The sequence below is a fragment of the Halomonas heilongjiangensis genome, assembly GCF_002879645.1.
Classification (GTDB): Bacteria; Pseudomonadota; Gammaproteobacteria; order Pseudomonadales; family Halomonadaceae; genus Halomonas; species Halomonas heilongjiangensis.
The window spans coordinates 1-54,184 of the sequence record NZ_PNRE01000036.1 but is presented as its reverse complement, the minus strand read 5'-3'; the positions used below and the strand labels follow the sequence as shown (position 1 = coordinate 54,184).

Here is a 54,184-nt window from a genome sequence, read left to right as displayed (position 1 = left end):
GTGGGCATGGTGCTGGGGATCCCGGCGTTGGGGCTGCTCTCCTGGGTGCCACTGCTGGTGTCGGGCATCGCGCTGGTTCACGGTTTCATCGGATTGAAGGGAATGAACGGGCTGTGGCTGGTAGCCTTCTATGTGCTGCTGATCACTACCTGGCCCATGATTCTCATCGTGCTGCTGCTGGCCTTCATCGACTCGTTCGCGGACTTCCGCGCACGACTGGCCAGAAGCGACTGACAAGAGGTTAACGAGATGGAAGTCATTCTGCTCGACAAGATTGGCAAGCTGGGCGGCCTGGGTGACAAGGTCACCGTCAAGCCCGGTTATGGTCGTAACTACCTGGTGCCCTACGGCCTGGCCGTGCCGGCGACCAAGGACAACGTGCAGGCCTTCGAGGCCCAGCGCAGCGAGCTCGAGGCCCAGGCCGCCGAGCGCAAGGCCGTCGCCGAAGCCCGCGCCGCTCAGCTGAGCGAGATCGAGCTGTCGCTGGTGGCCAAGGCCGGTGACGAGGGCAAGCTGTTCGGCTCCATCGGGCCGCGTGATCTGGCCGAGGCCATCGCCTCCGCCGGCATCGACGTCGCCAAGAGCGAAGTCCGCATGCCGGAAGGCCCGATCCGCCAGACCGGCGAGTACGACATCGACCTGCACCTGCACGCCGAAGTCGACGCCACCGTGCGCGTGGTGGTCGTGGCCGAGTAAGGCTCGTCTCACCGCCAAGGGGTGCGAAGGGGCGCGAGGGAATCTTCCTCGCGCCCCTTTTCCGTGGGAGGGCGGCCGGGCCTGGGGGAAGGGAGAGCCCCCGGCGGGGCGCCGAGCGGTTAGACATTGGTAGTAATATTACGGTTTTCTTTTTGCATCACGAGACTTAAACGATTAAGTTCTCGCCATGGCCTGTCCTCGGTCGCGAGGCGACGGGTCGATCGAGAGGGAGGCTGGGCCGTCGGTCTGTCGGGTGGCTTAAACGATATAGATCGGGCCTTCCCCCACTTTCCCTGCGAAAACAACCATAAAAGGACTCGCTCCGATGAAGACTGCCATGCTCAGATCTCCCCTCGTTGCCGCCGTCGCCGTGGCCAGCTTCGCCATGACCGGTCTCGCCGGCGCCGACACTCACTCCGGCCTCGAGCAGCGCCTGGCCGAGCTGGAGGCGCGGATCGCCGCCGCCGAGCGGCGCGCCGACGACGCCGAGCAGCGGGCGGTACTGGCCGAGGCCCAGGCCGAGGGACGTCTTGCCGCGGAGGAGGTCGAGGAGCGTCTTGCCAAGGTCGAACGCCAGGCGAGTGGCGAGGAGGGCTTCTCCTTCAATGCCTACGCCCGCTCGGGCCTGCTGCTCGGCGAGGATCGCAAGAGCATCGACGGAGGGCCCTACGTGACGCCGGCCGGTGGCCTGGGGGGCGCGGTGGGCCGGTTGGGCAACGAAGGGGATACCTACGCCGAGGCGATTCTCAACTATCGCCAGACCTACGACAATGGCGCCAAGGCGCACTACCGCACCATGATCGCCGACGGTGTCAGCACCAGCAACGACTGGACCGCCGACGAGTCGAACCTCAACGTTCGCCAGGTCTATGCCGAATTCAGCGACCTGCCGAGCTTCACCGGCGCCTTCGAGAACGCCTCGATCTGGGCCGGCAAGCGTTTCGACCGCGACAACTTCGACATCCACTGGCTCGACAGCGACTTCGTCTTCCTGGCCGGCACCGGCGCCGGCATCTACGACGTCCAGCTCGGCGACAACTGGCGCTCCAACTTCTCGCTCTATGGGCGTACCTTCAGCGAGTTCGACATCATCGGCGAGGGGGAGGATACCGGGAATGGCAATACCGACAGCCTGACCCTGACCGCCAACAACTACATCGGCAACTGGCAGTGGATGGTCAGTGGCCTGTCGGCCGCCGACAACGACGAACGCGTGCTCGAGGGGAGTGATGCCGCCGCCGACAGCGGTTTCCACACCATGATCGCCTATCATGGCGACAGCTTCTTCGGCCTCGGCGAAGGCAACTTCAAGGCGGCGGTGATCCACGGCCAGGGCCTGGGGGCCGAGGCCAAGGTGCTCGGCGCCGACGGTAACCTGACCGAGGACGCCCAGGCGACCCGGGTCGGCATCTATGGCACCACCTACCTGGCACCGAGCTGGCGTGTGGCACCCTCGATCCTCGCCGAGGTGAGCAAGGACCGCTACGTCGCAGGCGACGACTACAAGTGGGCCGGCCTCAACGTGCGCCTGGCCAACGAGCTGACCCGGAACTTCGAGATGCAGTACGAGGCCAGCTACCAGTACATGGACCTCGACCCCCAGGGCTTCGATGGCCGCAACGCCGTCAGCGGCGACTTCGGCAAGCTGACCGTGGCACCGACCTTCAAGCCTCAGGTGGGTGGCTTCTGGCAGCGCCCGGAGATCCGCCTCTTCGCTTCCTACACCGACTGGTCGAGCGAGCTCAACGACTATGGCGCCAGCTCCTTCGGCAACGACGGCTTCACCGGCGGCCAGTGGAGTTTCGGCGTCCAGACCGAAGTCTGGTTCTGACGCCCCGGCCCGGCGTCTGCCGGGCCATGACCAAGCCCGCTGTTTCGATCCTTGCCCGCGCCCGGTCACGAGCGCGGGTTTTTGCCGCTCCGTGAGTGCTGGCCGTTTCGCGAGTGTAGGGTGGTGCCGGCCCTTCGGGTAGAATGTCCCGGCCCGTTCCCCTGAAGGTTGCCATGTCATGAACGACACCCTCGAGCTCGATCAGGAAACCGCCGCCCTCAAGGTGCCCCCGCACTCGCTTGAGGCCGAACAGTCGGTGCTCGGCGGCCTGATGCTCGACAATCAGGCCTGGGACAGCATCGCCGACCGGCTGGTGGCGGACGACTTCTATCGCTACGAGCACCGCCTGATCTTCAACGTCATGGTCGGCCTGTCCGAAGGTGCACGACCGATGGACGTGGTGACCCTCTCCGAGGCCCTGGAGGGGCGCGATCAGCTCGACACCGTGGGCGGGCTGGCCTATCTGGCCGAACTGGCGCGCAACACCCCCTCGGCGAGCAACATCCGCGCCTATGCCGATATCGTTCGCGAGCGCGCGACCCTGCGCAAGCTGATCCGCGCCGCCAGCCAGATCGCCGACGGTGCCTTCAGCCCCCAGGGCCGGCCCGCCGACGAACTGGTCGACGAAGCCGAGCGGCTGGTGTTCCAGATCAGCGAGGAGCGGCCCAAGTCGGGCGGCCCCATCGGCATGAGCGAGTTGCTGGCCAAGGCGGTGGATCGTATCGACGAGCTGTTCAACATGCAGGGCGAGATGACCGGGCTGTCCACCGGCTTCCGCGATCTGGACGAGATGACCTCGGGACTGCAGCCCTCGGACCTGGTGATCATCGCCGGGCGCCCCTCCATGGGCAAGACCACCTTCGCGATGAACCTGGTGGAGCATGCGGTGATCGCCAGCGAGAAGCCGGTGATGGTGTTCTCCATGGAGATGCCCGCCGAGTCGCTGATGCTGCGGATGCTCTCGTCACTGGGGCGCATCGACCAGACCCGGGTGCGTACCGGCCAGCTCGAGGACGAGGACTGGCCACGGCTCACCTCGGCGGTGAACCTGCTCAAGGACAAGCAGCTGTTCATCGACGACACCGCGGCACTCTCGCCCAACGAGATGCGTTCGCGGCTGCGCCGGGTGGTGCGTGAGCATGGCAACATGTCGCTGGTCATGATCGACTACCTGCAGCTGATGCAGATCCCCGGCTTCTCCGAGAACCGCACCGGCGAGATCTCCGAGATCTCGCGCTCTCTCAAGGGGCTGGCCAAGGAGTTCGGCTGTCCGGTGATCGCGCTCTCCCAGCTCAACCGCTCGCTGGAGCAGCGGCCCAACAAGCGCCCGGTGATGTCGGACCTGCGGGAGTCGGGCGCCATCGAGCAGGACGCCGACATCATCGCCTTCGTCTACCGTGACGAGGTCTACAATCCGGACAACCCCGACAACCAGGGGCTGGCCGAGCTGATCATCGGCAAGCAGCGTAACGGTCCCATCGGCACCGTGCACATGGCCTTCATCGGCAAGTACACGCGCTTCGAGGACCTGGCCCCGGACAGCTACGGCGGGGGCTTCGGCGAGTAGGTGAACCTTGAGTCCGGCCTCCGGCCCCGTATAATGCCGACCCCTCGACCACAGTGAAGGAGGCAGCATGGCAGGCGGATTCCGACGCGGCAATCGCCGTCGTACCCCGAAACTCGAAGCCCGCGGCGAGCTCCAGGCAATGGAGCGGGAAGGCCCCTTCAAGGAGTGGCTGGGCATGCCCGATCTCTACCGTTACCAGCTCACGGTGGACGGCGAGCGCTACAGCTACCAGACCGAGGACGCCGAACTGCCGGTGCAGGTCGGCGACCGGGTGGTGTTCCGCTACAAGGAGACCAAGGCCGGCAAGTGGGTCGACCGCAACTCCCTGGGCAAGGCCATCGACCCCTCCGAGTATCGATGAGTCTGGAACCTGACGGCGCGGTCAGGGTCATATTACGGTAACGTCGGGTACACGACACCGTCATCGGGCGCAGCCATGCTGTGCCCAATTTGTATCTGTCATCCGCAATGCGACGCCTGACCACGTCGCCAGTGAGTTGGAGGGAACCATGGAATTCAACGACCTCAAGGCCTTCGTGGCGCACCACGACAATTTCGAGATCCGCGTGATCGGCCACGCCGGCAGCCACGTCTATCAGGTGGAGCTGGAAGACGTGGAGGGGGCTCGCCACATGTTGACCCGCGCCGGCAAGCCGGTGCTGTTCCGCACCCTCGAGGATGTCTATCTGGAGCTCAACCGTGCCGGCATTCACCGTGCCTATCTGGTGCAGCACGTGCCCCATGACGAGGTGATCGGCCGCGAAGCCCACTACCGGGATCCTCTCACCGCGCGCATGCCGCTGGTGTTCTGATCCTCGCGCCTCCCCGTGTCGCTGCCCATCGGGCTTCCCGGTGTGACTGTCGGTGTGCGTGCGCCGCGCTCGCATGCCGTGACTGGCAGGTTCGCGTAGCTCACCTCAAGCTGTACAAATCAAGTCGATAGTACAACTTTATCCGTCCTCCGCGTGCGCCGCCTGATAGACTGTCGTCACGCCCGTCAGTCAACGATCAGGAGGAGCACTGCGCATGACCACCCGTCAACTGGAGCAGGAACGGCCCGGACTGGCCAGGCCCGGCAGTGGTCGCCTGGCCCAGGCTCCGGCCGACCATCCGCCGGTGCCGCAGCGGAAGGTCGGGGTGCTGCTGGCCAACCTCGGCACGCCGGATGCCACCGACTACTGGTCGATGCGGCGCTACCTCAGCGAGTTTCTCTCCGACAAGCGCGTGGTCGACTATCCGAGCTGGAAATGGCAGCCACTGCTGCAGTTGATCATCCTTTCGCGGCGGCCGTTCAAGTCGGGTGAGGCCTATCGCGGCATCTGGAACCACGAGCAGGACGAGAGCCCGCTGTTGACCATCACCCGCGACCAGACCCGCAAGGTGGCCGAGGGGTTGCACGAGGCCCTTGGCGATCGGGTGGTGGTCGACTTCTGCATGCGCTACGGCAACCCCTCTACCGACAGCGTGTTGCGCCGGATGCAGGCCCAGGGCTGCGAGAGGATTCTGTTCTTCCCGCTCTATCCCCAGTACGCCTCGCCGACCACCGCCACCGCCAACGACCAGGCCTTCCGCACCCTGATGACGCTCAAGTGGCAGCCCGCCCTGCGTACGGTGCCGGCCTACTTCGATCACCCGGCCTATATCGGCGCACTGGCCAATTCGGTACGCGAGGCCTATGCCGCCGCCGAGTCCGTTCCCGAGGTGCTGGTGGCCTCCTACCATGGCGTGCCCAAGCGCTTCCTGATGGAAGGCGATCCCTATCACTGCCAGTGCCAGAAGACCACACGGCTGCTCAAGGAGCGCCTGGGCTGGGGCGATGACGCCATCGTCACCGCCTTCCAGTCGAAGTTCGGCCCCGAGGAGTGGGTGGGGCCGGCCACCGTGGAGCACGTCGCCGAGCTGGCCCGCCAGGGCCGCAAGCACATCGCGGTGGTTTCGCCGGCCTTTGCGGCCGACTGCGTGGAGACCCTCGAGGAGATCAACGAGGAGATCAAGGCGAGTTTCCTGTCCGCCGGAGGTGAGCGCTTTACCTACATTCCTTGTCTCAACGACCGCGACGACCATATCGCTGCGCTGCTCTCGATCATCCGCAACGAGCTCGCGGGCTGGTGCTGAGCGCCTCGCCGTCTCAGCGCGGCAACACCGGGCGCTTGCGCTGGCGGCGCGTCTTCCAGGGGTGACGGGCCTTGGCGGGTCGTGCCACCCGGCTCTGGCCCACGTCCTCATCACGGAACTCCGGCGTCGAGCCCCGGGTGCCGGTGATGAAGCGCAGGTGCATGTGCAGGCCGGTCTTGGCCAGCATATGACCGGTCACCGGCGCGGAGATGAACAGGAACAGGGTGATCAGCAACTCCTGCACATGGAACTCGCGCTGGGTGATGGTGAAGTAGAGCATCGAAGCGATCAGCACGCAGCCGATCCCTAGCGTGGTGCCCTTGGTGGGCCCGTGCAGGCGCATGAAGAAGTCCTTGAACTGCAGCATGCCGAGCGAGCCGGTGAAGGCGAAGATGCCACCGGCCACCAGCAGGAAGGCGATCACGCCCTCGGCGATCACGAAGAACGTCATGGCGTTGCCTCCCTCACTCGATGATGTCGCCGCGCAACAGGTAGCGGCAGATGGCCATGGTGCTGACGAAGCCGAGCATGGCGATCAGCATCGCCGCCTCGAAGTAGGTCTTGGTGTTGAGCCACAGCCCCAGCAGCACGATCAGCGCGATGGAGTTCACGTAGAGGGTGTCCAGCGCCAGCAGGCGGTCGGGGATGTCCGGACCGATCGCCAGGCGATAGATGTTCATTGCCATGGCCAGCACGATCAGCATCAGGCTGATCATCAGGGCGGTGTCTAGCATTCGAAGATCTCCTTGAGCGGCCGCTCGTAGTGGTCGCGGATCTCGCGGATCAGGGCCTGCTCGTCGTCCATGTCCAGCACATGGATCAGTAGCGAGGAGTTATCCATGCGCAGGCTGGTGGAGACGGTGCCAGGGGTCATGGTGATGGTGTTGGCCAGCAGGGTGATGGTCAGTCGATCCTTGACCTCGAGCGGGTACTCGACGAAGCCGGGGTGGGGCTCGCGGCGCGGGGTCAGGATCAGCAGGCTCACCTCGACATTGGCCTTGATGATGTCCCACAGCACCACCAGCACGAAGCGTACCAGCTTGAGGGGGTGCTTCACCCGCGGCAGTGGTTCCCAGAAGCCGTGGGTCAACAGCGGGATTCCCACGGCCAGGAGAGCACCGAGCAACAGCTGCCCCGGCGAGATGCTGCGCACCATCAGCAGCCAGACCGTGAGCAGCACCAGCGACAGGGTGGGGGTGGGCACCACACGGGCGAACATGCTCATCGGCGCGTCTCCTCCAGCGATTGGAACCGGGCCATGTGCGGCAGGGACTCGTCGCCGAACAGCTGGGCGATCTTGGCACCGGGATCGGCCAACTGCTCGGCGGTGGCGCGGGTGTAGTCGCTCACCGGGCCGCCGAAGCCCACCAGCAGCGGAGCGCTGGCCAGCAGCCATATCACCCCGGCTAGCTGGGCTCGGCTGACCCGGCCGGCGGCGACCTCGCCCTTGTAGCTGGCCCAGAAGAACACCGAGCCGGCCCGTGACATGGCGATCAGGGCGCTGAGCCCCGCCAGCAGCAGCAAGGGCCACAGCCACAGCCGTGCCGCCCCCTCCGCCGCCTGCAGCAGCAGCAGCTTGCCGAGCGCGCCGGCCAGGGGCGGTAGGCCCGACACCGCTACCGCGGCGACCAGAAAGAACCCGCCGAGCAGGAAGCGCTGGTGCAGGCGGCGGGCACGCACCAGGCGGGTCCCCGCCTTGCCCCGCTGCTGGCCGATCAACTCGGCGATCAGGTAGAGGGCCCCGCAGATCAGGGTGGTGTGGAGCAGGTAATAGAGCAGGGCGGTGTTGGCTTGGGGCGTGGCCAGGGCGGTGGCGGCCAGCAGGGTGCCCACCGAGACCAGCACCAGATAGGCGATCAGCGGCCTCAGGTCGCGGGCGGCCAGCACGCCGATGCCGGCAAGCGCGATGGTGGCCAGGCCCGACCACCACAGCCAGGCGGCCACCGGCTCGGCGACCGGACTGTCGGCGAAGATCAGCGACTGCACCCGCAGGATGGCGTAGAGTCCCACCTTGGTCATGATGGCGAACAGGGCCGCCACCGGGGCAAGGGCCGCCGAATAGGTGCGTGGTAGCCAGAAGTAGAGTGGCAGCAACGCCGCCTTGAGACTGAACACCACGATCAGCAGCAGGGCGCCGGCGGTGACCAGCGCTGTCTCGTCGCCGGACATGGTGGCGAGGCGGCGTGCCATGTCGGCCATGTTGAGGGTGCCGGTGGCGCCATAGAGCACGCCGAGGGCCACCAGGAACAGCGCCGAGCCGGCCAGGTTGAGGATCACGTAGTGCAGGCCGGCGCCGACCCGCGCCTTGCCGCCGCCGTGCATCAACAGGGCGTAGGAGGCGAGCAACAGGATCTCGAAGAACACGAAGAGGTTGAACAGGTCGCCGGTGAGGAAGGCGCCGTTGAGCCCCATCAGCTGGAGCTGGAAGAGGCCGTGGAAGTTGCTGCCCCTGGCATCATCGCCGGCGCAGGCGAACAGCACGCAGCCCAGCGCCAGTACCGCGGTCAGGGTCAGCATCAGGGCCGACAGGCGATCGAGCATCAGCACGATGCCGAAGGGCGCCTGCCAGTTGCCCAGGGCATAGAAGGTCAGCTCGCCGCTGCCGGCCCGGGCCAGCAGCCCGGCGCTGATCACTACCAGCAGGGCGGTGAGCGCCACGCCCATCCGGCGCTGGGCGGCGTGACCGACCTTGCCGGTGAGCAGCAGGGCCAGGGCGCCGATCAGTGGCACCAGGATGGGCAGGACGAGCAGGTGCTGGCTCATCGGCCGTCTCCCGCTTCGCCCTGCTGGCCGTCCACGTGATCGCTGCCCAGCTCGCTGCGGGCGCGGATGGCCAGGATCACCACGAAGGCGGTCATGGCGAAACCGATGACGATGGCGGTGAGCACCAGCGCCTGGGGCAGCGGATCGGTGGGCGTGAGCGATTCACCGATCACCGCCGCGGCATCGGTGTTGAGTCCTCCGGTGGAGAACAGGAAGAGGTTGACGGCATAGGAGAGCAGCGTCAGGCCGACGATCACCGGAAAGGTACGGCCGCGCAGCAGCAGGTAGATCCCGCTGGCGGTCAGCACGCCAACCACCAGGGAAAACAGGAGTTCCATCAGCGTTCCTCCAGGCGGGGGCGGTGGATGGTGGTGACCCGGCCCAGGTTGATCAGGATCATCAGGGTGGCACCGACCACGGCCAGGTAGACCCCCGCATCGAAGAGCATGGCGGAGGCGAGCTCGATCTCGCCGATCAGCGGGACATCGAAGTGACCAAAGGCCGAGGTCAGGAACGGATAGCCGAACAGCCAACTGGCCATGCCGGTGGCGGTGGCGATCGCCAGTCCCGATACGGCCACCACCGGATAGGAGATCGGCAGGCGCTCGCGGGTCCAGTCATGACCGCGGGCTATGTACTGCAGGATCAGGGCCACCGCGGTGATCAGCCCGGCGATGAAGCCGCCACCGGGCTGATTGTGGCCACGCAGGAAGATGTAGGCCGACACCAGCAGTGCCAGGGGCAGCAGAATCTGCGCCACCACCGCGAGGATCAGCGGGTAGCGGTGTTGCGACCAGCGGATGCCCTCGAGGTTGCCCGCCGGCATGAACAGCTTGAGGCGGTTGAGCAGCTTGAAGGTGGCCAGTCCCGCCAGGGTCAGCACGGTGATCTCGCCCAGGGTGTCGAAGCCGCGGAAGTCCACCAGGATGACGTTGACCACATTGGTGCCGCCGCCGCCGGGCACGCTCTCGCGCAGGAAGAAGCCGGCGATGGAGAGGCTTTCCCGGGTCAGGAAGGCATAGTTGAGCATCGCCACCACCAGCCCCAGGGAGGCAGCCAGCAGCAGGTCGCGCAGGATGCGTCGGCTGGAGACCAGCAGGGGGGGACGCTGGGGCAGGAAGAACAGCGCCAGGATCAACAGGATCATCGACACGACCTCCACCGAGAGCTGGGTCAGCGCCAGGTCCGGTGCCGAGAAGCGCACGAAGGTCATCGATACCGTCAGGCCCACCACCGAGAGCATCAGCAGCGAGACCAGCCGCCAGCGGTGACTCAGCGCGCTGCCGATGGCGCCGAAGACCATCAGCGCCGCACCCAGCACCAGCATACCGTCGAGGGGTTGCATCCCTTTCTCGCCGGTGAGGGCATCGAGCCGGCTGAGCCCAATGCCGGCCATGGCCAGGGCACAGAGGATCAGCAGCGCCTGGTAGCGCTGCAGGGAGCCGTTCTCCAGTCGCAGGGTCAGCCACAGCGCGGCCTTGATCACGCGCTGCACGGCGGCTTCGAAGGCCAGGCCGGCATCCCGGCCGGGAAAGAGCGCGGCGATGCCGGCAAGATGCCTGTGTTGGTGCAGCACCAGGATGCCCCCCACCACTGCCACCACGCTCATCGCCAGTGGCAGGTCGAGACCGTGCCACAACACGAGCTGGAACAGCGGAGTGGTGTCGCCCTGCACGGCCAGGCTGGCGGCCTTGATCAGTGGCGCGGCCAGGGTCATCGGGAACAGGCCGAGCAGCAGGCTCATTGCCGCCAGGAACAGGCCGGGGGCCAGCATGCCTTTCGCCGGATCGTGGGCCTCGAGCGGTGGCTGGGCCTTCTGCTCCCGGGTCAGCCTGGGCGCGGCGAAGAACAGGCTGTAGATCAGGCGCAATGAGTAGGCCACCGAGAGCACGGCACCGATCACCACCAGCAGCGGGATGAGTGCGCTCAGCGCGCCCAGCAGGTTGTTCCCCAGGCTCTGCGCGAAGAGCATTTCCTTGGAGAGAAAGCCATTGAAGGGGGGGAGGCCGGCCATCGCGGCGCCGGCCAGGATCGTCAGGGTGCCGGTCAGCGGCATCATCGACCACAGGGCGCCGAGGCGGTCGATGTCCCGGGTGCCGGTCTCGTGATCGATCATCCCCACGCTCATGAACAACGCCGCCTTGAAGGTGGCGTGGTTGAGGATATGGAATACCGCGGCGACGATGGCCAGCGGGCTGCCCAGCCCCAGCAGCAGGGTGATCAGCCCCAGGTGGCTGATCGTGGAGAAGGCGAGGATCCCCTTGAGGTCGCGCTCGAGCAGGGCGAACCAGGCGGCATAGAGCAGGGTTGCCAGGCCCACCAGCGACAGGATCAGCGCCCAGAGGGCGGTGTCGCCCAGTGCCGGGTTGAGGCGTGCCAGCAGGAAGACCCCGGCCTTGACCATGGTCGCCGAATGCAGGAAGGCCGACACCGGGGTGGGGGCAGCCATGGCGTGGGGCAGCCAGAAGTGGAAAGGGAGCTGGGCCGACTTGGTGAAGGCGCCCAGCAGCACCAGCACCAGGATCGCGGGATAGTGCGACGAGGCCCGGAGCGTCTCGCCGGCGGCCAGGACCTCTGCCATGGCGAAGCTGCCTACCTCCTGGCCGATCAGCAGGATGCCGGCGAGCAGGGCGAGCCCCCCGGCACCGGTGACGGCCAGGGCCATGCGCGCGCCGCGGCGGGCATCGCTGCGGTGCCCCCAGAAGCCGATCAGCAGGAAGGAGGAGATGCCGGTCAACTCCCAGAACAGCCACAGCAGCAGCAGGTTGTCGGCCATGACGATACCGAGCATGGCGCCCATGAACAGCATCATGTAGGCCAGGAAGCGGCCGTCGTCCTCATCGGTATGGAGATAGTAGCCGGTGTAGAAGAGGATCAGGCTGCCGATGCCGAGGATCAGCAGGGCGAAGAGCAGCGTCAGGCCGTCGATGCGTAGCGCCAGATCGAGGCCCAGCAGTGGCATCCAGGCAAGCGACTGGCTGACGATGTCACCGCCGATCACCGTCGGGCCATGCAGGAGTGCCAGGGCCAGGGCGAGCAGCGGGGCGATCAGGGTGACGGCGACGCAGGCCCGGCGGCCATGGCGGGCGGCGAAGACCGGCACCAGGGCGCCGGCGATGGGCAGGATGAGGATCCACAGCAATGACATCGGGCTCTTGGTCCACGCTTGGGCGGTGTCGATTGCATCGTGGCCAGGCGCTCGGGATGGTCGCTGTTATTGGTGGCATTCGATGCGATCTTGCCGCAAGGCTCGTCGTTCCAGGGCAGTCGGGGGGAGCTGCCGGGCGTCGGCGTGCGCGAAAAACGGCTGAATAATCATTGTGTCATGATTACAATGCTGCCTTTCGTTGATGGTGGACACACGCCCTTTCTTGCCAGTCGTCGGCGTGAGTCTATAGGCTTTCACTATTGATAGACAGGCTGTTGGCCGACGGGCCGGGTCATCCATTAGGCGAAGATCGCCTGGTACTTTAGAAGAGGCACGTCCAGCGAACAGGCCTCCGTTGCCCAGTGGGCAATGAGGTGGCGACCATGATCAGGAGACTTTTGCGTGATGCAACTCGCGGTGTTATCCGGTTTCGTGCTGGCCGCCTTCGCGCCCCTGCTGCATCGCTGGTTCGGAGCCCGGACCAGCTTCGTGCTGGCCGCCTTCCCGGCGGCCCTGGCGCTATGGTTCCTGGGCCGCGTGCCGCAGGTGATGCAGGGGGAGGTGTTGCTGCTGGTGCTGGAGTGGGTGCCGGCACTGGGCATGAGCCTGACCTTTCTCATCGATGGCCTGTCGCTGCTGTTCGCCCTGCTGATCACGGTGATCGGCACCTTCGTGCTGATCTATGCCGGTGGCTACCTCAAGGGGCACCCGGACCTGGTGCGCTTCCATGTGGTGATCCTGGCGTTCATGGTGTCGATGCTCGGGTTGGTGCTGGCCGACGGCCTGATCACGCTGTTCGTGTTCTGGGAACTGACCAGCATCACCTCCTACCTGCTGATCGGCTTCAATCATGCCGATCTCGAGGCGCGCAAGTCGGCTAGGCAGGGGTTGTTCGTCACCGTAGCCGGTGGGCTGGCGCTGATGGCGGGGCTGGTGATGCTGGGCATCGCCGGCGAGAGCTGGTCGCTGACCGAGCTCAATGCCGTGGGCGATGTGTTGCGCGAGCACGACCTCTACATGCCGCTGCTGATCTGCCTGCTGCTCGGCGCCTTCACCAAGTCGGCCCAGTTCCCCTTCCACTTCTGGCTGCCCAACGCCATGGCTGCCCCTACCCCGGTGTCGGCCTACCTGCATTCGGCGACCATGGTCAAGGCCGGCATCTACCTGCTGGCGCGCCTGCAGCCGAGCCTGGGCGGGACCGAGGCGTGGGTCGGTATCCTCTCGGTGGTGGGGGCCTTCACCATGTTCACCGGGGCCTTCCTGGCGATTCGCCACACCAATATCAAGAAGCTGCTGGCCTACTCCACGGTGATGGCCCTGGGCACCCTGACCATGCTGCTGGGGATCGGTACCGAGGGGGCGTTGATCGCCTTCGTCACCTTCCTGCTGGCACACTCGCTCTACAAGGGCGCACTGTTCATGGTGGCCGGTATCCTCGACCACGAGACCGGGACCAAGGACGTCACTGCCATGGGCGGGTTGCGGCCGCTGATGCCGGTTACCGCCGTGGTGGCGATGATCGCCGCCCTGTCGCTGGCCGGGGTGCCGCCGTTGTTCGGCTTCATCGCCAAGGAGCTGATGTTCGAGTCGGTGCTCGAGGCGAGTGCCTTCCGCTGGCTGATCCTGCTGCTGGCCTTTTCGGCGGCTTTCCTGACCATCGCGGTGGCCGCCGTGGTGGCGCTGCGACCGTTCTTCGGCCAGCGCCGTCAGACCCCGCGGGTGGCCCATGAGGCGCCGGTGTCCATGCTGCTGGGGCCGGCGGTGCTGGCCGTCCTCTCGCTGCTGCTTGGGCTCGTGCCGGTGCTGGCCGGCGCGCACCTGCTCACCGCCGCGGCGTCGGCGGTGATGGGGGGGCCGGTCTCGGTATCGCTGTCGCTGTGGCACGGCATCAACCTGCCGCTGTTGATGTCGTTGGTCAGTCTGGCGCTGGGCTACTTGCTGTTCCGTCGCTGGGACCGCGTGCGGGCGAGCCTGGCGCGTCTCGATCCGCTGCTCTCGCGGGGCCCGGAAGCCGGCTATGACGCCCTCATGGACAAGGTGGTGGTGGTCTCCGAATGGCAGACTCGGGTGCTGCAGAACGGCTACATGCGTAACTACATCCTGGTGATGATCCTCACCCTGATCGCCCTGGTGGGCAATTCGTTGCTGCTGCGCCATGCCCCCGAGTTCGCCTTCGACCTGGACGTGCGCTTCCACGAGGCGATCGTCACCGGGACGATGGTGATGGGGGCGCTGTTCGCGACCATTTCCCGTTCGCGGCTGGGTGCCGTGGTCTCGGTAGGGATCATGGGCTTCTCCATCGCCCTGACCTTCATCCTCTTCAGTGCCCCGGACCTGGGCATCACCCAACTGCTGGTGGAGACGCTGACGGTGATCCTGCTGGTGCTGGTGCTGTTCCGGCTGCCGCGTTTCTCTCGCCTTTCAACCCCGCTGGAACGGGTGCGTGACGTCGCCGTCGCCGGCAGCATGGGCGTGCTGATCACCCTGTTGATCCTGACCTCCTGGAGCATCGACCAGTTCGTGCCCATCTCCGGCTACATGATCGAGAACAGCGCTCCCCTGGCCTACGGTCGCAACATCGTCAACGTGATCCTGGTCGACTATCGCGCGCTCGATACCCTGGGCGAGATCTTCGTACTGGCACTGGCGGCCATCGGGGTCTTTGCCATGCTCAAGCTGCGCGCCACAGGCAAGGCGTCGAGAAAGACCGCCCCGGCCAAGGAGGCTGCCGATGGTTAAGTCAGGCACCATCATTCTCAACACCGCCGCGCGACTGCTGATGCCGCTGCAACTGCTGTTCTCGGTGTTCCTGCTGCTGCGCGGCCACGACGAGCCGGGCGGTGGCTTCATTGCCGGCCTGGTGGCGGCGGGGGCCTTCACCCTCTACCTGTTCGCCTTCGGGGTCAGTTCGACCCGGGAGGTACTGCGCATGGTCGATCCGCGAGACCTGATCGGCCTTGGCTTGCTGCTGGGGATGATCTCGGTCTTTCCGGCCTGGTTCGTGAACCAGCCCTTCCTCACCGCCCAGTGGTGGACGGTGCCGGGCATCGATTTCAAGGCCTCGACTCCGCTGATTTTCGACATCGGCGTCTATCTGGCCGTGCTGGGGTCGGTGCTGACCATGGTCATGACACTGATGGAGGTGGACAAGGATGAGCCTTGAGCGCATGCGCGGCATTGTTCCGCTGACCCGCCCGGGAGGTCCGACATGGAGCCGGTAATGGCCGTGGCCATCGGGCTGCTCTACGCCGCGGCAATCTTCATGATGCTGCGCCGTTCGATCGTCAAGCTGGTGATCGGGCTGATGCTGCTGTCCAATGCCGCCAACCTGCTGATCTTCACCTCGGCGGGCATGACCCGTGGTGCCCCGCCGTTGATTCCGGAGGGAATGCTGGTCCCGCCGGGGCCGGTCGCCGACCCCTTGCCACAGGCGGTGGTGCTGACCGCCATCGTGATCGCCTTCGGCGTGCTGGCCTTCGCCGTGGTGCTGATCCGTCGCGCCTACGAGATCGTCAAGGCCGATGACCTGGACAAGATGAAGGATACCGACACGTGAGGCCCGAAGTCGCTCTTCCCGTCCTCCTGCCGCTGTTGTCCGGGGCCATCTCGCTGCTGTTCTGGCGCTCGCGACCCATGCAACGCTTCACCGCCGTGGCCGGCAACCTGGCGCTGCTGGTGGTGGCCCTGTGGCTGATGGCCTCGGTCTCCGCGGAAGGGTACGTGACCATCCAGATGGGGGGCTGGGAGGCGCCCTACGGCATCACCCTGGTGGCCGACATGCTCAGTGCGGTGATGGTGGTATTGACCGCCATGATCGGCCTGGCGCTGGCGGTCTACTCGCTGGCCTCCACGGGGCCGGATCACGAGAAGTTCGGCTACTACCCCCTGATGCACCTGCTGCTGGCGGGCGTCGCGGGGGCCTTCCTCACCGGCGACATCTTCAACCTCTACGTGTGGTTCGAGGTGATGCTGGTCGCCTCCTTCGCATTGCTGATACTCGGTGGCGAGAAGGCGCAGATGGAGGGCGCCATCAAGTACGTGACCCTGAACCTGCTCGCCTCGGTGATCTTCCTCACCGCGATCGGCCTGCTCTACGGCATGGTCGGTACCCTGAACATGGCGGACATCGCCCTGCGCCTTGCCGAGGCGGAGCATCGTGGCATGGTCGAGGTGCTGGCGGTGATGTTCATGGTCGCCTTCGGCATCAAGGCCGCGGCCTTCCCGCTGTTCTTCTGGTTACCCGCCTCCTACCATACGCCGCCGGTGGCGGTGTCGGCGCTGTTCGCCGGGTTGCTCACCAAGGTGGGGGTCTACTCGCTGTTCCGGGTCTTCACCCTGATGTTCGACGAGACCATGGACTACACTCAGGATCTGCTGATCTGGGGAGCGGCCCTGACCATGGTCACCGGCGTGTTGGGGGCCGCGGCCCAGTACGAGTTCCGGCGCATCCTGTCGTTCCACATCGTCAGCCAGATCGGCTACATGATCCTGGGGCTGGCGCTGTTCACGCCGCTGGCCATCGCCGGGGGCATCTTCGCAGTGATGCACAACATCGTGGTGAAGACCAACCTCTTCCTGATCAGTGGCGTCACTCGTCGGTTGCAGGGCACTTACCAGCTCAAGAAGATGGGGGGGCTCTACAGGGAACGCCCGTGGCTCGCCGTGGCCTTCTTCATCTCGGCCTTCTCGCTGGCCGGGGTGCCGCCGCTGTCGGGGTTCTTCGCCAAGTTCGTGATCGTGCGTGCGGGCATCGAGGCCGAGGCCTATGTGGTCACCGCCATCGCCCTGGCCGTGGGGCTGATGACGCTCTACTCCATGGTCAAGATCTGGCACGAGGTGTTCTGGAAGGCGCTGCCGGAGGACAATCTGGTGCCCGAGGTGGAGATGGTGGCGGGGGACGACAGCCGCATGGTCAAGCCGAGCCTGTGGTTGATGTATCTACCGGTGGGCTGGCTGGCGCTCTGTGCGGTGCTGATCGGGATCTACGCCCAGCCGCTGATGGAGATCATGGCGATCATCGGCGACCAACTGACGAATCCGCGGGGATACATCGAGGCCGTGATGGGGCAGGAGGCCCATGGCAGCGATGCTCTGCTCGAGGCTCCGTCCGGGGAGGCGCGCCCATGACCGGTGCGATCTGGAACCTGCTGCTGGCCCTGGCCTGGGTCATCCTCAGTGGTGACTTCACCGGCCTCAATCTGGTGGTGGGACTGGTGTTCGGCTATATCGCCCTGGTGCTGATCGAGCCCCAGGTGGAGGCCCTGAAGGGCTACCCCGGCCGGGTGCCGCGCATCCTCCGCTTCCTCGGCTTCTTCATCAAGGAGCTGTTGATGGCCAATTTCAAGGTGGCCTTCGACATCCTGACGCCGCCCTGGCACATGAAGCCAGGGGTGATCGCCTTCCCGCTGGAGGCCCGTACCGAGCTCGAGATCACCATGGTCGCCAACCTGATCTCGCTGACCCCGGGGACGCTGAGCCTGGACGTCTCCGACGACCGCAAGGTGCTCTACATCCACGCCATGTTCCTCGACGACGAGGAGGAGCTGCGTCGCAACCTCAAGGAAATGGAATATCGTGCCCTGGAACTGTTTCGCTGAGACCGGCTGGGAGGTGTCGCCATGGAGAGCGTGATCCTGATCAGCCAGGTGCTGATGGGCCTGGCCCTGGTCCTGGCCTTCGTGCGGGTGGTGCGTGGCCCGAGCCTGCCCGACAGGGTGGTGGCGCTGGAGCTGTTCGCCAGTATCGTGGTGGGGCTCGTGGGCCTCTATGCCATCGCCACCGGGGTCTCGAGCTTCCTCGATGCCGCCATCGTCATTGCCCTGATGGGGTTTCTGGCCGCCATCGGTTTCGCCCGCTTCCTGGAGCGTGGAGGTCCCCGCGATGATTGAATTTATCAAGGGAGCCCTGATCCTCTCCGGAGCGCTGTTCATGCTGCTGGCGGCGCTGGGCATCCTGCGTCTGCCGGACCTGCTGACCCGCATGCACGCCACCACCAAGGCCGCTGCCCTCGGGGTGATCCTGATCATGCTGTCGGTGGCCCTGCACTTCGCCGAGGTGGCCGTGGTGGCGCGGGCCTTCGCGATCATCGTCTTTGTGGTGATGACCGCGCCGGTGGCGGCCCACGTGATCGGCCGGGCCGGTTACTTCGTCGGCTCCAAGCTGTGGAGCGGTACGGTGAAGGACGAGCTGCGACCCAATTACGATCCGCTGACCCACGAGCTGAAGAGCGGGCTCGAGACCGAGGCCAATGCCAAGCGTCGGCCGAGGGAGACCGATCCGCCCTGAGGCGTGAGGGCAGGAAGGAGCGCGAGGCCACCCAGGGGTGGCCTCTTGTGTGATGGGCCCGCCAGGCCGTGACGGAGAAATGGTGGCAGACGTCGATGCCTCTGGCCTGGATGAGCTTTCTGCGCGATGATCGATGCCGGATGAATTGCCAAGGAAAGCAGGAGTGACGATGCGCAGGATTCTTACCACTTCCGTGCTGCTGGCGCTGCTCGCCGGTTGCCAGAGCAGCCCGACCACCGAGGCCAGCGCCGCGGATCGCGACGCCGAAGGTGCCGAGGCGGCGGCCGCTCCGTCGCCGGCTGCCCCCGAGAACGTGGCCGAGGTTGCGCCGCCGTCGGATTTTCCCGGCTGGCTGGCCGGCTTCCGGCGTGACGCCCGTGCCGAGGGCATCAGCGAGTCGACCCTGGCGCGTGCCCTGGACGGCGTTCGCTACCGTTCGCGGGTCATCGAGCTCGACCGCTCCCAGCCCGAGTTCGTGCGACCGATCTGGCAGTATCTCGACAGTGCCGTCTCCGCCCAGCGGGTGACCCAGGGGCGGGAGAGGCTCTCGGCGCACCGTGATACGGCGCGTCGCATGGAGCGGCACTATGGCGTTCCCGCCGAGGTGATCGTGGCCATCTGGGGCATCGAGAGCAACTACGGTAGCAACTTCGGCGACTTCTCGACCCTCGATGCCCTGGCCACGCTGGCCTTCGATGGCCGCCGTCGCGATTTCGCCCGTGGTGAACTGCTGGCCGCGCTGCGCATCCTCGACCAGGGCGACATCGCCCCCGAGCGCATGGTCGGTTCCTGGGCCGGTGCCATGGGCCATACCCAGTTCATCCCCTCGAGCTTCGAGAGCTATGCGGTCGACGGCGACGGCGACGGGCGCCGCGATATCTGGGGCAGTATCCCGGACGTGATGGCCTCCACCGCCAACTACCTGGCGCGGGCCGGCTGGCAGTCCGGTGAGCCCTGGGGGGTGGAGGTGCGCCTGCCGGAACATTTCGACCATGCCCAGACCGAACTCGCGACCCGTCACTCGAGCCAGGAGTGGGCCGACCAGGGGGTGCGCGCGGTAAGCGGTGGGTCGTTGCCCGAGTTCGCCGCGGCCTCGGTGATCGCGCCGGCCGGGGCCCGTGGCCCCGCCTTCCTGGTGGGGCCCAACTACCGGGCCATCCTGCGTTACAACAACGCCACCAGCTACGCCCTGGCGGTGGGCACCCTGGCCGACGAGATCGCCGGGCGCGAGGGCGTGGTGCAGGGTTGGCCCCGGGACGAGCAGCCGCTGATGCGCAGCCAGGTGCGCGAGATGCAGCAGGCGCTGAATGCCCGCGGCTTCGACGTGGGCACCCCGGACGGGATCATGGGGCCCAATACGCGGCGCGGCCTGAGGGCCTTCCAGCAGTCGATCGATGTCACGCCGGACGGCTTCGCCACCGTTCGCCTGCTGGAGCGGCTGAAGCGGTGAAGGGTGGCCCCTGGCCGGATGCCGCCCGGGGGACCCTCAATTGGTCATGTTGTCGAGGGCCTCGCTGATCGCGTCCCCGGCGCGCTCGGCGCCTTCCCGGGTGCGTTCCCAGGCGCGTTCGGCACGGTCGCCGACGCGTTCCGCCCCTTCGCGGGTACGCTGCCAGGCACTGTCGGCGCCCTCCTGGGAGCGCGTCCAGGCCTCGCGCGAGCGTTCCCGGGCCTGCTGTTGCCAGTCGCGGTCGTAGCGGGGCAGGGACGCGAACTCCTCCTCGCTGGCCTCGACCATCACCCGGTGAGAGGTGGTACCGTCCTCGTCGAGCCGGGTGTCGAGCCGGTAGAGGGCGTTGGTGATCACGACCTCCTGGCCGCCGAGGCCGAGGGTGGCTCCGCTCTGCACCACCAGGGCATGGACCGCCATGTCGTCGCCGAGCAGGATGTCATCGACTTCGCCGACCGGGGTGTCGGGGTCGGCTGCCAGGTGCACGTCGGCATCGAGAATCATGCGGGCCGAGTAGAGCCCCTGTGGATCCGACTGGGCCTGGGCCGTGATGACCAGGCCAGTGGCGACCAGGCCCAGGGCGCCGGGCAGTATCGTCCTTGTGATGTCTCGCGTGATCATGGGCTCTCCTCCCGTCGATAGGCTCCATGGGGCACCTGCCGGGTGCGTACGGCAAGGCGTGTTCACAGCATTTGCGAGCCGTGCCGGGGCGTCAAGTAGGGAACCTGTGACCCGCAGCGTGGTCCATTTGCACGTTTTTTGTCTTTTTCAGTTCCGCGTGTAGCCCGCGCGAAGGAGTTTGCCAATGAGAACCCCCCTGGCACCCCAACCCCCGGGGCACTGGCCGAAGCGTGCGCTCGGTCTGATCACGGCACTGCTGCTGGCCGTCGGGATGTCCCAGGCCCTTGCCGACGAGAAGGTGTTCGGCTGGGTGGAGAAGGCGACCCTGGAGCCCTGGGGCGTGGAGGTGAAAGCCAAGCTCGACAGTGGGGCGCTGACCTCCTCGCTCGATGCCCGCGACATCGAGCGCTTCGAGAAGGATGATGAGGAGTGGGTGCGCTTTCGTCTCGAGCTGGAGGACGAGGCGAGCGGCGAGACCTTCTCCGAATCGATGGAACTGCCGCTGTATCGCGATATCCGGGTCCGCGGTGCGGGGGGGCGCGACGAGCGGCTGGTGGTGCTGATGAAGGTGTGCATGGGCGATACCGTCTACGAGGAGCAGTTCGGCCTGCGCAACCGCGAGGAGATGCATTATCCGCTGCTGCTGGGGCGGCGTACCATCGGCCATCTGGGATTGCTGGACGTTCGCGATACCTTCCTGAACGCCCCGCAATGTGACGAGGATTCACCGCTGGTCGCCTATGAGTCGGAAGAGGACTGAGCCGTTGCTCAGAACAGTCGGGCGAGCAGGGCGGTCACCGCGGTCTCCACCCGCAGGATGCGTGGCCCCAGGTGGATGCCCTCGCAGCCGGCGGCGAGCAGCTGCTCCACCTCCCAGGGGATGAAGCCCCCTTCCGGCCCGACCAGCAGCAGGGTGGGGTCGGAGAGGCCGCGCGGACAGGCGCGGGGCATGCCGGGGTGGGCCAGCAGGCCACGGCGTTCCGCCAGCAGCTCCGGCAGCCTGTCCTCGACGAAGGGGCGGAACCCCTTCGCCAGCGTCACCGCGGGCAGCGTCGTATCCCGCGCCTGTTCCAGGCCCAGCACCAGGTGAGCCTGGATCTTCTCCGTTGCCAGTTCAGGCGACTGCCAGTAGCTCTTTTCAACGCGGCGGCTGTGCAGCAGGGTGATATGCTTCACGCCCAGTGCCGTGACGTGCTCGAGACTACGCGCCAACATGCGCGGGCGCGGCAGTGCCAGCACCAGGTGCACCGGCAGTGCCGGTGGCGGCAACTGGTCGAGGGCGTCGATGGCGAAGCACGCCTCGTGCTCGTCGAGTGACAGGAGTTCGCCGCGGCCGATGCCGCCCCCCTCGACGCCCAGGGTGAGGCGGTCGCCGGGGCGGGCACGGTGTACCCTGTGCAGGTGGGCCAGGCGGCGCGGGTCGCGGACCCGGGCGAGGCTATCGCCTTCGAGGTCGGCGGGCGAGAGCAGGATCAGGTTCATGGGGCCTCGTTTCCCTTGCATGGGCGGTGTCGCGGTGCACAATACCAGTATGGGGGCAACGGCCCACCTCACGACAAGGAGCAGCGCCGTGCGCGTGATACGCAAGTATGCCAACCGCAGACTCTATGATACCGAACAGAGTCGCTACGTGACCCTCGAGGATCTGCGAGGCCTGATCCTCGACGAGGTTCCCTTTCGTGTCGAGGATGCCAAGAGCGGCGAGGACCTGACCCGGACCATCCTGCTGTCGATCATCATCGAGCAGGAGCAGGCCGACGGCGAGGCGGAGGTCTTCTCCAACGACCTGCTCGAGCAGCTGATCCGTGTCTATGCCATGTCCCAACCGCTGCCGCTGGCCCGCTACCTGGAGCAGGGCACCCGGCTGATGCTCGAGCAGCAGAAGCACGTGCAGGACCAGTGGCAGCAAGCCATGCGGCATTCGCCCATGGAACTGATGCGTGAGCTGGCCGAGGAGAACATGCGCTTCTGGCAGCAGACCATCAGCCAGGCCGGCAGCAAGGACGACGACGAGCAGAAGTGATACAGGGCGCTCGGGAGGGCGGTGGCGGCGACTTTCTGACATAATGCCGCGACGTTTCGAGATGCCAAAAGGTTGAACGGATGAAGGTTCTGATCATCGGCGGCGGTGGCCGCGAACATGCCCTGGCCTGGAAGGTTGCCCAGTCGCCCCGGGTGGAGGCGGTCTTCGTCGCGCCCGGCAACGCCGGCACCGCCCGCGAGCCGGGCCTGGAGAACATCGACATCGGCGTCTCCGACCTGGAGGGGTTGGTGGCCTTCGCCCGGGAGGAGGGCGTCGCGTTGACCATCGTCGGTCCCGAGGCGCCGCTGGTCGAGGGTGTGGTCGACCGTTTCCGCGAGGCGGGGCTGGCGATCTTCGGCCCGACCCGGGCCGCCGCCCAGCTCGAGGGATCCAAGTCGTTCACCAAGGACTTCCTGGCGCGACATGCCATCCCCACCGCCGACTACCGCACCTTCACCGAGGTGGCACCGGCCCTGGCGTACCTGGCCGAGAAGGGCGCGCCCATCGTGATCAAGGCCGACGGCCTGGCCGCCGGCAAGGGAGTGATCGTGGCCATGACCCTCGCCGAAGCCGAGGCGGCGGTGCGCGACATGCTCGAGGCCAACGCCTTCGGCGATGCCGGCGCCCGGGTGGTGATCGAGGAGTTCCTCGAGGGCGAGGAGGCCAGCTTCATCGTCATGGTCGACGGCGAGACGGTGCTGCCCATGGCCACCAGCCAGGACCACAAGCGCGCCCTGGACGGCGATGCCGGCCCCAACACCGGCGGCATGGGCGCCTACTCGCCGGCGCCGGTGGTCACCGACGCGGTGCATGCGCGGATCATGGAGCGGGTCATCCTGCCCACGGTGCGCGGGATGGCCGAGGAGGGCCACCCCTACAGCGGCTTCCTCTATGCCGGCCTGATGATCGATCCTCAGGGCAACCCCCGGGTGATTGAGTACAACTGCCGCTTCGGCGACCCGGAGACCCAGCCGATCATGCTGCGCTTGCAGTCCGACCTGGCGGCACTCTGCCTGGCCGGTGCCCGGGGCGAACTCGAGGGTCTGGCCTGTGACTGGGACCCGCGTGCCGCGGTGGGGGTGGTGCTGGCCGCCGGCGGCTATCCCGGCAGCTACCGCAAGGATGACGTGATCACCGGGCTCGAGGCCGCCGAGGCCACCGGTTGCAAGGTCTTCCATGCCGGGACCCGGGAGGACGCCCGGGGTGAGGTCGTCACCGCCGGTGGCCGGGTGCTCTGCGTCACCGCCCTCGGCGAGGGGGTCTCGGCGGCGCGTGACCTGGCCTACCGGGGCGTGGAGGCGATCACCTGGGAGGGCGCCTTCTGCCGTCGCGATATCGCCTTCCGGGCCATCGCCCGCGAGCGCCAGGCCGGCTGATCGCCAGGTCCCACCGAGAACAACAAGACGATGGAGCGAGCTGATGTCCCGCGAGTATCCGATCATCGCCGTGACCGGCTCCTCCGGGGCCGGGACCACCACGGTCAAGCGCACCTTCGAGCGCATGTTCGCCCGGGAGGACGTGCACGCCGCCTTCGTCGACGGCGATGCCTTCCATCGCTACAGTCGGGAGGAGCTGGCGCGCATCTTCCGCGATGAGCCCGAGCGCAAGGGCGAGCTCTCCCACTTCGCCGTGGAAGCCAACCTGCTCGATCGTCTCGAGGCGCTGTTCCTGGAGTACGGCGAGTTCGGTACCGGGACCTTCCGCCACTATATCCACGCCGAAGACAAGCAGATGATCGAGGCCGGCTATCGGGTGGGTACCTTCACCGAGTGGCAGCCGCTGCCCTGCGGCACCGACCTGCTGTTCTATGAGGGGCTGCACGGCGGCCTGGTCACCGCCGAGCACGACATCGCCCGCCACGTCGATCTGCTGGTGGGCGTGGCACCGACCATGAACCTGGAGTGGATCCAGAAGATCGACCGCGACATCAAGCAGCGCGGCTACTCCCAGGAGGCGGTGATCGACACCATCCTGGGGCGCATGGACGATTACGTGCGCTACATCCAGCCACAGTTCTCGCGCACCCACATCAATTTCCAGCGCGTGCCCACGGTGGATACCTCCAACCCCTTCGAGGTGCAGGACATCCCCACCGATGCCGAATCCTTCGTGGTGATTCGCTTCCGCGATCCCTCCACGGTCGATTTTCCCTATCTGCTGGCGATGATCCAGGACGCCTTCATGAGCCGCCCGCACACCCTGGTGGTGCCGGGCTCGCGGTTGTCGCTGGCCATGGAGCTGATCCTGGCACCGCTGGTGCGCCACCTGCTGGCCCAGCGGCGCTTCCGCTGAGCCTTTTCGAACGACGCCCGCTGACGACAAGGAGCCAGTGATGGATTGCCTGTTCTGCAAGATCATCAACCGCGAGATTCCCGCGGACATCGTCCACGAGGACGACGAGGTGCTGGCGTTCAATGACATCAACCCCCAGGCTCCAACCCATGTCGTGATCGTGCCCAAGCGGCACATCGCCACCCTCAACGATATCGAGGAGGACGATCTGGCGCTGGTCGGCCGGCTGCAGTACACGGCGGCCAGGCTGGCGAAGGAGCGCGGCTTCGCCGACGACGGCTACCGGGTGGTGATGAACTGCAATGACCAGGGTGGGCAGACCGTCTATCATATCCATATGCACCTGATGGGCGGTCGACGCTTCACTTGGCCGGCTGGCTAGCTGGCGCTCGGCGGTGGAAGCCGCTCGCGTCCTGGCGGTTCGACGCATCAGGTGCATCCTTGCGGCGCCACCGGTCGGGTGGCGCTGTGCGTTGCAGAGAAGGAGCTTCTGGCGCCCAGACCCCCTCGGCTACAATGGCGTCAGAATCCGCGACGAGGCGACCATGACCCGCAAGCTCTCCCGTACCGACAACCTGATTCACCAGTTCGATACCGTCCTGCGTACCCTGGTGCCCCATGCCGCCCGGGCCTCGCGGCCGACACCTGCCGGTGAGGAGGTGCACGATGAGCCGATGAGCGATGAGGAGCGGCGCCACGCCGCGGGGCTGATGCGCATCAATCATACCGGCGAGGTCTGTGCCCAGGCGCTCTATCAGGGCCAGGGGCTGACCGCCAAGCTGCCCGAGGTGCGCGGCCAGATGGAGGAGGCCGCCCAGGAGGAGATCGACCACCTCGCCTGGTGCGATGATCGCCTCCAGGAGCTGCATGACCACACCAGCCGGCTCAACCCGTTCTTCTATGCCGCCTCCTTCGGCCTCGGTGCCGTGGCCGGAGCGATCGGCGATCGCCTCAGCCTGGGCTTCGTCGCCGCTACCGAGGAGCAGGTCGGCAAGCATCTGGACGATCACATGGAGCGTCTGCCACCGGGCGATCATCGCTCCCGCGCGGTGCTCCGGCAGATGGCCATCGACGAGGCCCATCACGCCCAACTGGCGCTGGAGGCCGGCGGTGCCCGCTTTCCGGCCCCGGTGAAGTTCGGTATGTCGTTGATGTCCAGGGTGATGACCAAGAGCGTTTATAAGCTATAAGCTATAAGCTATAAGCCGTAAGCGTTAAGCCATAATAAGAACACCCCGGAGAGCTGGCTCTCCGGGGTGTTCTGGTTTAGAGGCCATGTAGGCCGTGTACTTACGGCTTACAGCTTAAAGCTTACGGCTCTATTCTTCGACGATGGTGAAGGAGTGGCTGACGTCGACGCCGCCCTTGGTCAGCATGATCGAGGCACTGCAGTACTTCTCGGCCGAGAGTTCCACGGCCCGCTTCACCTGGTTCTCCTTCAGCCCCGTGCCGGAGACGGTGAAGTGCACGTGGATCCGGGTGAAGACGCTGGGCACGCTGTCGGCGCGTTCCGCCTCGATGGTGGCCACGCAGTCGACGACCGGGGCGCGGGACTTCTCGAGGATCTCCAGCACGTCGAAGGAGGTGCAGGCGCCGAGGCCCATCAGCAGCATCTCCATGGGGCGCGGGCCGGTGTTGCGGCCGCCGTGGTCGGGTGGCCCGTCGATGACCACGCTGTGGCCGCTGCCGGATTCGGCCACGAATTGGCGACCGTCGGTCCACTTGACGCTGGCTTTCATGGGGTGGGGTTCCTTCTGTGTCGGTATCTTGGGGCCCGCATCGGGCAGGGCAGCATAGCATCTGGCGGAGCGGGGCTCAGCCCCGTTCGGCCCGTAGCCGGCGATCGAGCGCATCGAGGCGTTCGGGGGTGCCCACGTCGACCCAGCCCCCCCGGTGATGATGGCCGCCGACCAGCCCGGCGGTCATGGCCCGTCGCAGCAGCGGTGCCAGGGCGAAGGCGCCCGCTGCCTGGCCGGCCAGCAGCGTCGGGGCGAGCAGGCTGATCCCGGCGAAGGTGAGCCGCGGTTCGCCCTCGGCATGCACCCGGCCGCCATCGTCCAGGTGGAAGTCGCCCGCGGGATGGTGGTCGGGGTTGTCCACCAGTACCAGATGGGCCAGGTCGCCCTGCAGCCGTGGCAGGCGGGCGGGATCGAGATCGCACCAGATATCGCCGTTGATCAGCAGGAAGGGGGCCTCCCCCAACTGCGGCAGGGCCTGGAGGACGCCGCCGCCGGTCTCCAGCGGCATCTCCTCACGACTCCAGGCGATGGCGACGCCGAAATCGCTGCCGTCGCCGAGGGCCGCGATGATCTGCTCGGCCCGGTAGCTGACATTGATCACCACATCAGTGATACCGGCGGCGGCCAGGCGTTCCAGGTGATGCACGATCAACGGCTTGCCGCCCACCGGCAGCAGTGGCTTGGGGCAGTGGTCGGTGAGCGGACGCATGCGGGTGCCGAGCCCGGCGGCCAGGATCATCGCCTTCACGGGGTGGCCTCCAGACGCTGCGACAGCGCCGGGCGGAACTCGCGTGTCAGCCAGGTGCGGAAGGCGTCCTGATCGGGCAGGTGCGCCAGGCTGTCGTCGAGGTGGTCGAGAAAGTGCGGCAATCGCTCGAGATAGCCCTCGCGGCCGTCGCGCAGGGTCAGGCGACAGAAGATGCCGAGCACCTTCAGGGCGCGCTGGGCGGCCATGGCCTGCGCCTGGCCGAGGAAGGCATCGGCCGTGGTGGTGCCCGGGAGGCGGCCATCGGCGACCGCGCGCTGCCGGAAGGCCTCGACCCAGGCGGCGAAACGGGCCGGCGGGAAGCGGCAGTAGCGGCCGCGCAGCAGCGAGATCAGGTCATAGCTGATCGGCCCCGCCACGGCGTCCTGGAAATCGATCAGGTAGAGGCACCGCTCATGGACCATCAGATTCATGGCGTCGAAGTCGCGATGCACCGTGACCACCGGCTGGGCCAGGGCGGAGGCGATCAGTGTCTCGCGTAGTGCCGTCCAGCCTGGTGGCGTCTCGATCTCGAGCCACGCGCCCAGGCACCAGTCGGGAAAGAGATCGAGTTCGCGACCGAGCAGTGCCGCGTCATAGGGCGGCAGGTCCGCCGGGAGCGCTCGGTTCTGCAGGTCGTCGAGCAGCGCCATGGCGCGCTCGTGCCAGGCCAGGGTCTCGGGGTGGTCGTCGCCGCGCAGGTATGCCTGCAACGGGGTGTCCCCCAGATCGTCGAGCTCGAGGAAGCCGGCGTCGAGGTCCTCGCCGTGGAGGCGCGGCACCGGCAGGCCGACCGCCCCCCAGTGCCGGGCGATGGCCACGAAGGGATGGCTGTCCTCCTGCGCCGGAGGTGCATCCATCAACATGCGGGTGGTGCCGTCGGGCAGGTGCAATCGGAAATAGCGTCGAAAGCTGGCATCGCCGGCGGCCAGGCTCAGTGCCAGGGCCTCGGGTGCCAGGCCGTGTCGCGCAGCGGCCCAGAGACGCAGTCGTTCGGTTCGCGTGACGGGGGTGGCCTGGGGCATTCTGGCTCCTGATTCGATGGACGGGCTCGATGGTCATGCCCGGTTGACGGGTCCATGGCGTCACCGCATGCTGAGCCGACCACCGCCGGCCTCCAGGGTGCTGGATGTCGGGGGGACAGGCTCGGTGCGGCCTGTATAATACCGATTCATCCCGCCAAGGACATCGAGGAACATGGGCAAGCGACTCACATGGACGGCCCTGGCCGGCCTGGCGACTTCTGGCCTGTTCAGCGGGCCGCTCTCGGCGGCGCCTCCCGAGCCGCTGCCGGCCGAGTCGCTGGACTGGCAACCCTGGGGCGAAGACCGTCCGGCGGACGCCCTGTGCCGCGGGACCTACGTGATGCCCGGCTACCGGCTGCCGCCCCCTGAGGGGGGACGGGTCAGCAGCGAGTCGGACAGCGCCCACTACGGCGAGGACGGCGAGACCATTCTCGGCGGTGAGGTGATCCTGCGCCGTGACACCTCCCAGCTCGAGGCGCCGCGCGTACGGGTGCCGGGCTCGCGGGAAAGCGCCTTCGCCGAGGGCCCGCTGGCGCTGCGTGACCAGAACCTGCTGGTGCGGGGGGAGGCCGCCGAGTTCTCCCTGACCTCGGACGCGGCGAGCATCGATACCGCCCACTACGTGGTCCATGATCATCGCCTGCGTGGCGACGCCGTGCGCCTGCAGCGACTCGAGGACGGCCGCTACCGCCTCTCGGAGGCGAGCTTCACCACCTGCGACCCGGGCAGCGAGTTGTGGCGGTTGATCGGCAACGACGTGGTGCTCGACCGCGAGAGTGGTTTCGGCACCGCTCGCCACGCTCGCCTCGAGATGGGCCGAGTGCCGGTCTTCTACTGGCCCTGGGTGCGCTTTCCCATCGACGACCGCCGTCACACCGGCTTCCTGTGGCCGGCGCTCGGGCTCTCCAGTGATGCCCTGGACTATGCCCAGCCGTTCTACTGGAACATCGCGCCCAACTTCGATGCCACCATCACCCCGCGCTGGATCACCGACCGTGGCCTGCTGCTGGGTGGCGAGTATCGCTACCTCTTTCCCACGGACGCCGGCCAGATCGAGGGGGCCTTCCTGTCCAGCGACGATGGAGGTTCCAGCGACAACCCCAATGCCGCCTCGCGGCGCTTCGAGGGCGAGGACCGTTGGTACGTCGACTACCGGCATGCCGGTCGCTTCGATGCCCGTACCCGCTACCGGCTGCGCTATGGGGCGGCCAGCGACGGGCGCTATTTCGATGACTTCGGCAGCGACTTCAGCGAACGCCACACCTCCAACCTGCCGCGGCTGGCACAGCTCGACTATCGCGGCGACGTCTGGCAGCTCGACGCGCGGGCCCAGGGCTACCAGAAGCTCAAGGACCCGCTGCGCGACCGTGACAAGCCCTTCTACCGCCTGCCCAGCCTGACCGCCAACGCCCGCTGGTCCCAGGACACCGGCTTCTACCAGCAGTGGCGGTCCAATGCCACGCACTTCTGGCGTGACGTGGACCGCAATGCGGTGCCGCTGCGCGAGTCGGCCACCGGCACGCGGCTTCACCTGTCGCCGGCGACGGGCTGGCGCTTCGACCGGAGCTGGGGGCATCTGGAGCCCCGCGTGGAGTGGCTCGCCACCGCCTACGACCTGGACTACGCCGAGCGGGACACCGATCGTGATACCTCGCTGACCCGCGAGGTGCCGGTCTCCTCGGTGGATGGCGGGCTGGTTTTCGAGCGTGAGCTGGAACTCGGCGGGCGAGATTACCGTCAGACCCTCGAGCCACGGTTCAACTACGCCTATGTCCCGGCACGGGACCAGAGCGAGTTTCCCGAATTCGACACCAGGGAGCGGGCCTTTTCCTGGAACCAGCTCTGGTCGCCGCACCGTTTCTCCGGGGCCGATCGGGTGGGTGACCTCAACCGCCTTTCGCTGGGTGTCGAGTCACGGCTGCTGGAAGACGCGCGCGGCCGCGAGCGTCTCTCGGTGGGGGTGGGGCAGTCGGCCTACTTCGATGATCGCACCATCGACATGAACGGCGATCCCGACACGCTGCCGCCGGAGTCGAACTTCGAGCGCCACTACCGAGCCACTCGGGACCGTTCACCGCTGGTGACCCGGCTCGACTGGCGCATCAACGACCAGTGGCGCTCCCGCTGGGAGTGGCTCTATGACGACCATCTGGAGCGTACCGAAAGGGCCTCCACGGATCTGCAGTACCGTGCCCCGGCCGGTCACGTAGTGAACCTTGGCTACCGTTGGGAGCTCCAAGGCTTCGATCCCTCGGTGAGACCGAGCGACGACGACTTTCGCGACTACAACCGCGAGGAGTACGACCTGTCGTTCGCCTGGAAGGCGAGCCCTCGGGTCGACATGATCGGGCGCTTCCTCTACGACCACACCAACAGCCGGGCGCTGGAGCAACTGGCGGGTGTGCAGTGGAACGACTGCTGCTATGGTCTGCAACTGGTCTGGCGAGAGTGGATCGACGACAACGACACCGCCCGCATCGAAGATGACTTCACCGATCGGGGGATCTTCCTGCGCTTCGTGTTCAAGGGCCTGGGCGGCGTAGGGCGCGAAGCCGACAGCTATTTCGAGGAGGCCATTCCGGGCTATCGCTCCACCGCCTTCTGACCCGGAAGCCGCCAATGAGAGAATCGATGAGAGGAAAGAACGTTATGCGCAGTCGACGTACCGCCATCCTGGGCGCCGGCCTGGCCCTGGCCCTGGCCCTGGCCCTGGCCCTGGCCCTGGCCCTGGCCCTGTGTCTCGCGGGCCTGCCCGCGGTGAGTCAGGCCCAGAGCTTCCAGCCGATGGAGCGCCGGGCGCTGGACCGCATCGTGGCGGTGGTCAACGAGGGAGCGATCATGGAGAGCGAACTCGCCGACCGTGTCGTGCAGACCCGCAGCCAGCTCGCCGGGCGTGGCATCGATGCGCCCTCGGAGCGTGTCCTGCGTGAGCAGGTGCTCGACCGCATGATCGTCGAGGAGATCCAACTGCAGATGGCCCGCAACGCCGGGCTCTCCATCGACGACACCGCGCTCAACCGCCAGGTGCGTGCCATCGCCGAGAGCAGCGGCATGACCCTGGAGCAGTTCGCCGATGCCCTGGAGGCCGACGGCCTGACCCTGGCGTCGGTGCGCGAAGAGGTCCGCCGTGAGATGCTGCTGCGCGAGTTGCAGCAGCGCCAGGTGGCCAGCCGGATCAATGTCAGCGACCGCGAGGTCGAACGCTTTCTCGAACAGCAGGGCGGCGGCGGTGACCAGGTGGTGATCGAGGAGCATCGGGCTCGCCATATCCTGATCGATCTCACCCCCGACCGCGACGACGACCAGGCCCGTCGACTGGCCGAGCAGCTGCGCGGTCGCCTCGAGGCGGGCGAGAGCTTCGCCGCCCTGGCCCAGGAGTTCAGCGGCGACCGCGGCAGCGCCATGAATGGTGGCGAGCTGGGCTGGGTGCGCCCGGGTCAGACCGTCCCCACCTTCGAGGAGGCCCTGGCGCAACTGGAGCTCGGTGAGGTCTCCCCGCCGGTGCGCTCCCAGTTCGGCTACCACCTGATTCAGGTGGAGGAGCGCCGCCAGCAGGATGTCAGTGGCGAGGCGCGGCGTGACCAGATCCGCCAGGCACTGTTCCAGCGCAAGGCCAACGAGGAGCTGGAGGTGTGGTTGCAGGAGATCCGCTCCCAGGCCTTCGTCGACAACCGACTCGCCGACCGCTGATGGCCGGTACCCCGTCCCCCGTGCTGGCGCTGACCACCGGCGAGCCCGCCGGCATCGGGCCGGAGCTCGCGGTGATGCTGGCGACGCGGGCCGTTCCGGTGGCCCGGGTGGTGGCGGTGGGGGATCCGGCCCTGCTGGCCGAGCGGGCCGCGCTCATCGGTCGTGACATCGATCTCGTCGAGCTCGCGGCTGGCGATGCCTTGCCGGCGCCTCGCCCCGGTGTGCTGCCGGTATGGCCGGTGACGTTGCGCGCGCCGTCGCGGCCCGGCGTGCTCGAGCCGGCCAATGCCGCCTATGTGCTCGAGACCCTGGATGTGGCGATTCGGGCCTGTCGGGAAGGTCACGCCGCCGGCATGGTCACCGCCCCGCTGCACAAGGGCGTGATCCTCGACGCCGGTCATGCCGGCTTCAGCGGCCACACCGAGTATCTGCGCGATGCCTGTGGCGTCGACGAGGTGGTGATGCTGCTGGCCACCGACAGCGCCCTGCACGCCGGCCAGCCGGGCTGGCGGGGCGGTAGCGCGCTGCGCGTGGCGCTCGCCACCACCCACCTGCCGCTGCGCGAGGTGAGCGATGCCATCACCGGGCCCCGCCTGACGCGGATCCTGCGCATCCTCGATGCCGACCTGCGGCGCTGGTTCGGCATCGAGGCGCCGCGTATCGCGGTCTGCGGGCTCAACCCCCACGCCGGGGAGGGCGGTCACCTGGGGCGCGAGGAGCTCGACGTCATCATCCCGGCGCTCGAGGCGCTGCGCGCCGAGGGTCTGGCCCTTGACGGCCCGCTCCCCGCCGATACCCTGTTCACTCCGCGACACCTCGAGGGCGTCGATGCGGTGCTGGCGATGTATCATGACCAGGGCCTGCCGGTGCTCAAGTACGCCGGCTTCGGCCGCGCCGCCAACATCACCCTGGGCCTGCCGCTGGTGCGCACCTCGGTGGACCACGGCACGGCGCTGGACCTGGCCGGCCGTGGCAGCGCTGACCTCGGCAGCCTCGTGGTGGCCGTGGCACTGGCCGCCGACATGGCCCGGCGCGGCGCTGAAGTAGCACCCATATGAGGAGCGCCGGGGACAGACCGAAGCGGAGGTCCTACGCCAGGGATGGCGTCGGTAGCGCCCATGGAAGGGTTCACAGCGCCTCCGCGCAGGTCTGTCGCCGGATCAGCACTGTATAACATCCAGCAGAAGACCACAGCGATAGAAGGACACCCCTGAATGGCATCCCGCCCCCCGGTTCACCGGGCCCGCAAGCGTTTCGGCCAGAATTTCCTGCGCGACCCGGGCATCATCTCGCGCATCGTGCGCGCCATCGGGCCGCGGCCCGGCGAGCGCCTGGTGGAGATCGGCCCCGGCCAGGGCGCGCTGACCGAACCGTTGCTGGACGCGGCCGGCGGGCACCTGGAGGTGATCGAGCTCGACCGTGACCTGATCCCCGGGCTGCGTGTGCAGTTCTTCAATCATGCCGGGTTCGTGATCCACGAGGGCGACGCCCTGAAGTTCGACTTTCGAGCCCTTCGGGGCGAGGGGGAGCCGCTGCGGGTGGTCGGCAACCTGCCCTACAACATCTCCACTCCGCTGATCATGCACCTGCTCGAGGCCGGTGATGCGGTCGCCGACATGCATTTCATGCTGCAGAAGGAGGTGGTCGACCGTCTGGCCGCCGAACCGGGCGGGGCCGACTGGGGCCGGCTCTCGGTGATGGCCCAGTACCACTGCCGGGTCGACTCGCTGTTCGTGGTGCCGCCGGAGGCGTTCGTGCCGAGGCCCAAGGTCGACTCCGCCATCGTGCGCCTCACCCCCCACACCGAACGGCCGCACCGGGCGCACGACGAGGCGCAGTTGTTTACCCTGGTCCGCGAAGCCTTCGGCCAGCGGCGCAAGACCCTGCGCAACAACCTCAAGGGCCGCATCGAGGCGGCCGACCTCGAGACCCTGGGGATCGATCCCGGCCGCCGCCCCCAGACCCTGACGGTGGCCGAGTTCGTGCGCATCGCCAACCACCTGGCCGATACCGGACAAGGAGCGACCCCATGACCCTGAGCCCCCCCGAAGAGCTCGGCGATGCCGTGCGTGTCGACGTGGAACCGGTCTTTCGCGTGGAGGAGTCTGCCCCCGACGAGCAGCGTTTCGTGTTCAGCTACACGGTCACGGTGCACAATCACTCCCGGCGCAGCATGCAGCTGCTCGCCCGCTACTGGAAGATCACCCAGGGCAGTGGCAAGGTGCAGGAAGTGCGCGGCAAGGGCGTGGTGGGGCAGCAGCCGATGATCGGCCCGGGCCAGACCTTTCGCTATACCAGCCGGGCGATCCTCGATGGCCCGGTGGGGGTGATGGAGGGGACCTACACCTGTGTCGATACCGCCAGCCAGCGTCCCTTCGAGGTGGCCATCGCGCCCTTCCGGCTGGCCGGCCCCAACCAGGTGCACTGAGCAATCACACGCGTCGCAAGGAGCGGAGATGACCACCTACGCCATCGGTGATCTGCAGGGCTGCCACGCCGAATTCGTCGCGCTGCTCGAACGGCTCGATTTCGATCCGCGCCGGGACCGGCTGTGGCTCGCCGGTGATCTGGTCAATCGCGGGCCCGAGTCGCTGGCCTGCCTGCGGGAGGTGATGGCGCTGGGCGAGGCGGCCACTACGGTGCTCGGCAATCACGACCTGCACCTGTTGGCGGTGGCGCGTGGGCGAGAGCGCGAGAAGCCCAGCGACACCCTGGCGGAGGTGCTCGAGGCGCCGGACCGCGAGCGGCTGCTCGACTGGCTGCAGTCACGCCCCCTGTTGATGCGAGTGGCCGGGACGCCCGGCAGTGGCGAGACGGTGATGACCCACGCCGGGCTGCCCCCCCAGTGGTCGGTGGCGCTTGCCACCGACCTGGCCGGGGAGCTCGAGGCGCGGCTGGCCGGCGAGCACGCCGGGGCCTTCCTCGAGCGGATGTACGGCAACGAGCCATCCCGCTGGCGCGACGACCTCGAAGGCATCGATCGTCTGCGGGTGATCGTCAACACCCTCACCCGGATGCGCTTCATCGACGCCGAGGGACGGCTCGATTTCACCACCAAGGAGGGGCTCGACAGTGCCCCTCCCGGCTTCGCCCCCTGGTTCCAGTACCCGCGTGGCGACGACCCCTGGCTGCTGTTTGGCCACTGGGCCGCCCTGCAGGGCCGGCTGCCCGGTTGCCGGGTCCGCGCCGAGGCACTGGATACCGGCTGTGTCTGGGGCGGTCGCCTGACGGCCCTGAACCTGGCGAGCGGCGAGAGTGTCAGTGTGCCTAGTCGCCGGGGCCGCTCCTGATCCCTTTCCGACGACCCGGAGTCCACCATGGACGCACCTGCTTTTCGACACCTGGACATTCCGACCCTGGGCGAGTGGCTCTCCAGCGACACCACGCTCACCCTGGTCGATATCCGCGACCCCGTGAGCTTCGCCGGGGGCCATATTCCCGGCAGTCGCCACCTGGACAACGACAGCGTGGCGGCCCTGCTCGAGGAGATCCCCCGGGAGCGTCCGCTGGTGGTGGTCTGCTACCACGGCCATTCCAGCCAGCAGGCGGCCGACTGGCTGGCGGGCCAGGGCTTCGCCGAGGTCTACAGCCTCGACGGGGGCTTCGCCGACTGGCGGCTGCGGTATCCCGAGCGGGTGGAGCGCTGAGCCATGGCCGAGGCACGGGACCCGTACCTGCACGGGCTCGAGGTCTATCGGGTCGGCGGGGCGGTGCGCGATGCGCGGCTCGGCTGGCCGGTCTACGACAACGACTGGGTGGTGGTGGGCGCCACGCCGGAGGCGTTGACCCGCCGGGGTTTCAGGCCGGTGGGGCGCGACTTCCCGGTGTTCCTGCATCCCGAGACCCACGAGGAGTACGCCCTGGCCCGCACCGAGCGCAAGTCTGGCCATGGCTACACCGGGTTCACGGTGCACGCCAGTCCCGAGGTGACCCTCGAGGAGGACCTGGCACGGCGTGACCTGACCATCAACGCCATGGCCGAGACACCGGGGGGCGAGCTGATCGATCCCCACGGTGGCCTGGCCGATCTGGAGGCACGGCGGCTGCGCCACGTATCGCCGGCCTTCGTCGAGGATCCGCTACGGGTGCTGCGTACTGCCCGTTTCCTGGCCCGCTACGCCGGGCTGGGCTTCGTCATCGCCGACGAGACCCGGGCACTGATGGCCGAACTGGTGGACAGCGGCGAGCTGGCCCACCTGGTGGCCGAGCGTGTCTGGACCGAGACCGAGAAGGCCCTCGGGGAACCCTGGCCGGAGGTCTACTTCCAGGCCCTGGACGAGTGTGGCGCCCTGGCGCAGTTGCTGCCGGAACTGGTGGCCGACCGCGAGGCCCTGGACGAGGCACTGGGGCAGCTGCACCGCTTGCCCGAGGACATCGAGGCCGAGCAGGAGGTCCGCTGGCGCTGGGCCCGGCTGGTCGAGCACCTGGCCGAGCCGGCCCGGGTGGCCCTGGCCGAGCGCCTGCGCCTGCCCAGGGCCCATGCCGACCTGGCGCGCCAGGCCGCACTGACGCGGACATTGAGGCAGGAGGCCGAACGTGCGGCACCGGACGGCGCCCGGGTAATGGCCTGGCTCGATGGCATCGATGCCTGGCGGCGCAGCGAGCGGGTCGCTCCGCTGATCAGCCTGGTCAGCCTGGATGCTCCCGAGCTCGCCGAGGACCTGGCGCTGGCCTGGCGGCTGGCGGCGCAGATCCTCCCGGCGCTGCTGATGGAGGAGGGGTTCAAGGGCCGTGAGTTGGGCGCGGAACTCGCCCGGCGACGGCGTGAGGCGATCGACGCCGCGCTGTGAGGGCGGCGGGCGCGGGAGACACGGCGGTCAGCCGGCCCGCGAGATCGCTTGGCCGGCCCACACGAAGTCCACCGGCCAGAGGCGCTGATCGCCGGGCTCGAAGCTCGCCCAGTGGGCACGATAGCTCCGACCGGTGAGCGGATGGCGGGTTTCCGGCAGCAGTTCGGCCAGCGGCAGCAGTACGAAGGCGTGATGAAGGATCTCGCCGCGCGGCAGCTCGATGCCATCGTGGAGGCCGGTGAGGTCGCCTACCGTCAGCAGGTCGATGTCCAGGGTGCGGGGACTGAACTTGGGGCTGTCCTTGCGTCGGCCGTGGGCGAACTCCAGCCGCTTGCACCAGGCCTGCAGCTCGCCCACCGGCCAGTCGCTGGCGAAGGCCGCCACCAGGTTGTAGAAGTTGCGGCCATCCTCGAAGCCCACCGGTTCGCTCTCGAAGACTCGCGAGACGGCCAGTTCGCCGAAGGTGGCGGTCAGCGCGTCCAGGCTGGCGCGCACGTGGCGGTCGCGGTCGATGTTGCTGCCGATGCTGACGCTGACCCGAGCCATCAGCTACCCTCCGGCGGGGTGCCGCGCTCGATGCGCACGCCCACCGCCGCCGCGGCCGCCACGGCACCGGGCTTGCGCACGGTCAGGCGCAGCCAGGCGATGGCGAACTCCTCGCGCAGGGCGGTCGCGAGCCGCTCGGCGAAGGTCTCCACCAGGGCGAAGTCGTGTTCGCCGGCGAAGGCCGCGATGCGCTCGCTGACGGCGGCGTAGTCCAGCGTCAGGGCGATGTCGTCGCCCGCCGCGGCGGGGCGGATGTCGGTGGCGAGTTCGAGGTCGAGCACCAGGCGTTGGGTGATGGTGCGTTCCCAGTCGTAGACCCCGATCACGGTGTCCACGGCGAGCGACTCGATCAGCACAAGATCCATGGAGGGTGCTTCCGGGCTGGGTGATGGTAGAGATAGTGTGGCGGCGATTGTACGTGAGCGGGGAGCGCAACGACACCGCGCGGACGACACTCGGCTGTCCTGTCGCGCCCGGGACTGGCAGAATTCGTCGTCGGACAACAACGAGAGGCCGGCCCGTGGAGGCGCAACCCGAACTCCTTCTCCCGCTGATGGCGCTGGGCTACCTCAGTGGCACCTGGCTCGGTGCCCTGACCGTGTGCCGGCTCGCCGGCGTGCGTGACCCACGGCTGGCCGGTTCCTGCAATCCCGGCTTCTCCAATGTGCTGCGCCTCTACGGCACCCGCCTGGCGCTGGCCACCCTGGTGGTGGATGCGGCCAAGGGCATGCCGGTGCTGTGGCTGGCCATGGCCATGGGAATGCCGCCCTGGGCCCAGGGCCTGGTCGGTCTCGGCGTGCTGCTGGGCCACAGCTATCCGGCCTGGCACCGCTTCCGCGGTGGCAAGGCGGTGGCCAGCGCCTTCGGCGTGATGCTGGTACTGACGCCCTGGGTGGCGCTGGTCTGTGCGACGCTCTGGTCACTGCTGGCCTGGCGGGTGCGCACTGCCGCCATCGCCACCCTGGCCAGTGCGGCCCTGGCGCCGCTGGCCAGCATCTGGCTGGCGCCGGACTACGTCGGGGTGGTGATCGCCTTCACCCTGCTGGTGCTGGCGCGCCATGTGCTCAATATCCGCCGGCTGGGCCGGGGTAACGAGCCGGGACTCTAGCCCGGGAATATCACTCCCGGACCGGTGGCCTGGGCTGGCTGCCAGGGCGAGCGGCGCCGAGGGCAGGTTCGAGTGGAGGTCATTTGCCAGGGATGGCAAATGTAGCGCCCAGGGACGGGTTCACAGCGCCTCCACGAGGGCCTGCCCGAGGGTCAGCCGCGGGAGAGAGTTACCAGCCGCTGGGCGCTGTGACCATCGAGCGCGCGATCATGGCGCCTTCAGGTGCCGGCCGGGGCCTCGAGGCTATCCATCGGCCAGCGCGGCACGGCCTTCATGATGCCGGTATCGTCGTGCTCGCCGGCCAGCAGCCGCTGGGCGCCCACGTAGGCGATCATCGCCCCGTTGTCGGTGCAGAAGCGCCCGCGGGGGTAGTAGGCGCGGGCGCCGCGCTTGTCGGTCTCGCGCTCGAGGCGTTCGCGCAGGCGCACGTTGGCGCTCACCCCGCCGGCCACCACCAGCCGCTTGAGGCCGGTCGCGTCGAGGGCGCGGCGGCACTTGATCACCAGGGTGTCGACCACCGCCTCCTCGAAGGCCCGGGCCACGTCGGCGCGCGCCTGGTCGTCCAGGTTCCCGGCCGCCTCCAGCTCGCGGATCGCCGTCAGGGTGTGGGTCTTGAGCCCCGAGAAGCTGAAGTCGAGCCCCGGCCGGTCGGTCATCGGCCGCGGGAAACGGAAGCGGCCTGGGTCGCCCGTCTCGGCCAGCCGGGCCACATGGGGGCCGCCGGGGTAGTCGAGGCCGAGCATCTTGGCCGCCTTGTCGAAGGCCTCGCCGGCGGCGTCGTCCACCGACTCCCCGAGCAGCCGGTAGCGTCCCAGCCCCCGCACCTCGACCAGTTGGGTGTGGCCGCCGGAGACCAGCAGGGCGACGAAGGGAAAGGCCGGCGGCTCGTCCTCGAGCATCGGCGCCAGCAGGTGGCCCTCCATGTGGTGGACGCCGAGCACCGGGATGCCCAGCGCGCGGGCCATGCCGTGGGCGGTGCTGGCGCCCACCATCAGCGCGCCCACCAGGCCGGGGCCGGCGGTGTAGGCGATGCCGTCGAGCTCGTGGCGGGCCAGGCCTGCCTCGTCGAGCACCTGCTGGATCAGCGGTAGCAGGCGGCGGGTGTGGTCGCGGGAGGCGAGCTCGGGCACCACGCCGCCATAGTCGGCGTGCATGGCGACCTGGCTGTAGAGCGCGTCGGCCACGAGGCCGCGCTCGCTGTCGAAGAGGGCGACGCCGGTCTCGTCGCAGGAAGTCTCGATGCCCAGTACGCGCATGGTGGTGGCTCGGTAGTGCGGGGGAGGGCCGTATTCTACGCGCTTTGGCCGCGGGACGGCAGGGGCCGGGGTGGAAACGGTTTGCAAAGCCTGTGTCTCGGGTCTAGACTATTGTGCGCTGCAAGACTGGGTCGTGCGCCCAGGTGGCGATTTTCCGTGACGCATCCGTCCGGGGCTTGTTGCTTTCCGGTACCGTCCGAGGACGGTTCGCCGGCAAGGTCGGGAGTCGGGCATGGTGCCAACGGCAGGAGCCGCCCGCAGGGGTGTGCGTACTAACCGAACTCAAGTTTCCTAAGGTAGGTGAGTGCTTAATGCCTTCTGTCAAAGTACGTGATAACGAGCCGTTTGACGTCGCGCTGCGTCGCTTCAAGCGTTCCTGTGAAAAAGCCGGTGTTCTCTCCGAGGTTCGTCGTCGCGAGAACTACGAGAAGCCGACCGCAGAGCGCAAGCGCAAGGCGGCTGCCGCCGTCAAGCGCCATGCCAAGAAGCTTCAGCGCGAGCGCAAGCGTTTCGAACGGCTCTATTGATCCGTACTGGAGTCGGCCGCAGCGCATTGCGCGGGTCGTCTCAGGAGGGACGCCAAGCGGCCGCCATTCGGTGGCCGCTTGTTTTTTCCGCCGCGCGCTCCTTGTCGCCCCGCTCGAGGTAGTTCACCAGGATGGCCGGTCAGATTCCGCAGCGTTTCATCGATGACCTGCTGGCTCGCGTCGACGTGGTCGAGGTGGTCGGCGAGCGCGTGCAGTTGAAGAAGGCCGGGCGCAACCATTCGGGGCTCTGCCCCTTTCACCAGGAGAAGACGCCGTCGTTCACCGTCAGCGCCGACAAGCAGTTCTACCACTGCTTCGGCTGCGGCGCCCACGGCAACGCCCTGCGCTTCCTGATGGAGTACGACAAGCTGCGCTTCCCGGAAGCCGTGGAGCAACTCGCTTCCCGTCTCGGCATGGAGGTGCCCCGGGAGGGCGCCGACGATCCGCGGGCCCAGGCCCGGGAGCGCAAGCGCAAGGAGGGGGTCAACCTGCTCGAGCTCTCGGCGGCCTTCTTCCGTGAGCGGCTGAAGATGCCGGAAGCCGGCGCCGCCCGGGAGTACCTGGCGCGTCGCGGTCTGTCGCCCGAGGTGCAGCAGGCCTTCGGCATCGGCTATGCCCCCGACGGCTGGGAGGCGCTCAAGCGCCACCTGGACGAGCGGGGGATCCCCGGGGCGGTGCAGGTGGAGTATGGCCTGCTGGTGCACCGGGAGGAGAGCGGTCGCACCTATGACCGCTTCCGCGATCGGGTGATGTTCCCGATCCGCGACCTCAAGGGGCGCACCATCGCCTTCGGCGGGCGGGTGCTGGGCGATGCCAAGCCCAAGTACCTGAATTCACCCGAGACGCCGGTGTTCCACAAGGGGCGTGAGCTCTATGGGCTGTTCGAGGCGCGCCAGGCCGAGTCGCGCCTCGAGCGCCTGGTGATCGTCGAGGGCTACATGGACGTGGTGGCCCTGGCGCAGTTCGGTATCCGCAACGCCGTGGCGACACTGGGCACCTCGACCAGCGAGGAGCATCTCTCCCGGCTGTTCCGGCTGGTGGGCGAGGTGGTGTTCTGCTTCGACGGCGATCGGGCCGGTCGCCAGGCGGCGGCCCGGGCGCTGGAGACGGTGCTGCCGCTGATGATCGATGGGCGCCAGGCGCGCTTCCTGTTCCTGCCCGAAGGCGAGGATCCGGACACCCTGGTGCGCCGCGAGGGCCCTGAGGCCTTCCAGGACCGCATCACCTGCGCCAGCCCGCTGTCGGAGTTTCTCTTCGACCAGGCGGCGGCGGGGCGCGACCTGGCCCGGATGGAGGATCGCGAGCGCTATGCCAGCCAGGTGCTGGCGGCGCTCGGCAGATTGCCGGAAGGCGTGCTCAAGTCGCTGATGCTCAGTGAACTCTCGCGGCGTACCGGCGTCGACCAGTCAAGCTTCGAGAGTTTGCTGGCGCGCAGCGCCCCGGGGAGCGCCTCGGCGCCTGCCGAGGCGAGCGGGGGGGGCGATGAGCCCGATGTGCCGGAAAACGCGGTGTCGCCCCCCGGGGGAGGCGGGCGGCGCGGGGCCGGGAGCGGCTCGCTGAGCCTGGTGGCGCGAATGCTGCAGCTGCTGGTGCACGAGCCGTCACTGATCGAGCGAGTGCCCGAGGGCGACGACTGGTGCCCGGCGGACGATAGCGATGGTGTGCTGTGCCGGGAGGTGATCCGGCTGCTGCGGGCGGGGCGCTACCGCAGCGCCCAGGTCCTGCTGGCGCACTTCCACGGCAGTCACGAGGGCGAGCGGCTGGCGGCCCTGGCGGGCCGGGAGCTGCTGATCCCGCGCTCGGCGCGGGGTGCCGAGCTGGATGGGTTGATCGAGCATTTCCGTCGGCACCAGCGGCGCCGGTCGCCCCGGGAAGAGATCGATGCCCTGCTGGCCAGGGAGAAGGCCGGGGAGCGGCTGTCGCGGGAGGAACGCCAGCGGTTGATGGCGCTGCTCACCGAGCTGCACGGCTGAGTCCTGGGCTTGCGGAACCTTGGCGCCGGGGTTGAATTTTCTCCTACTATCACCATGTAGAGGGCAGCGTCCAGCACCGGCGTAACCTGACAACCTAACACACCTGAATGACCGCGCAAATAGATCGAACTGGCAGAAAGGTGCTTTCTACCGTTATACTGTTCGGCTTGTTGAGTTTTCTCCGCCTCTAGTGCTTCAGGTGCTTCATTCTTCTTCGTCGAGATAGGGTTTCTATGGCTGGAAATGCGCAGCAGCAGTCACGTCTGAAGGAGTTGATCGCGCGCGGCAAGGAACAGGGCTACCTGACCTATGCCGAGGTCAACGACCATCTACCCGAGGATATCGCCGACCCGGATCAGGTGGAAGACATCATCGGCATGATCAACGACATGGGTATCAGCGTCGTCGAGGAGGCTCCCGACGAGGATACCCTGATGATGTCCGATCACTCCACCGACGAGTCGGCCGCCGAGGAAGCCGTGGCGGCGCTGGCAGCGGTGGAGAGCGATGTGGGCCGGACCACCGACCCGGTGCGCATGTACATGCGCGAGATGGGCACGGTGGAACTGCTGACCCGCGAGGGCGAGATCGAGATCGCCAAGCGCATCGAGGAGGGCACGCGCGAGGTGATGTCGGCGCTGGCCTACCTGCCCGGTGCCGTGGAGTCGATCCTCGAGGCCTATGACGCCACCCAGGACGAGGAGGCGCCCGGGCGTCTGTCCGATCTCTTTTCCGGCTTCATCGATCCCGACGAGGGCATCCCCGGGGTGGCCGAGGCCGAGATCCCCGAGCCCGAGGTCAGTGACGATCTCGATGACGACGTGGACGGCGACGACGAAGAGGACGCCGAGGACGACGACACCAGCAGCAGCGAGGGCGGCCCGGATCCCGAAGAGGCCAAGGCGCGCTTCGAGCAGATCCGCGAGCAGAATGCCCTGGTCCAGGCCGCCATCGAGCAGCATGGCCGTCGTTCCCCTGAGGCCCTGGCCGAGCAGGCACGCCTCGCCGAGCTGTTCTCGCCGATCAAGCTGGTGCCGAAGCATTTCGAGCGGCTGGTCAACCAGGTTCGCATCAGCGTCGAGCAGGTGCGTGCCCAGGAGAAGGCCGTGATGCAGCTCTGCGTCAAGAAGGCCCGGGTGCCGCGCAAGACCTTCATCAAGACCTTCCCCGGCAGCGAGTCCCGTCCGGAGTGGCTGGACGAGTTTGCCGCCGCGAATCCGAAGTATGCCGACCGCCTCGAGCCGCTGCGTGGCGATATCCTGCGCGCCCAGCGCAAGATCGCCTTCGAGGAGGAGATGGTCCGGCTGCCGGTGACCGAGATCAAGGAGGTCAATCGTCGTCTCTCCATCGGCGAGGCCAAGGCGCGCCGGGCCAAGAAGGAGATGGTCGAGGCCAACCTGCGCCTGGTGATCTCCATCGCCAAGAAGTACACCAACCGCGGCTTGCAGTTCCTGGACCTGATCCAGGAGGGCAACATCGGCCTGATGAAGGCGGTGGACAAGTTCGAATACCGTCGTGGCTACAAGTTCTCCACCTACGCCACCTGGTGGATCCGCCAGGCGATCACTCGCTCGATCGCCGACCAGGCCCGGACCATCCGTATCCCGGTGCACATGATCGAGACCATCAACAAGCTCAACCGCGTGTCGCGGCAGATGCTGCAGGAGATGGGGCGCGAGCCGACACCGGAAGAGCTCGGCGAGCGTCTCGAGATGCCCGAGGACAAGGTGCGCAAGGTGCTCAAGATCGCCAAGGAGCCGATCTCCATGGAGACGCCCATCGGTGACGACGACGACTCGCACCTGGGCGATTTCATCGAGGACGGCAGCATCCTGCTGCCCATCGACTCGGCCACCGGCGAGGGGTTGATCGAGGCCACCCGCAACGTGCTCGGCGGCCTCACCGCCCGCGAGGCCAAGGTGCTGCGCATGCGCTTCGGCATTGACATGAACACCGACCATACCCTCGAGGAGGTCGGCAAGCAGTTCGATGTCACCCGCGAGCGGATCCGCCAGATCGAGGCCAAGGCGCTGCGCAAGCTGCGCCACCCCAGCCGTTCGGAGCCGCTGCGCTCGTTCCTCGACGAGTGAGCCTGGAGCGCGGTACCAACGACGACGCCCGCGGCCTTGGCCGCGGGCGTCGTCGTTTCGGCCTGCCTCGTGAGCTAGCCTGCCCGGCGGGCCAGGTGCCAGCGCCGGGCGAGCAACGTCAGCTCGATCACCGCGATCAGGATCAGTGCATAGCCGAACAGCTCGACCACTTCCTCGGCGGCATCCTTGAAGGTGCGCGCATAGTGCTCCTGGAGCACCGCTTCCCAGAAGGCGCTGCGCCCGTAGAGTCGCGAGAAGACGTAGGTGGTCAGTACCCCGGCGGCGAACAGGCCGAAGGAGAAGCTGTTGGCGTAGGCGGCGAACTCGGCCAGGAAGCGGCGCCGCGCGCGGATCACCAGGTAGAGGGTCGGCACGATCACCAGGGTCACCAGCATCTGCCAGGCACCGTCGAAGACGTAGTGGTCGAGGAAGGCATCCTGCTCGCGGATCAGTGAACTGAAGACGAAGGCGAACATCAGCAAGGTAAGGGTGGGCAGTACCTTCAGTACCTGACGGGTGTAGAGCAGCAGTGCCGAGGCGGTGAGCAGCAACGCGCTCTGGGCCAGCTCGGTGAAGCCGCGCTCCGAGAAGCGTACCTCGTGAAAGTGGAGCGCCTCGTAGTAGGCCCCTTGGGCCAGGGCGGCGACGAACAGGATATAGAGGGTGGCGCGCAGGCAGGTGGCAGCGAAGCCGATCGGCCAGGGCTGGCCGGGAGGCAGCTCATGGGGCATCTGGGAGTTCCGCGGTGATGATGGCATGCAGTGATGTATGGCATTGTATCGCCATCGCCCGTCACTGCCTATAACCGGCTCGGGCCGTGGGGGTCGACCGCTCCGCTTCCTCGACGATCCAGTCGTGTACCGCCAGGACCCGGCGATCGTCCAGGGCGCCCTGGGCATGGACGATGCCGTAATGCATGCCGGTGGCCACCCGCTGCGCGAAGGGGGCGATCAGCATACCGCTGCCGAGCTCGCCGCTGATCAGGGTCTGGCGGGCGATGGCCACGCCCATGCCGGCGGTGGCGGCCTCCATGATCAGCTGGTTGCGGTTGAAGGTGTAGCCACGGCGCACGTTGACATGGGCCGCCTCGATGGCCTGGAGATAATGCTCCCACTCGGCATAGTCGTGACTGCCGCGCCAGGCGGTGACATCGTGCAGCAGCGGGTACCAGGCGAGGTCCTCGGGGCGGCGCAGCGGCGGGCGACCGCGCAGCAGGGAGGGCGAGCAGACCGGGAAGATCCGCTCCTCCATCAGTGGTGTGATCGAGAAGCCGGGGTAGTGGCCGTCGTTGAGATCGATGGCCAGGTCGAAGTCGCCTTCGCGCAGCGAGATGTTGCTGTCCTCGGCGATCACGTGCAGCTCGATGTCGGGAAAGCGTGCCTGCAGTCGCGGCAGTCGCGGCATCAGCCAGCGGGCCAGGAAAGAGGGCACCGAGCGCAGGCGAATGATACCGCTCATCACCCCGCTACGCAGCCGCTGCACCTCGAGCCCCACCGCCTGGTAGGCCTGGTCCACCACCGCCGCCAGGCGCTTGCCTTCCTCGGTGAGTTCCAGCTGGCGCGGCCGGCGCCGGAACAGCTTGAACCCCAGGCGCTCCTCCAGTTGCTTGATCTGCTGGCTCACCGCGCCGGTGGTGACGTGCAGTTCCTCGGCGGCTCGGGTGAAGGAGAGATGGCGGGCGCTGATCGCGAAGACCTTCAGCCAGGCATGGGTCTGGGCATTGAGATGACGGCTCATGGTTCAGTTCTGCTAAATTGAGAAGGAGATATTATCGATTGTGGACGACCGGCGAACAGAGTGACCATAGCGTAAATGCCTCGTAGAGGCACCCGTGCATGCACGATGATGGGGTTGGGTGGTTTAGCCAGGCTCATGTGTCGTGTCGAAATGGTCTTGATGGCGACGGCCGGTGTCGCCCTGGAGCAAGCGAGATGTCCATCAGTGTGTTCGACCTGTTCAAGATCGGCGTAGGCCCGTCGAGCTCCCATACCGTGGGGCCCATGCGGGCAGCCTACGACTTCCTCGAGGAGCTGCGTGCGCGGGACCTGCTGGAGCGGGTGGCTCGCCTGGAGGTGCAGCTGTTCGGCTCGCTCTCGGCCACCGGCATCGGCCACGGCACCGACCGGGCCGTGATCGTGGGGCTGATGGGAGAGCGCCCCGACCACATCGATCCGGCGATCATCGGCCCCTGCATCGAGGAGCTGCTGGAGTCCGGCACCCTGTTGCTGGATGGCCACCTGGCGATTCCCTTCCACTGGGCCCGGGACATGCAGCTGCACGACGAAAGCCTGCCGCATCACCCGAATGCCATGCGCCTGATCGCCCATGGGCACAGCGATGAGCTGCACCGCAACACCTACTATTCGGTGGGGGGCGGCTTCGTGGTCGATGAGGAGCAGGCCCGCTCCGGCGAGTTGGACAGCGACAGGACGGCCCTGCCCTACGACTTCAACTCCGCCGCCGAACTGATGGCGCTGTGCCGCATGCATGACCTGCGGATCAGCGAACTGATGCTGGAGAACGAGAAGGCGTGGCGCAGCGAGGCCGAGGTCCGCAGCGGGTTGTGGGAGATCTGGCAGGCCATGCAGGCCTGCGTGGAGACCGGCCTGCACAACGAGGGCATCCTGCCCGGTGGCCTCAACGTGCGCCGGCGTGCCGCGGCCTTGCACCGCCGCCTGCTGGCCACGGAGAATGACGGCAGCCTGATCGCCTCGACCTTCTCCGCCATGGACTGGGTCAATGTCTTCGCCCTGGCGGTGAACGAGGAGAACGCCGCCGGCGGCCGCATGGTCACGGCGCCGACCAACGGCGCGGCCGGCATCATTCCCGCGGTGCTTCACTACTACATGAAGTTCCAGGCCGGCGCGGATGAGCGCGATGTGGTCGACTTCCTGCTCGCCGCCGGGGCGGTGGGCATCCTGTGCAAGAAGAACGCCTCGATCTCCGGTGCTGAGGTGGGCTGTCAGGGCGAGGTGGGTTCGGCCTGCGCCATGGCGGCGGCGGGCCTCGCCGAGGTCATGGGGGGCAGTGTGCCCCAGGTGGAGAATGCCGCCGAGATCGGCCTGGAGCATAACCTGGGACTGACCTGCGACCCGGTGGGCGGGCTGGTGCAGGTACCCTGCATCGAGCGCAACGCCATCGCCTCGGTGAAGGCGATCAACGCCGCCCAGATGGCCCTGCGCGGCGACGGCGAGCACTTCATCTCGCTGGACAAGGTGATCCGCACCATGCGCGACACCGGGGCCGACATGCAGGAGAAGTACAAGGAGACCTCCCGCGGCGGTCTCGCGGTCAATGCCATCGAGTGCTGAGGCCGCACACCGAAAACACCTTGCAGAACAGCGATGACTGCATTGCGGCGCGATGCCCTCCCCGGGCATCGCGCTTTTTGTTTGCAAGCTATTGAAGTTCCCTGTTCCTACGCCATTGGTCGAGTCCGGCCATTCAACTGTTGCCGAGCGGTTTCGACTCCACTAGGTTACGTTAACGTAAAGGTTAGGGGTTCTCCGGGCCGGTTCGCGAGGTGACCGGACCCATGCCGGCTAGGCCATAACAACGACAACGGCGACAACAACGATAAACGCATCAACGGCGGATCGTTCGAGGCGATCCAGAGAGGACGACACATGACCCAGGAGTTGATACTGGAGACTCGCGGGTTGACCAAGGAATTCCGCGGTTTCACCGCCGTGGACGACGTCAACCTGCAGGTCCGGGAAGGGCATATCCACGCCCTGATCGGCCCCAACGGCGCCGGCAAGACTACCGTCTTCAACCTGCTCACCAAGTTCCTGCCGCCCACCCGTGGCGAGATCCTCTACCGCGGCAAGCCGATCACCGGCATGAAGGCCAACGAGATCGCCCGCCTGGGGCTGGTGCGCTCCTTCCAGATCTCGGCGGTGTTCGCCCACATGACCGCGCTGGAGAACGTGCGCGTGGCGCTGCAACGCAGGTTGGGCACCTCCTTTCATTTCTGGAAGTCCGAGCGGACCCTCGATCATCTCAACGACCGGGCCATGGAGCTGCTCGACGAGGTCGGCCTGCGCGAGTACGCCGACGTGCTCACCGTGGAGATGCCCTACGGCCGCAAGCGGGCGCTCGAGGTGGCGACCACCCTGGCGCTGGAGCCCACCATGATGCTGCTCGACGAGCCCACCCAGGGCATGGGCGCCGAGGACGTCGACCGCATCGTCGAGCTGATCCGGCGCGTGGCCAGGGGCCGCACCGTGCTGATGGTGGAGCACAACCTCAGCGTGGTCAGCCGGCTGTGCGACCGCATCACCGTACTGGCCCGCGGCGCGGTGCTGGCCGAGGGCGACTACGCCAGCGTCTCCGCCGACCCGCGGGTCAGGGAGGCCTACATGGGCAGCGAGGCAGTGGAAGAGGGGGCTAGCGCATGAGCCAGGCGGTCGAGAAGATCACCGAATATCACGACCTCGATGGTGCCGAGATGCTGCGGGTCAGCGACCTGCACGCCTTCTACGGCGAGTCGCACATCCTGCATGGCGTCGACTTCGACGTGAAGCGCGGCGAGCTGGTGACCCTGCTCGGGCGCAACGGCGCCGGGCGCAGCACCACCCTCAAGGCGATCATGAACATGGTGGGGCGGCGCACCGGCTCCATCGTCATCAACGGCAACGAGACCCTGGCCATGAAGGCCCACCGCATCCCGCGGCTGGGCATCGGCTACTGCCCCGAGGAGCGCGGCATCTTCGCCAGCCTCGACGTCGAGGAGAACCTGCTGCTGCCGCCCACGGTGCGCTCCGGCGGGATGTCCCTCGACGAGATCTACGCGATGTTCCCCAACCTCTACGAGCGCCGGCGCAGCCAGGGCACCCGGCTCTCCGGGGGCGAGCAGCAGATGCTGGCCATGGCGCGCATCCTGCGCACCGGGGCGCGGCTACTGCTGCTCGACGAGATCACCGAGGGGCTGGCGCCGGTCATCGTCCAGGCGCTGGGCGAGGTGCTGGTCAAGCTCAAGTCGCGCGGCATGACCATCGTGCTGGTGGAGCAGAACTTCCGCTTCGCCGCGCCGCTGGCCGATCGTCACTTCGTCATGGATCACGGCCGGATCGTCGAGGAGATCTCGGCGGCCGAGCTGCCCTCGCGCCGCGACGAGCTCAATTCGATGCTGGGGGTCTGAGCGTCGTTCGCGCTCCCGCCCCTCGCAGTTCGCACTTTCCGGCAATCACCACGGCAACGCTTGTTACCTACCACGGCAACAACAACAAAGGGGCCTGACGGGCCCATGGAGACGAAGATGACCTTCAACAGGAAGACCCTCGCCAGCAGCATCGCCCTCGCCGCCACCACCATGATGGCCACCGGAGCCCAGGCCGAGTTCAGCGACAACGAGGTACGCATCGGCTATCTGGCCGACATGTCCGGCACCTACCGTGACCTGGCCGGCCCGGGCGGCCTGGAAGCCCTGCGCATGGCCGTGGAGGACTTCGGTGGCAGCGTCAACGGCGCATCCATCGAGGTGTTCAGCGCCGACGATCGCAACAGCGCCGACGTCGGTGCCAACACCGTGCGCGGCTGGGTCGACGAGCGCAACGTCGACCTGGTCGCCGGCCTGGTGGCCTCCTCGGTGACCATCGCCGTGACCAAGGTGCTCGAGGAGAACAACGGCCTGGGCATCGTCTCCGGCTCCGCGGCCTCGAGCATCACCAATGAGCACTGCACGCCGAATCACATCCACTGGGTCTATGACACCTACCCGCTGGCCAACGGCACCGCCAAGGCGGTCGTCGACCAGGGCGGCGACAGCTGGTTCCTGCTCACCGCCGACTATGCCTTCGGCCATGCCCTGGAGGGCGATGTGGAGAGGGTGGTCACCGAGAACGGCGGCACCATCGTCGACAAGATCCGCCATCCGTTCCCGACCAGTGACTTCTCCTCCTATATCCTCCAGGCCCAGGGGTCGGGGGCCAAGATCATCGGCCTGGCCAACGCCGGTGCCGATACCGTCAATGCCATTACCGCCGCCAGCCAGTTTGGCGTGGTGCAGGGTGGCCAGCAGCTCGCCGGCCTGCTGATCTTCCTCAACGACGTTCATGCCATGGGCCTCGAGGCCACCCAGGGCCTGTTGCTGACCACCGGCTGGTACTGGGACATGGACGACGAGGCACGCGAGTGGGCCGAACGCTACTACGAACGCACCGAGCGCATGCCGACCATGGTCCAGGCGGGCATCTACTCCAGCACCATGCACTACCTGAAGGCGATAGAAGCGGTCGGCACCGACGATCCCATGACGGTCAAGGCGAAGATGGCCGAGACGCCGGTCAACGACTTCTTCTCCCGGAATGGCCACATCCGCGAGGATGGCCGCATGGTCCACGACATGTACCTGGCCCAGGTGAAGTCACCGGCCGACTCCACCGGCGAGTGGGATGTCTACGAGATCCTCGCCACCATCCCCGCAGAGGATGCCTATCGGCCGCTCTCCGAGAGCCAGTGCGACCTGGTTCAGAATTGAGCAGAGCCCGAAGCGGCGGCGGCATCGGCCGCCGCCCCTCTGACGAGAGGTCCATGACATGACGATGATATTCGGAGTGCCGTTGGCAGTATTCATGGGCCAGTTGATGCTGGGCCTGATCAACGGCGCCTTCTACGCCCTGTTGAGCCTGGGGCTGGCGGTGATCTTCGGCCTGCTGAAGATCGTCAACTTCGCCCACGGGGCCATGTACATGCTGGGGGCCTTCGCCACCCTGCTGGGGATGCGCTACCTGGGCATCGGCTACTGGGTGGCACTGCTGCTGGTGCCCATCGTGGTGGGTGGCCTGGGGATGGTGATCGAGCGCCTGATCCTGCGCCGCATCGCCCACCTCGATCATCTCTACGGCCTGCTGCTGACCTTCGGCCTGGCGCTGATCGTCGAGGGCACCCTGATCAACGTCTTCGGGGTGTCGGGCTCGAGCTACCCGACGCCGGCAGCGCTGCAGGGCGGCTTCCAACTGGGCTTCATGTTCCTGCCCACCTATCGCGCCTGGGTGCTGGTGGCGGCCCTCGCTGTCTGCCTGGGCACCTGGTACGTCATCGAGCGCACCCGCCTCGGGGCCTACCTGAGGGCGGGCACCGAGAACCCCGCGCTGATGCAGGCCTTCGGTGTCAACGTGCCGCTGCTGGTCACCCTGACCTACGGCTTCGGCGTGGCGCTGGCCGCCTTCGCCGGGGTGCTGGCCGCGCCGCTCTACCCGGTGTCGCCCACCATGGGCTCGAGCCTGCTGATCGTGGTCTTCGCGGTGGTGGTGATCGGCGGCATGGGCTCGATCCTCGGCGCCGTGCTCACCGGCCTCGGCATGGGGCTGATCGAGGGGCTCACCAAGGTCTACTATCCCGAGGCCGCCAACACCGTGATCTTCCTGGTGATGATCCTGGTGCTGATGCTGCGTCCCGCGGGACTCTTCGGCAAGGAGGCATGACGACATGGCCACCACGCAAACCCTGACCCCGGCCATGGAGCGGCAGCGCAATGCCCGCCTGCGCCGTGGCATGCTCTATCTGGTCCTGATCGCAGTGGGCCTCGCGGCGCCCTTCGTCGCCTACCCGGTGTTCCTGATGAAGGTGCTGTGCTTCGCGCTGTTCGCCTGCGCCTTCAACCTGCTGCTCGGCTATGCGGGGCTGCTCTCCTTCGGTCACGCGGCCTTCCTGGCCACCGGCGGTTACGTCACCGGCTTCCTGCTCTCGAGCTATCCGGGGCTGACGCCGGAGCTGGGCATCCTGGTGGGCACCCTCGCTGCCGTGGTAGTGGGCACCCTGTTCGGGGCCCTGGCGATCCGCCGCCAGGGGATCTACTTCGCCATGGTGACCCTGGCCCTGGCCCAGCTGGTCTACTTCGTGTTCGTGCAATCGCCCTTCACCGGCGGCGAGGACGGCCTGCACGGCGTGCCGCGCGGCGCGCTGTTCGGCCTGATCAGCCTGCGCAGCAACCTGGCCATGTACTACTTCGTCTTCGCCGTCTTCCTGATCGGTTTCGCCATCATCCAGCGCACCGTCCACTCGCCCTATGGTCAGGTGCTCAAGGCGATTCGCGAGAACGAGCCGCGCGCCGTCTCGCTCGGCTACAACGTCGACGCCTACAAGCTGCTGGCCTTCGTGATTTCCGCAGGGCTCGCCGGGCTGGCCGGTTCCACCAAGACGGTGGTGTTCCAGCTCGCCTCGCTCACCGACGCCCACTGGCACATGTCCGGCGAGGTGATCCTGATGACCCTGCTGGGCGGGGTGGGCACCCTGTTCGGCCCGCTGGTGGGCGCCGGCCTGGTGGTCAGCCTGCAGCACCAGCTGGCGCAGTCGCCACTCGGCAACTGGGTAAGCGTGATCCTGGGCCTGATCTTCGTGCTCTGTGTGCTGAGCTTCCGCAGCGGGATCGTCGGCGAGATCGCCAAGAGTGTGCGCAAGAACTTCAAGTGAGCCTGTGCCGGGCCGTCCGGGCGCCCTGCGGGGCGCCCTTCTTGCTCACGACACTCGGGCCGTGCAGCGCTGAGTCGGCAGTGTCTCGGCGATATGTTCGACCAGGTAGTCGATGAACTGGCGTACCTTGGGCGAGCGGTGGCGGTGGCGGGGATAGACCGCCCACACCGCCGTATCGCTGTGCCGATAGGCATCGAGCACCGCCACCAGGGCGCCGCTGTCCAGGTACTCCTCCACGTAGTAGTCGGGCAACTGGGCGAGCCCCAGCCCCTTGAGAGCGGCATCCAGCAGGGCCGGGCCGGAGTTGGCCTCCCAGGCCCCCTCCACGCGGACTTCCCGGCGCACGCCGTCGACATCGAAGCGCCAGTGGTCCCGGGAGCCGATCAGGCAGCGGTGGTGGGCCAGTTCGGCGAGGGAGTGGGGCTGCGAGATCCGTGTGAAGTAGGCCGGGGACCCCACCACGTATTCGCGCCGCTCGCAGATCCGCCGGGCGATCAGCGTCGAGTCCTTGAGCGTGCCCATGCGAATGGCGATATCGTAGCCCTCGTCGATGATGTCCACCTGGCGGTTGGTGAAGTGCATGCGCACCTCGAGCTGGGGGTGCAGGCAGAGGAAGTCATTGATCAACGGTGCGATGAAGCGCTCGCCGAAGGTAGTGGCCGAGGTCAGCTTGAGTATCCCGCGCGGTCGGGCCTGGAGGTCGTTGATGGCGGCCTCGGCCTCGCGGAAGCCGTCGAACAGGTGGTGGCAGTGCTCGTAGTAGAGGGCGCCGGCATCGGTCAGGCGGATCTGGCGGGTGGTACGGTAGAGCAGGGTGGTACCCAACTGGTTTTCCAACTGGCTGACCAGCCGGCTGACATGGGAGTTGGAGACCTTGAGGTGGCTTGCCGCCGCCGCGAAGGTGCCGAGGCGGACCACCTCCACGAAGGCTTCGATTCGATCCCAGCGTTGCATCGGTGCTCCAGGGCGGGTGGATTGTTGCTTGTTGGCAATAATGTAGTGTAGTTGGTGCAGTTTATCTCATGGCGCCCGGTTACCTAGACTGAGGAGTGTCCTTTATCCCCTACGCCTATTTCCAGGAGAGTCCCCATGAAATCACGCGCCGCCGTCGCCCTGGCCGCGGGCCAGCCGCTCGAGCTGACCGAGATCGACGTCGAGGGGCCCAGGGCCGGCGAGGTGCTGGTGCGCATCGCGGCCACCAGCGTCTGCCATACCGATGCCTTCACCCTCTCCGGCGCCGACCCGGAAGGGCTCTTCCCCTCGGTGCTGGGCCATGAGGGCGCGGGGGTCGTCGAGGAGGTGGGCGAAGGCGTCACCAGCCTCAAGCCCGGCGATCATGTCATCCCGCTCTATACCGCCGAGTGCGGCAAGTGCAAGTTCTGCCTCTCGGGCAAGACCAACCTGTGCCAGTCGGTGCGCGCCACCCAGGGCCAGGGCCTGATGCCGGATGGCACCTCGCGCTTCTCGCTCGACGGCCAGATGCTGCACC

The 54,184-nt window shown here is 67.3% G+C and carries 57 protein-coding genes (1 of these 57 cut by a window edge); 40 read left to right on the top strand and 17 right to left on the bottom strand.

Features of this window, described 5'->3' with window-relative positions; all coding sequences use genetic code 11:
• The 7 genes from C1H66_RS07980 to hemH form a co-directional block, all read left to right on the top strand.
• On the top strand, nt 1-234 hold the final stretch of the coding sequence (locus C1H66_RS07980) for a YybS family protein (RefSeq protein ID WP_102627369.1). 618 nt of this gene lie to the left of the window's left edge; only the last 234 of its 852 coding nucleotides appear in the window; its start codon lies beyond the left edge, outside the window; its stop codon occupies nt 232-234.
• A 15-nt stretch (nt 235-249) separates the two neighbouring features.
• Nucleotides 250-696 (top strand): 50S ribosomal protein L9, encoded by a 447-nt coding sequence (gene rplI / locus C1H66_RS07975; protein WP_102627368.1) that lies wholly within the window; start codon nt 250-252, stop codon nt 694-696.
• A gap of 325 nt (nt 697-1,021) precedes the next feature.
• Nucleotides 1,022-2,527, top strand: coding sequence for a carbohydrate porin (locus C1H66_RS07970; protein WP_102627367.1), 1,506 nt, complete (start codon nt 1,022-1,024; stop codon nt 2,525-2,527).
• A 178-nt stretch (nt 2,528-2,705) separates the two neighbouring features.
• Nucleotides 2,706-4,094: a replicative DNA helicase gene (gene dnaB, locus C1H66_RS07965; protein ID WP_102627366.1), complete on the top strand. Its 1,389-nt coding sequence runs from the start codon at nt 2,706-2,708 to the stop codon at nt 4,092-4,094.
• Between the two features lie 67 nt (nt 4,095-4,161).
• Nucleotides 4,162-4,455 (top strand): hypothetical protein, encoded by a 294-nt coding sequence (locus tag C1H66_RS07960; RefSeq protein WP_102627365.1) that lies wholly within the window; start codon nt 4,162-4,164, stop codon nt 4,453-4,455.
• 148 nt (nt 4,456-4,603) lie between these two features.
• Nucleotides 4,604-4,906 (top strand): DUF6482 family protein, encoded by a 303-nt coding sequence (locus C1H66_RS07955; RefSeq protein ID WP_102627364.1) that lies wholly within the window; start codon nt 4,604-4,606, stop codon nt 4,904-4,906.
• A gap of 214 nt (nt 4,907-5,120) precedes the next feature.
• Complete coding sequence (hemH, locus tag C1H66_RS07950; protein ID WP_102627363.1) at nt 5,121-6,209, top strand: ferrochelatase; 1,089 nt, start codon at nt 5,121-5,123, stop codon at nt 6,207-6,209.
• Nucleotides 6,210-6,222: 13 nt separating this feature from the next.
• On the opposite strand, the gene C1H66_RS07945 is transcribed toward hemH, so the two are convergent.
• The 6 genes from C1H66_RS07945 to C1H66_RS07920 are packed head-to-tail and all read right to left on the bottom strand — an operon-like array spanning nt 6,223 to nt 12,120.
• Complete coding sequence (locus tag C1H66_RS07945; protein WP_102627362.1) at nt 6,223-6,660, bottom strand: Na+/H+ antiporter subunit G; 438 nt, start codon at nt 6,658-6,660, stop codon at nt 6,223-6,225.
• Nucleotides 6,661-6,673: 13 nt separating this feature from the next.
• On the bottom strand, nt 6,674-6,943 hold the full coding sequence (locus C1H66_RS07940) for a K+/H+ antiporter subunit F (protein WP_102627361.1): 270 nt from the start codon (nt 6,941-6,943) through the stop codon (nt 6,674-6,676).
• A complete protein-coding gene (locus tag C1H66_RS07935; protein ID WP_102627360.1) occupies nt 6,937-7,434 on the bottom strand; it encodes a Na+/H+ antiporter subunit E in 498 nt (165 codons plus the stop codon). The genes C1H66_RS07940 and C1H66_RS07935 overlap by 7 nt, the downstream gene beginning before the upstream one ends.
• The gene (locus tag C1H66_RS07930) at nt 7,431-8,972 is read right to left on the bottom strand and encodes a monovalent cation/H+ antiporter subunit D (protein WP_102627359.1); all 1,542 of its coding nucleotides are present in this window, start codon (nt 8,970-8,972) and stop codon (nt 7,431-7,433) included. Before C1H66_RS07930 ends, C1H66_RS07935 begins: the two co-directional genes overlap by 4 nt.
• Nucleotides 8,969-9,310, bottom strand: a complete 342-nt coding sequence (locus C1H66_RS07925) for a Na+/H+ antiporter subunit C (RefSeq protein ID WP_102627358.1) — start codon at nt 9,308-9,310, stop codon at nt 8,969-8,971. Before C1H66_RS07925 ends, C1H66_RS07930 begins: the two co-directional genes overlap by 4 nt.
• Complete coding sequence (locus C1H66_RS07920) at nt 9,310-12,120, bottom strand: monovalent cation/H+ antiporter subunit A (RefSeq protein ID WP_102627357.1); 2,811 nt, start codon at nt 12,118-12,120, stop codon at nt 9,310-9,312. The genes C1H66_RS07925 and C1H66_RS07920 overlap by 1 nt, the downstream gene beginning before the upstream one ends.
• A gap of 405 nt (nt 12,121-12,525) precedes the next feature.
• On the opposite strand from C1H66_RS07920, the gene C1H66_RS07915 reads away from it, so the two are divergent.
• The 8 genes from C1H66_RS07915 to C1H66_RS07880 all read left to right on the top strand — a co-directional run bounded on the left by C1H66_RS07915 (nt 12,526) and on the right by C1H66_RS07880 (nt 19,855).
• Nucleotides 12,526-14,859 (top strand): putative monovalent cation/H+ antiporter subunit A, encoded by a 2,334-nt coding sequence (locus tag C1H66_RS07915; protein WP_102627356.1) that lies wholly within the window; start codon nt 12,526-12,528, stop codon nt 14,857-14,859.
• Complete coding sequence (locus tag C1H66_RS07910) at nt 14,852-15,283, top strand: Na+/H+ antiporter subunit B (protein ID WP_102627355.1); 432 nt, start codon at nt 14,852-14,854, stop codon at nt 15,281-15,283. Before C1H66_RS07915 ends, C1H66_RS07910 begins: the two co-directional genes overlap by 8 nt.
• 45 nt (nt 15,284-15,328) lie before the next feature.
• Complete coding sequence (locus C1H66_RS07905; RefSeq protein ID WP_102627354.1) at nt 15,329-15,676, top strand: Na+/H+ antiporter subunit C; 348 nt, start codon at nt 15,329-15,331, stop codon at nt 15,674-15,676.
• Nucleotides 15,673-17,247 (top strand): Na+/H+ antiporter subunit D, encoded by a 1,575-nt coding sequence (locus C1H66_RS07900; RefSeq protein WP_102627353.1) that lies wholly within the window; start codon nt 15,673-15,675, stop codon nt 17,245-17,247. Before C1H66_RS07905 ends, C1H66_RS07900 begins: the two co-directional genes overlap by 4 nt.
• Nucleotides 17,244-17,717: a Na+/H+ antiporter subunit E gene (locus tag C1H66_RS07895; protein WP_102627352.1), complete on the top strand. Its 474-nt coding sequence runs from the start codon at nt 17,244-17,246 to the stop codon at nt 17,715-17,717. Before C1H66_RS07900 ends, C1H66_RS07895 begins: the two co-directional genes overlap by 4 nt.
• A 21-nt stretch (nt 17,718-17,738) precedes the next feature.
• Nucleotides 17,739-18,008 carry an MrpF/PhaF family protein gene (locus tag C1H66_RS07890; protein WP_102627351.1) on the top strand — a complete coding sequence of 90 codons (270 nt, stop codon included), beginning with the start codon at nt 17,739-17,741 and terminating at the stop codon, nt 18,006-18,008.
• Nucleotides 18,001-18,405: a monovalent cation/H(+) antiporter subunit G gene (gene mnhG / locus C1H66_RS07885; RefSeq protein ID WP_102627350.1), complete on the top strand. Its 405-nt coding sequence runs from the start codon at nt 18,001-18,003 to the stop codon at nt 18,403-18,405. Before C1H66_RS07890 ends, mnhG begins: the two co-directional genes overlap by 8 nt.
• Before the next feature lie 169 nt (nt 18,406-18,574).
• Nucleotides 18,575-19,855, top strand: coding sequence for a lytic murein transglycosylase (locus tag C1H66_RS07880; protein WP_102627349.1), 1,281 nt, complete (start codon nt 18,575-18,577; stop codon nt 19,853-19,855).
• A 36-nt stretch (nt 19,856-19,891) separates the two neighbouring features.
• On the opposite strand, the gene C1H66_RS07875 is transcribed toward C1H66_RS07880, so the two are convergent.
• Nucleotides 19,892-20,476: a PRC-barrel domain containing protein gene (locus C1H66_RS07875; RefSeq protein WP_181423394.1), complete on the bottom strand. Its 585-nt coding sequence runs from the start codon at nt 20,474-20,476 to the stop codon at nt 19,892-19,894.
• A gap of 184 nt (nt 20,477-20,660) precedes the next feature.
• Between C1H66_RS07875 and rloA3 the strand changes: the two genes are divergently transcribed.
• Nucleotides 20,661-21,236, top strand: coding sequence for a retropepsin-like aspartic peptidase RloA3 (gene rloA3 / locus C1H66_RS07870; protein ID WP_102627348.1), 576 nt, complete (start codon nt 20,661-20,663; stop codon nt 21,234-21,236).
• Between the two features lie 8 nt (nt 21,237-21,244).
• On the opposite strand, the gene C1H66_RS07865 is transcribed toward rloA3, so the two are convergent.
• Nucleotides 21,245-21,958, bottom strand: coding sequence for a 16S rRNA (uracil(1498)-N(3))-methyltransferase (locus C1H66_RS07865; RefSeq protein WP_102627347.1), 714 nt, complete (start codon nt 21,956-21,958; stop codon nt 21,245-21,247).
• Nucleotides 21,959-22,046: 88 nt separating this feature from the next.
• Between C1H66_RS07865 and phaR the strand changes: the two genes are divergently transcribed.
• The 5 genes from phaR (at nt 22,047) to coq7 (ending at nt 25,981) form a co-directional block, all read left to right on the top strand.
• Nucleotides 22,047-22,499, top strand: a complete 453-nt coding sequence (gene phaR, locus C1H66_RS07860) for a polyhydroxyalkanoate synthesis repressor PhaR (protein ID WP_102627346.1) — start codon at nt 22,047-22,049, stop codon at nt 22,497-22,499.
• 80 nt (nt 22,500-22,579) lie between these two features.
• Nucleotides 22,580-23,875 (top strand): phosphoribosylamine--glycine ligase, encoded by a 1,296-nt coding sequence (purD, locus tag C1H66_RS07855; protein WP_102627345.1) that lies wholly within the window; start codon nt 22,580-22,582, stop codon nt 23,873-23,875.
• A gap of 43 nt (nt 23,876-23,918) precedes the next feature.
• Nucleotides 23,919-24,791: a phosphoribulokinase gene (locus C1H66_RS07850; protein WP_102627344.1), complete on the top strand. Its 873-nt coding sequence runs from the start codon at nt 23,919-23,921 to the stop codon at nt 24,789-24,791.
• A 40-nt stretch (nt 24,792-24,831) separates the two neighbouring features.
• Nucleotides 24,832-25,173 (top strand): histidine triad nucleotide-binding protein, encoded by a 342-nt coding sequence (locus tag C1H66_RS07845; RefSeq protein WP_102627343.1) that lies wholly within the window; start codon nt 24,832-24,834, stop codon nt 25,171-25,173.
• A gap of 163 nt (nt 25,174-25,336) precedes the next feature.
• Nucleotides 25,337-25,981: a 2-polyprenyl-3-methyl-6-methoxy-1,4-benzoquinone monooxygenase gene (gene coq7, locus C1H66_RS07840; RefSeq protein ID WP_102627342.1), complete on the top strand. Its 645-nt coding sequence runs from the start codon at nt 25,337-25,339 to the stop codon at nt 25,979-25,981.
• Between the two features lie 129 nt (nt 25,982-26,110).
• Here the strand turns inward: coq7 and C1H66_RS07835 are convergent, their stop codons facing one another.
• From C1H66_RS07835 to C1H66_RS07825, 3 genes are all read right to left on the bottom strand, one after another.
• The gene (locus tag C1H66_RS07835; protein ID WP_102627341.1) at nt 26,111-26,530 is read right to left on the bottom strand and encodes an OsmC family protein; all 420 of its coding nucleotides are present in this window, start codon (nt 26,528-26,530) and stop codon (nt 26,111-26,113) included.
• 76 nt (nt 26,531-26,606) lie between these two features.
• Nucleotides 26,607-27,278, bottom strand: a complete 672-nt coding sequence (gene murU, locus C1H66_RS07830) for an N-acetylmuramate alpha-1-phosphate uridylyltransferase MurU (RefSeq protein ID WP_102627340.1) — start codon at nt 27,276-27,278, stop codon at nt 26,607-26,609.
• Nucleotides 27,275-28,300, bottom strand: a complete 1,026-nt coding sequence (locus C1H66_RS07825; protein ID WP_102627339.1) for an aminoglycoside phosphotransferase family protein — start codon at nt 28,298-28,300, stop codon at nt 27,275-27,277. Before C1H66_RS07825 ends, murU begins: the two co-directional genes overlap by 4 nt.
• Before the next feature lie 172 nt (nt 28,301-28,472).
• On the opposite strand from C1H66_RS07825, the gene C1H66_RS07820 reads away from it, so the two are divergent.
• From C1H66_RS07820 to C1H66_RS07785, 8 genes are all read left to right on the top strand, one after another.
• Nucleotides 28,473-30,905, top strand: a complete 2,433-nt coding sequence (locus C1H66_RS07820; protein ID WP_102627338.1) for an LPS-assembly protein LptD — start codon at nt 28,473-28,475, stop codon at nt 30,903-30,905.
• A 44-nt stretch (nt 30,906-30,949) separates the two neighbouring features.
• Nucleotides 30,950-31,990, top strand: a complete 1,041-nt coding sequence (locus C1H66_RS07815) for a peptidylprolyl isomerase (RefSeq protein WP_240618248.1) — start codon at nt 30,950-30,952, stop codon at nt 31,988-31,990.
• Entirely contained in the window at nt 31,990-33,048 is a 1,059-nt protein-coding gene (gene pdxA / locus C1H66_RS07810; protein ID WP_102627336.1) for a 4-hydroxythreonine-4-phosphate dehydrogenase PdxA, read from the top strand. The genes C1H66_RS07815 and pdxA overlap by 1 nt, the downstream gene beginning before the upstream one ends.
• Before the next feature lie 156 nt (nt 33,049-33,204).
• Nucleotides 33,205-34,023, top strand: coding sequence for a 16S rRNA (adenine(1518)-N(6)/adenine(1519)-N(6))-dimethyltransferase RsmA (gene rsmA, locus C1H66_RS07805; protein ID WP_102627335.1), 819 nt, complete (start codon nt 33,205-33,207; stop codon nt 34,021-34,023).
• Nucleotides 34,020-34,418, top strand: a complete 399-nt coding sequence (gene apaG, locus C1H66_RS07800; RefSeq protein WP_102627334.1) for a Co2+/Mg2+ efflux protein ApaG — start codon at nt 34,020-34,022, stop codon at nt 34,416-34,418. The genes rsmA and apaG overlap by 4 nt, the downstream gene beginning before the upstream one ends.
• 28 nt (nt 34,419-34,446) lie before the next feature.
• On the top strand, nt 34,447-35,280 hold the full coding sequence (locus C1H66_RS07795) for a symmetrical bis(5'-nucleosyl)-tetraphosphatase (protein ID WP_102627333.1): 834 nt from the start codon (nt 34,447-34,449) through the stop codon (nt 35,278-35,280).
• A 27-nt stretch (nt 35,281-35,307) separates the two neighbouring features.
• Nucleotides 35,308-35,637 (top strand): thiosulfate sulfurtransferase GlpE, encoded by a 330-nt coding sequence (gene glpE / locus C1H66_RS07790; RefSeq protein ID WP_102627332.1) that lies wholly within the window; start codon nt 35,308-35,310, stop codon nt 35,635-35,637.
• Nucleotides 35,638-35,640: 3 nt separating this feature from the next.
• On the top strand, nt 35,641-36,780 hold the full coding sequence (locus C1H66_RS07785) for a tRNA nucleotidyltransferase/poly(A) polymerase-related protein (protein WP_102627331.1): 1,140 nt from the start codon (nt 35,641-35,643) through the stop codon (nt 36,778-36,780).
• A gap of 27 nt (nt 36,781-36,807) precedes the next feature.
• Here the strand turns inward: C1H66_RS07785 and folK are convergent, their stop codons facing one another.
• A complete protein-coding gene (folK, locus tag C1H66_RS07780) occupies nt 36,808-37,326 on the bottom strand; it encodes a 2-amino-4-hydroxy-6-hydroxymethyldihydropteridine diphosphokinase (RefSeq protein ID WP_102627330.1) in 519 nt (172 codons plus the stop codon).
• Nucleotides 37,326-37,691 carry a dihydroneopterin aldolase gene (gene folB, locus C1H66_RS07775; RefSeq protein ID WP_102627329.1) on the bottom strand — a complete coding sequence of 122 codons (366 nt, stop codon included), beginning with the start codon at nt 37,689-37,691 and terminating at the stop codon, nt 37,326-37,328. Before folB ends, folK begins: the two co-directional genes overlap by 1 nt.
• A 188-nt stretch (nt 37,692-37,879) precedes the next feature.
• Here folB and plsY point away from each other — a divergent pair, with 188 nt between their 5' ends.
• Nucleotides 37,880-38,434 (top strand): glycerol-3-phosphate 1-O-acyltransferase PlsY, encoded by a 555-nt coding sequence (plsY, locus tag C1H66_RS07770; protein WP_102627490.1) that lies wholly within the window; start codon nt 37,880-37,882, stop codon nt 38,432-38,434.
• 218 nt (nt 38,435-38,652) lie between these two features.
• Here the strand turns inward: plsY and tsaD are convergent, their stop codons facing one another.
• Nucleotides 38,653-39,690: a tRNA (adenosine(37)-N6)-threonylcarbamoyltransferase complex transferase subunit TsaD gene (tsaD, locus tag C1H66_RS07765; protein ID WP_102627328.1), complete on the bottom strand. Its 1,038-nt coding sequence runs from the start codon at nt 39,688-39,690 to the stop codon at nt 38,653-38,655.
• Nucleotides 39,691-40,001: 311 nt separating this feature from the next.
• On the opposite strand from tsaD, the gene rpsU reads away from it, so the two are divergent.
• From rpsU to rpoD, 3 genes are all read left to right on the top strand, one after another.
• Nucleotides 40,002-40,217, top strand: a complete 216-nt coding sequence (rpsU, locus tag C1H66_RS07760) for a 30S ribosomal protein S21 (RefSeq protein ID WP_086622362.1) — start codon at nt 40,002-40,004, stop codon at nt 40,215-40,217.
• A gap of 131 nt (nt 40,218-40,348) precedes the next feature.
• Nucleotides 40,349-42,190, top strand: a complete 1,842-nt coding sequence (gene dnaG, locus C1H66_RS07755; protein WP_102627327.1) for a DNA primase — start codon at nt 40,349-40,351, stop codon at nt 42,188-42,190.
• Between the two features lie 233 nt (nt 42,191-42,423).
• Nucleotides 42,424-44,280, top strand: coding sequence for an RNA polymerase sigma factor RpoD (rpoD, locus tag C1H66_RS07750; protein WP_102627326.1), 1,857 nt, complete (start codon nt 42,424-42,426; stop codon nt 44,278-44,280).
• A gap of 74 nt (nt 44,281-44,354) precedes the next feature.
• On the opposite strand, the gene C1H66_RS07745 is transcribed toward rpoD, so the two are convergent.
• Together C1H66_RS07745 and C1H66_RS07740 are read right to left on the bottom strand one after the other, a co-directional pair.
• Nucleotides 44,355-45,011: a hypothetical protein gene (locus C1H66_RS07745; protein WP_102627325.1), complete on the bottom strand. Its 657-nt coding sequence runs from the start codon at nt 45,009-45,011 to the stop codon at nt 44,355-44,357.
• Between the two features lie 61 nt (nt 45,012-45,072).
• Complete coding sequence (locus tag C1H66_RS07740; RefSeq protein WP_102627324.1) at nt 45,073-46,017, bottom strand: LysR substrate-binding domain-containing protein; 945 nt, start codon at nt 46,015-46,017, stop codon at nt 45,073-45,075.
• Between the two features lie 194 nt (nt 46,018-46,211).
• On the opposite strand from C1H66_RS07740, the gene C1H66_RS07735 reads away from it, so the two are divergent.
• The 6 genes from C1H66_RS07735 (at nt 46,212) to C1H66_RS07710 (ending at nt 52,695) form a co-directional block, all read left to right on the top strand.
• Nucleotides 46,212-47,591: an L-serine ammonia-lyase gene (locus C1H66_RS07735; protein ID WP_102627323.1), complete on the top strand. Its 1,380-nt coding sequence runs from the start codon at nt 46,212-46,214 to the stop codon at nt 47,589-47,591.
• A gap of 315 nt (nt 47,592-47,906) precedes the next feature.
• Nucleotides 47,907-48,680 carry an ABC transporter ATP-binding protein gene (locus tag C1H66_RS07730; RefSeq protein ID WP_102627322.1) on the top strand — a complete coding sequence of 258 codons (774 nt, stop codon included), beginning with the start codon at nt 47,907-47,909 and terminating at the stop codon, nt 48,678-48,680.
• Nucleotides 48,677-49,423: an ABC transporter ATP-binding protein gene (locus tag C1H66_RS07725; protein WP_102627321.1), complete on the top strand. Its 747-nt coding sequence runs from the start codon at nt 48,677-48,679 to the stop codon at nt 49,421-49,423. Before C1H66_RS07730 ends, C1H66_RS07725 begins: the two co-directional genes overlap by 4 nt.
• A gap of 117 nt (nt 49,424-49,540) precedes the next feature.
• Nucleotides 49,541-50,761, top strand: a complete 1,221-nt coding sequence (locus C1H66_RS07720) for an ABC transporter substrate-binding protein (RefSeq protein WP_102627320.1) — start codon at nt 49,541-49,543, stop codon at nt 50,759-50,761.
• A 58-nt stretch (nt 50,762-50,819) separates the two neighbouring features.
• Nucleotides 50,820-51,707, top strand: coding sequence for a branched-chain amino acid ABC transporter permease (locus C1H66_RS07715; protein ID WP_102627319.1), 888 nt, complete (start codon nt 50,820-50,822; stop codon nt 51,705-51,707).
• A gap of 4 nt (nt 51,708-51,711) precedes the next feature.
• On the top strand, nt 51,712-52,695 hold the full coding sequence (locus C1H66_RS07710) for a branched-chain amino acid ABC transporter permease (RefSeq protein WP_102627318.1): 984 nt from the start codon (nt 51,712-51,714) through the stop codon (nt 52,693-52,695).
• A 45-nt stretch (nt 52,696-52,740) separates the two neighbouring features.
• Here the strand turns inward: C1H66_RS07710 and C1H66_RS07705 are convergent, their stop codons facing one another.
• Nucleotides 52,741-53,649: a LysR family transcriptional regulator gene (locus C1H66_RS07705; protein ID WP_102627317.1), complete on the bottom strand. Its 909-nt coding sequence runs from the start codon at nt 53,647-53,649 to the stop codon at nt 52,741-52,743.
• 135 nt (nt 53,650-53,784) lie between these two features.
• Between C1H66_RS07705 and C1H66_RS07700 the strand changes: the two genes are divergently transcribed.
• Nucleotides 53,785-54,184 (top strand): alcohol dehydrogenase catalytic domain-containing protein (locus tag C1H66_RS07700; RefSeq protein ID WP_170064118.1); only part of this gene is annotated, 400 nt, incomplete at its 3' end.

What these genes read in the sequence shown, in the direction of transcription:
- rplI (WP_102627368.1), top strand. Translation starts at nt 250, where the DNA reads ATGGAAGTCATTCTGCTCGACAAGATTGGCAAGCTGGGCGGCCTGGGT.
- C1H66_RS07970 (WP_102627367.1), top strand. Translation starts at nt 1,022, where the DNA reads ATGAAGACTGCCATGCTCAGATCTCCCCTCGTTGCCGCCGTCGCCGTG.
- dnaB (WP_102627366.1), top strand. Translation starts at nt 2,706, where the DNA reads ATGAACGACACCCTCGAGCTCGATCAGGAAACCGCCGCCCTCAAGGTG.
- C1H66_RS07960 (WP_102627365.1), top strand. Translation starts at nt 4,162, where the DNA reads ATGGCAGGCGGATTCCGACGCGGCAATCGCCGTCGTACCCCGAAACTC.
- C1H66_RS07955 (WP_102627364.1), top strand. Translation starts at nt 4,604, where the DNA reads ATGGAATTCAACGACCTCAAGGCCTTCGTGGCGCACCACGACAATTTC.
- hemH (WP_102627363.1), top strand. Translation starts at nt 5,121, where the DNA reads ATGACCACCCGTCAACTGGAGCAGGAACGGCCCGGACTGGCCAGGCCC.
- C1H66_RS07945 (WP_102627362.1), bottom strand. Translation starts at nt 6,660, where the DNA reads ATGACGTTCTTCGTGATCGCCGAGGGCGTGATCGCCTTCCTGCTGGTG.
- C1H66_RS07940 (WP_102627361.1), bottom strand. Translation starts at nt 6,943, where the DNA reads ATGCTAGACACCGCCCTGATGATCAGCCTGATGCTGATCGTGCTGGCC.
- C1H66_RS07935 (WP_102627360.1), bottom strand. Translation starts at nt 7,434, where the DNA reads ATGAGCATGTTCGCCCGTGTGGTGCCCACCCCCACCCTGTCGCTGGTG.
- C1H66_RS07930 (WP_102627359.1), bottom strand. Translation starts at nt 8,972, where the DNA reads ATGAGCCAGCACCTGCTCGTCCTGCCCATCCTGGTGCCACTGATCGGC.
- C1H66_RS07925 (WP_102627358.1), bottom strand. Translation starts at nt 9,310, where the DNA reads ATGGAACTCCTGTTTTCCCTGGTGGTTGGCGTGCTGACCGCCAGCGGG.
- C1H66_RS07920 (WP_102627357.1), bottom strand. Translation starts at nt 12,120, where the DNA reads ATGTCATTGCTGTGGATCCTCATCCTGCCCATCGCCGGCGCCCTGGTG.
- C1H66_RS07915 (WP_102627356.1), top strand. Translation starts at nt 12,526, where the DNA reads ATGCAACTCGCGGTGTTATCCGGTTTCGTGCTGGCCGCCTTCGCGCCC.
- C1H66_RS07910 (WP_102627355.1), top strand. Translation starts at nt 14,852, where the DNA reads ATGGTTAAGTCAGGCACCATCATTCTCAACACCGCCGCGCGACTGCTG.
- C1H66_RS07905 (WP_102627354.1), top strand. Translation starts at nt 15,329, where the DNA reads ATGGAGCCGGTAATGGCCGTGGCCATCGGGCTGCTCTACGCCGCGGCA.
- C1H66_RS07895 (WP_102627352.1), top strand. Translation starts at nt 17,244, where the DNA reads ATGACCGGTGCGATCTGGAACCTGCTGCTGGCCCTGGCCTGGGTCATC.
- C1H66_RS07890 (WP_102627351.1), top strand. Translation starts at nt 17,739, where the DNA reads ATGGAGAGCGTGATCCTGATCAGCCAGGTGCTGATGGGCCTGGCCCTG.
- mnhG (WP_102627350.1), top strand. Translation starts at nt 18,001, where the DNA reads ATGATTGAATTTATCAAGGGAGCCCTGATCCTCTCCGGAGCGCTGTTC.
- C1H66_RS07880 (WP_102627349.1), top strand. Translation starts at nt 18,575, where the DNA reads ATGCGCAGGATTCTTACCACTTCCGTGCTGCTGGCGCTGCTCGCCGGT.
- C1H66_RS07875 (WP_181423394.1), bottom strand. Translation starts at nt 20,476, where the DNA reads ATGATCACGCGAGACATCACAAGGACGATACTGCCCGGCGCCCTGGGC.
- rloA3 (WP_102627348.1), top strand. Translation starts at nt 20,661, where the DNA reads ATGAGAACCCCCCTGGCACCCCAACCCCCGGGGCACTGGCCGAAGCGT.
- C1H66_RS07865 (WP_102627347.1), bottom strand. Translation starts at nt 21,958, where the DNA reads ATGAACCTGATCCTGCTCTCGCCCGCCGACCTCGAAGGCGATAGCCTC.
- purD (WP_102627345.1), top strand. Translation starts at nt 22,580, where the DNA reads ATGAAGGTTCTGATCATCGGCGGCGGTGGCCGCGAACATGCCCTGGCC.
- C1H66_RS07850 (WP_102627344.1), top strand. Translation starts at nt 23,919, where the DNA reads ATGTCCCGCGAGTATCCGATCATCGCCGTGACCGGCTCCTCCGGGGCC.
- C1H66_RS07845 (WP_102627343.1), top strand. Translation starts at nt 24,832, where the DNA reads ATGGATTGCCTGTTCTGCAAGATCATCAACCGCGAGATTCCCGCGGAC.
- coq7 (WP_102627342.1), top strand. Translation starts at nt 25,337, where the DNA reads ATGACCCGCAAGCTCTCCCGTACCGACAACCTGATTCACCAGTTCGAT.
- C1H66_RS07835 (WP_102627341.1), bottom strand. Translation starts at nt 26,530, where the DNA reads ATGAAAGCCAGCGTCAAGTGGACCGACGGTCGCCAATTCGTGGCCGAA.
- C1H66_RS07825 (WP_102627339.1), bottom strand. Translation starts at nt 28,300, where the DNA reads ATGCCCCAGGCCACCCCCGTCACGCGAACCGAACGACTGCGTCTCTGG.
- C1H66_RS07820 (WP_102627338.1), top strand. Translation starts at nt 28,473, where the DNA reads ATGGGCAAGCGACTCACATGGACGGCCCTGGCCGGCCTGGCGACTTCT.
- C1H66_RS07815 (WP_240618248.1), top strand. Translation starts at nt 30,950, where the DNA reads ATGCGCAGTCGACGTACCGCCATCCTGGGCGCCGGCCTGGCCCTGGCC.
- pdxA (WP_102627336.1), top strand. Translation starts at nt 31,990, where the DNA reads ATGGCCGGTACCCCGTCCCCCGTGCTGGCGCTGACCACCGGCGAGCCC.
- rsmA (WP_102627335.1), top strand. Translation starts at nt 33,205, where the DNA reads ATGGCATCCCGCCCCCCGGTTCACCGGGCCCGCAAGCGTTTCGGCCAG.
- apaG (WP_102627334.1), top strand. Translation starts at nt 34,020, where the DNA reads ATGACCCTGAGCCCCCCCGAAGAGCTCGGCGATGCCGTGCGTGTCGAC.
- C1H66_RS07795 (WP_102627333.1), top strand. Translation starts at nt 34,447, where the DNA reads ATGACCACCTACGCCATCGGTGATCTGCAGGGCTGCCACGCCGAATTC.
- glpE (WP_102627332.1), top strand. Translation starts at nt 35,308, where the DNA reads ATGGACGCACCTGCTTTTCGACACCTGGACATTCCGACCCTGGGCGAG.
- C1H66_RS07785 (WP_102627331.1), top strand. Translation starts at nt 35,641, where the DNA reads ATGGCCGAGGCACGGGACCCGTACCTGCACGGGCTCGAGGTCTATCGG.
- folK (WP_102627330.1), bottom strand. Translation starts at nt 37,326, where the DNA reads ATGGCTCGGGTCAGCGTCAGCATCGGCAGCAACATCGACCGCGACCGC.
- folB (WP_102627329.1), bottom strand. Translation starts at nt 37,691, where the DNA reads ATGGATCTTGTGCTGATCGAGTCGCTCGCCGTGGACACCGTGATCGGG.
- plsY (WP_102627490.1), top strand. Translation starts at nt 37,880, where the DNA reads ATGGCGCTGGGCTACCTCAGTGGCACCTGGCTCGGTGCCCTGACCGTG.
- tsaD (WP_102627328.1), bottom strand. Translation starts at nt 39,690, where the DNA reads ATGCGCGTACTGGGCATCGAGACTTCCTGCGACGAGACCGGCGTCGCC.
- rpsU (WP_086622362.1), top strand. Translation starts at nt 40,002, where the DNA reads ATGCCTTCTGTCAAAGTACGTGATAACGAGCCGTTTGACGTCGCGCTG.
- dnaG (WP_102627327.1), top strand. Translation starts at nt 40,349, where the DNA reads ATGGCCGGTCAGATTCCGCAGCGTTTCATCGATGACCTGCTGGCTCGC.
- rpoD (WP_102627326.1), top strand. Translation starts at nt 42,424, where the DNA reads ATGGCTGGAAATGCGCAGCAGCAGTCACGTCTGAAGGAGTTGATCGCG.
- C1H66_RS07745 (WP_102627325.1), bottom strand. Translation starts at nt 45,011, where the DNA reads ATGCCCCATGAGCTGCCTCCCGGCCAGCCCTGGCCGATCGGCTTCGCT.
- C1H66_RS07740 (WP_102627324.1), bottom strand. Translation starts at nt 46,017, where the DNA reads ATGAGCCGTCATCTCAATGCCCAGACCCATGCCTGGCTGAAGGTCTTC.
- C1H66_RS07735 (WP_102627323.1), top strand. Translation starts at nt 46,212, where the DNA reads ATGTCCATCAGTGTGTTCGACCTGTTCAAGATCGGCGTAGGCCCGTCG.
- C1H66_RS07730 (WP_102627322.1), top strand. Translation starts at nt 47,907, where the DNA reads ATGACCCAGGAGTTGATACTGGAGACTCGCGGGTTGACCAAGGAATTC.
- C1H66_RS07725 (WP_102627321.1), top strand. Translation starts at nt 48,677, where the DNA reads ATGAGCCAGGCGGTCGAGAAGATCACCGAATATCACGACCTCGATGGT.
- C1H66_RS07720 (WP_102627320.1), top strand. Translation starts at nt 49,541, where the DNA reads ATGACCTTCAACAGGAAGACCCTCGCCAGCAGCATCGCCCTCGCCGCC.
- C1H66_RS07715 (WP_102627319.1), top strand. Translation starts at nt 50,820, where the DNA reads ATGACGATGATATTCGGAGTGCCGTTGGCAGTATTCATGGGCCAGTTG.
- C1H66_RS07710 (WP_102627318.1), top strand. Translation starts at nt 51,712, where the DNA reads ATGGCCACCACGCAAACCCTGACCCCGGCCATGGAGCGGCAGCGCAAT.
- C1H66_RS07705 (WP_102627317.1), bottom strand. Translation starts at nt 53,649, where the DNA reads ATGCAACGCTGGGATCGAATCGAAGCCTTCGTGGAGGTGGTCCGCCTC.